Raw genomic sequence first — 57,671 nt, 5'->3', positions numbered from 1 at the left:
CTCAATCAATGAACATTCTTACTTTCGGTCGAATCTGTGAACGAAAAGGCAGTCAGGACATTGTCACAGTTGCATCAAGACTTGAAAAAAAAATACCAAAACTACGATTTCATCTTTTCGGTGATACTGATGAAACGACAGTTAATATTATTGAAAAAATAAAACAACTTGATTGCAAAAATATTGAGCTGCATTCTTGGACAACAAATCAACAAGATCTTTTAGCGGATTGTGCTTTACACTTACTGCCTTCTTATCATGAAGGTGTTCCAATGGCTATTTTGGAAACGATGGCTTTTGGGGTTCCTAATTTGGCAACTGATGTTGGCGGGATTAAGCAGGTCTTAGAGGACAAGAAGAATGGTTTTTTAGTTGTACCAGGTGACGTTGATCAAATGGAAGAAGATATTTTGAACTTTTTTTCTAATGTAGAAAAACGAAAAGACTTTTCTGTTCATGCCAAGCAAAAAATTGAAGACCATTTTTCTATTTCAGCTTATTTTTTAATTTGGGAAAACGTATATGAATCATTATCTGAGACAGGAAAGGAGTAATCATGTATTCATTTAAAGATTTCATATATTTTCTTTGGTTGCACAAGAAAAGTATTGTGATAATGACATTTTTATTCACGGTGATAGGTTGTGCAGGCTGTGCCTTGACAAAGGGTTTTCAATATTCTAATCATGTTTCTTTTTTATTGTCAGCAACAGATGAACAGACTGAAAAAAATTCTTTTGAAGAGGAAGATGAACAAGAAATTGAAAATAGAATCATCAACAGCAATATCAAACTAGTGGAAACATACAAAGAAATGGTTAAAAGTGACACCATGATTCAACAAATTCAAAAAGATAATCCTCAAAAAAATTGGTCAGAAATTTTGAATGCTCTGACAGTCAACAGCAGTATCAATTCACAAATATTCACTGTAGTTGTTACTACTGATAGCTCTGAGCAAAGTCAAAAAATAGCTAGATCAATAGGGAAAAACTTTCCAAAAGTAGTTGAAAAAAATCATTTACCGCGAGAAGTTTTTGTTCTTGCAGCAGAATCAACTGAGACCAGCCGTTCGCCTAGTTTTTCTAAATTATTAATTGAAGCTCTGTTACTGAGTTTTATTTTAAGCACTTCTTGTAGTTTTATTTGGGACAATTTATATAAAAGAAAATACATTCAAAACTCGGAAACCGTCCAGTCCCTGATCGGGGTAGAAGTTATCGGAGTTATTGATTATTACTAAATACAGAAAATATGAAAGTAGAGTTTAACAAATGAAAGCAATATTAGTAAGTTTCATTGACAGTACAAATATAGGAGATCGTTTGATAGCTGAAGTTTTATCTAAAGAGTTATTGACTGGTATTGAGACACGTAAATTTAGTTACAAATTACTTGAGGATTCTCAAATTCAGCTAGATAAAAATTTAGTTCGTCGATCGGAAGTTCATAACATCTATTATAAGTACTTTCGCCAATTACCTTTTGTAAAAAATTTGGTTAGCCATAATAAGTGGCTAAAATCTCGCAAAAAAATGTATGATCCGGAAAGTATCCAACGATTTGAAGAGGCTTTGAAGCAAACCGATCTTTTAGTAATTGGAGGTGGAAATGCGATTTTTGATTTATCACCAGTTACGTTATCTGCGCAACGGTTTGATCAAGTAGTGACTTTGGCAAAACAATATCAAGTGCCGATATTTGTAAGTTCAATTGGTATTGGTCCCTTTTGTACTGAAAAACAAAAGCAAGCGGCTGTTGAGACATTAAAAAAATGTGACTATATTACTTTTCGCGATTACCGATCTTGGCAATACATGAATGGTTCTCATCATCCTGCAGTTTACCCTTCAGTTGACCCAGTGTTTCTTTTACCAGCAGAAAAATCTTTCGAGCAATTAAAAGCTCAACGCGATGGATTCCAGCGTATTGGTATTTGTGTGATTGATTACCGGATTACTGGTTGCTCACAGAAAGAATATTTACGGTACTTAAAAGATTTAACAGCTTTAATTCTACGTCTAGTTGACCAACAAAGAGAGATAATTTTATTCTCTTCTGAAGTTCAAGATTATGAAACAATTGAAACTATTTATAGTGAGTTTCAAAGACAGCCGCAAGTAAAATTGGTTCCTATTAAAGATAAAGAAGAGTTACTCACGTTATATCAAACTTTGAATCTAGTAATTGGTACTAGGATGCATTCGATGATTGTGGCAGTTTCACAATATATACCTATTATCGGATTATCTTGGCAACAAAAAGTTGTTGAAATGTTTAAAAATCTTAGCATTGAGAATGATGTTTTTCCGATAGAAGAATTACATGTAAACACTGAACTATTAATAAAAAAAGTAGATGAAAGATTAGACAATAATCAGCAAATGATCAATCAGGTGAAACAAGCTAAAGAAGATATGAAAAGTGCTTTTACAATTAATTATCAGATCATGAAAACTATTCAGAACAGTTTGACAGATCTATGAATCAATATAAAAAATTATTCAATGATTCGCTGATTTTTGCTATTGGTAGTTTTGGGAGCAAATTAATTACCTTTTTTTTAGTAGGTTTTTATACCTACTATCTAACTAAAGCACAGTATGGAACTGCCGATTTATTGATAAATACAATTAATCTTTTACTTCCAATTGTTAGTTTAAGTGTCTCAGAAGGTGTATTGCGTTTTGTATTAGATAGTAAAAGCAAAAAAGAACAGATGAGCTGGTTATCAGTAGCTTTACGAATTAATTTGATAGGTCTTGCTTTTTCGGGAGTATTGCTATTAATTGTCTATTTATTTGGGCTACATTGGACAATCTCTTCAAGTATTGGGTTGCTAAGTTTTGTTCTATTAACAATTCAATCATTTCAATTAATTCTTATGCAATATATCAAAGCGGTTGGTAAATTAAAAATCTATGCAGCAAACGGCATTATTCTTTCATTGCTGACTTTACTTTTTGGTATTCTATTCTTTCGGCAAATAAATAACAAATTGGTAGCTTATTTCTTGTCATTAGTAGTTGCCAATAGTTTCTCATTAATTTTTTTAGTTCTTAATATTTCTTGGAAGGATATGTTTTTTAAAAAGTCGGCAAGCAGCTTTCAAAGCAAACAAATCATTAAGTATAGTTTGCCACTAATTCCAAACTCTGCAATGTGGTGGATATTGACTACCTCTAGTCGTTTTATTATGACCTTTTTCTTAGGGGTAGCAAGTAATGGAATGTACGCTGCTGCAAGCAAAATACCTAATTTATTATCGGTGCTTGGTGCTATTTTTATGCAAGCTTGGCAGTTATCCGCAGTTGAGCAATATCATAAAAAAGATGCGGGTCTCTTTTTTCAAAAAGTATTTAATCACTACAGTACCTTTTTATTGTTTTCTTCAGGTATGATCTTACTATTTTTGGATCCATTAGCAGCCGTTTTATTGTCTAAAGAATTTTATTTTGCTAAAGCGTACATTCCTCTTTTATTGATTAGTAATTTTTTCTCCTGTATTTCAGGTTTCTTTGGCACTACTTATATAGTAGTGAAAAAAACAAAAGGAATTTTGACTACTTCATTAATCGGAGCAGCAGTGAATTTGGTAGGTAGCCTATCATTAATCCCATTAATTGGCATTAATGGAGCGTCTTTAGCTTCTAGCTTAGGTTTTTTCATCATTTTTTATTTACGTAAACGACAAACTAATCATTTAATGGACAGTCAATTAACTACTGGAACGATGTTTTTACAATTGGGTTTATTAATTGTTCAGATCATGTTGAAACAGTGGGGAGGATTCTCCAAAATATTCCTGTTTACCAGTCAAGGGCTAGTTATTTTTTTGATTGTTCTAATTGGATTATACCGTAGTAATTCAGGTCAGAAAGGGGCGTTAAAATGAAAAAAATAAAATTATTTGACCTCCTAATAGATAATGGAAATTTGCAGGAAACTGTTGATGAAATGGTGGAGAGAATCAAAAATAACGAGGTAATTGAACACATTGGGGTGAATTCTAATAAAGTAGTTCTTTGTCAAAAAGATCCTAAAATAAAAAAAATTATTCAACAAGCCGACATGGTGAGTGCCGATGGTTATTCGATTGTATGGGCTTGTCGGTGGCTTAAAAAAAAGAAAATCGAACGAGTTACCGGCATTGACACCATGACAGAGTTACTTAAAAGTGCTGAAAAAAATGGTTTGAGTTTATATTTTTTGGGTACTAAAGAACGCATCTTAAAACAATTATTAATAGTACTCAAACAACAGTATCCAAATTTGAATATTGTTGGTGCTCAAAATGGGTACTTCAAGGATGAGACAGCTGTAGTAAAAGAAATTGCTGAGTGTCATCCGCAAATTTTATTCATTGGAATGACTTCTCCTTACAAGGAAGAATTTGTTGCTAAGTATAAAAGGAAGTTCAATGCTAATTTACTGATGGGGGTAGGCGGTAGTTTTGATGTGTTGGCAGGAGAAATTTCACGAGCGCCTACATGGATGCAACAAAGTGGCCTGGAGTGGCTACACCGGTTTATGAAAGAACCGAAAAGACTTTATAAACGCTATGTTTTTGAGAATATTTATTTCATTTACTTAGTGATAAAGGAGAAATTTAAATGAAGAAGCTTCGGGTAATGTTACTCACTTATGGGAAACTGCCTATTCCAGCAGTAAAAGGCGGTGCTGTTGAAACTTTATTAGATTCTTTAATTGAGGAAAATGAGAAACATCAATTATTAGAATTAATCATAGTATCTAAAGATGATGTGGCCATTACCGTTTTTAATAAAACTCACAAGTTTAGTAAGGTGATCGCAGTCAAAACAAGAGAACGTCCTTTAAGGTGGTTCATGCAAAAAGTTTTGAATAAAGTGCGGTTCATGTTAACTGGGAAAAAAAAGAATTTGATTCCCCACCCAGAGATAATGACTAAAGCTCAAGATTATTTGCAGAATACTGCAGTCGATTGTCTAGTGGACTTAAATTGTCCTGAAAGAATTCCCATTATTCGGACATTTTATTCAGGTAAATTAGCGGTCTATTTACACAATGATTATTTAAATGACCAAACTATGAATGGAAAGGAAATTTTACAACAGTTAGATGGAGTCATGTCAGTCTGCGATTTTTTAGCTAAACAAATAAAGAAAATTCCCAAAGTCAAAGAAGTGCCACCCTTTTATCGAGTAAATAATGGGATTAAATTAGAAGATTATCAAATGGCAAGCCCGATTGAGAAACAAACACTTCGGTCGGAATTAAGTCTAAAAAAAGACGATTGTGTCATTGTATTTTCTGGGCGAATTACGGAAACCAAAGGAGTACATTTACTGCTAGCAGCCTTAGATAAAGTTAAATTTAAAAAAAATGTGAAAGTTCTGATACTAGGTGGTACAACTTATAGCGCAATTAAAAAGGATAGCTACTTCAAAAAAGTCATGGCTCAAGCAGAACAACTACCGATCGAAGTAAGATTCACCGGCTATATAAAAAAGACAGAGGTTCCTTCTTATTTAAAAGCAGCCGATATTTGCGCCGTTCCATCAATCTTTCATGAAACTTGTTGTCTTTCGGCTGTCGAAGCACAAGCAATGGGGGTACCAGTAATTGTCACTAGAATTGGTGGAGTTCCAGAATATATCAGTGAAGATAGTGCGCTTCTAATTGATTATGATAAAAATTATATAAATAATTTCGCCAAAGGGTTAGATCGATTAATTCACGATGATAAATTTCGTAAGCGATTAAGTGATCAGGCAATAAAAGGAAGAAACCGACATTCACAAAAACGCTACTATGAGGAATTTGTTAGGAGTATAGAACAATTAACTGAAACCGAACAGTTAAAGAAGGAGGAAAGTCATGAAAATATTAATCTTGACTAAAAATGTATTAGCTGAATCAAGTTTCCAAAATAAACTACAACAATTAAACCATGAAGTTTTTTGTAGTACTTGTCTGATAAGCGATTTTCATTTGATGGCGAAAAAAACTACGCAATTAGTTACTTGTTTTGATGCAGTAATCTTAAGTGAAACTATTTCTTACCAAGAATTGGATGAACTAATGTTCAATATTCGTAATCAAGTTCCTGCTATTTTCAGAAAGTATGAAAGTAAATTTGCAAAAAATTATGAAGAAGAACGAACAGAGTACAGTATAGATCAATGGATCAAAAGTGATGCTTCATTGGAAGAGATTCGAGAATTGTGCCAGACAGTTCTCCAAACAGAAATCGCAGAAATAGATAAAGGAAATTATAAAAAGAAATATCATTTTTATAGTTTTGGCTTATCAAAAAAAGAAAGTTTACTTTTGAATTGTTTGTATGAATATAAAGGACTGTACGTTTCGAGACAAGAACTGATTGAAAAAATTTGGGGAAAAGAAGAAGTTACTAATTCAAGACTATCTGCTTTGTCCACCTGTGTCCGTAACATCAAAGAAAAAGTCGAAAAAAGTGGGCTATATTGCAACCCGATTGATACCTCATGGGGGAAAGGTTATAAAATTTCAGATGATTTCTATCAATTAATTGAAAATAAGGCAGGTTAGCTGAAAGTTAGATAATATTAATTTTTATAGAGAATTTTTAATTAAAAATCTAAAAAAAACGAAAAATTAACAAAAAAAGAAAGAAACTTGCATTAAATATCATTCTGATTTAAAAAAATAGTATTTTTTGAATATAAAAATTCAAAAAAGAGACAATTAATTGATGGTTCATTAATTCCCTTCTGTTTTATTATTACTTTGTTAGCTGTAATGACTCTAAAGAACAAGGTCTTATTAATAAAGAAAAATATATCGGTAATTTACCGATCATTTGGAAGTGAAAAGATGAATAACATTTATGAGAATAATCCTGCAATAGGAAAATTTGATTTAAAAAACAAAACAAGTTTGGCTTATTCCGACTTTTTGGGAAGTAAAACCAAAAGACTTATCGATATTATTATCAGTTTTGTAGGGCTCATTGTTCTTTTAATTCCTTTTGCTTTAGTGAGCTTGCTGATTAAAATAGAAGATCCTAAAGCACCTGTTTTTTTTAGTCAAAAGCGAGTTGGTCAAAATGGGAAGTATTTTATCCTATATAAGTTTCGGACGATGTCTGTGAACGCAGAAAAACGTTTGGCAGACTTGACTGAAAAAAATGAAATTCAAGGCCCAATGTTCAAAATAAAACGTGACCCGCGCATTACTCGTGTTGGTCATTTTTTACGAAAGTTTAGCATTGATGAGTTTCCACAATTATTAAATGTATTAAAGGGAGACATGTCGATTGTGGGGCCACGACCAGCTCTACCTAAAGAGGTTGATCAATATTCGGCTTATCATCGTTTAAGATTACTTGTAAAACCTGGATGTACCGGTCTTTGGCAAGTAAGTGGACGGAATAAACTTCATTTTGAAGAAATGATCAGCTTAGATATAAGCTACATAAATAAAGGGAGTTTTCTTTTTGATTTAAAAATCATGCTAAAAACTTTTTTAGTCATTATCACCCATGACGGAGCTTATTAGACCAGTACATAAATTATCGGAGGCAACAAATTATTATGGATGAAAAATTCAATTTCACCTTTTTACTTCAAACAATTAAAGAAAAACTACCCATTATTATTTTTTGTAGTATCACGGGATTATTGATTGGTGGGTATATTTCTTTTTTCTGGATTACACCAAAGTACAGTTCGCAGACTCAAATGATTGCTGCGACCAAAACGACTGAAGAAAATATTTCAAATGAAATTACTGCCAATTTACAATTAGTAAAAACTTATAAAGAACTGGTATTAAGTGACTTAGTTTTAGGCGAAGTGCAACAAGAGCTGCAATCTGAAGAAAATCAGAATATGTCTATTAGTCAATTAAGAGAAGCAATCACGCTGGAACAACAGCAGGAGTCGCTTTTTTTTTCCATTCGAGCAGTTAGCGATCGTCCTAGGTTGGCTTCTTATTTAGCCAACACAACTTCTGAAGTATTTCAGGAAGCACTGGAAGATAGTCAGATACCAGGTGAAATTTCGATTACAAGTAAAGCAACAGCAAGTCGAAATCCTTTTTCACCAAATCATAAATTAAATTTAGTGTTGAGTTTATTTATTGGAGGAATGGTTGGATTTTTATTTGTCCTGTTACGAGCTAGCCTTGATCAAACAATAAAAACTGAACAAACAGTCTTTGAAATTTTTGGTACCAGTGCACTAGGAATTATTCCTCATACGACAAATGTAGATATGAAAATGTCTGCTAAAGATAAAGATCTTTTGAAAAGAGATCTCACAGGCACTTCAAACAGTGTTTCAAGAAGAAGAAGAAAAAGAGTTTAAATTAGGAGTAGCGAACAATGAGAGAAAGAGAAAACCGATTAATTGCGATTGAAAACAGATTTTCACCAATTACCGAGCAATATCGCAACGTACGAACAAGTATTCAATTTGCTGCTTCATCTGGAAGACCAATGAAATTACTTTTGGTTACATCAACTGAACAGGAAGAAGGAAAAACGACCTTGGCTTCAAATTTAGCGGTCGTCATGGCAGAAACCAATACAAAAGTACTATTGATTGATGGTGATTTACGCCGAGCAACTGCTGGAAAAATTTTTAATTTACGTACTGGCACAGTTGCTGGTTTAAGCACATTGTTAAGTAATGTTGGTAGTTCACTTGAAGAGGCTATTCAAAGAACACAAATTAAAAATTTAGACTTTTTACCTGCAGGACCGATTCCTTCTAATCCTTCAGAGCTGTTAAATTCAAATCGTTTAAATGAAATTTTTCAACAGGTGGAGGAAAAATATGATTTTATTATCGTCGATTCACCACCGCTTTTAGTAGTAACAGATGCTCAAATTTTCTCATCGAAAGTTGATGGCGTTGTTTTAGTGGTTCGAGAAAATCGTACGAAACGAAATAATTTAATAAAATGTAAAACCCTACTAGAGCGATCGAAAGCACGCTTAATCGGCGTTGTTTATAACGGTGCCAAATCTCTGAGTGCTGGAAATTATAATTATTATAAGTATTAGGGGGTGATGAATGATTAAGTTGAGATTCAATTCATAAAAGGAAAAAAAGAGAGGGGAAAAAAGAGTGAAGAAAAAGAAATTATTAACTATTGGTGCTAGCAGTTTAATGTTATTGAATGCAGGATTACTTCCTGTCGTATCGTTAGCTGAAGAAAAAACAGCGGGGACTGAGGAAGTATCGCCGGAATTAGCTGAAAGTTTAGCTGACAATAACTTGCCAGAAATTAATGCTGAGCAACCAGCACCAGCGGAAGAACCAACTGAATCTGCTGTAGTTGAAAATACAGAGGAAACGACTGAACAAAATGCTATTCAACCACTAGATGTTGGTTTGGTTGCTTGGGGAGAAATCGGTTTGAAGATGTCAACCGATAAAAATTTAGTTATCAACAACCAAAAAACAGAAGGTATTTTAACAGTTGATTTAAATGTTAGACAATTAGCTAACATGTCATACAACGACAAAACTTTTTATCAAGTGAAATTGCCTAATGAGTTTAAACCGTTGTTACAAGATCCGCGTTTCATCAATTATTTATCAGGTGAAATGAAAGCTTATAACTTTGGTATTCAAATTAAAGCTCAAAATTATACTTCAGCTGATATTAAAGTAGATCCAGATAGTTGCTCTTTAATTATTCAAAATCCAACAATTTCTACAATTATCGGGATTTTACCACGGGTTTATTGTTCAATTAACATCGATTTAGGTGGCTTCGTAACTGATACAGAAATTCGCGTGCCAAATTCCCTAGATGGGAAATATCACTTTAACACAGCTCTATCTCAAGACAACAACATTATTGATTGGACTGTTGGTGGCGGAAAAGAATCTAGTGGCTTCTTAGAATATGCTCAATTAGATCCAGCATACGGAACTGAAAAACCTGTTTTAACTGCTGAAGATCGAAAAATTATTTTAGGTGAAGACTTTACTGGTTCATTTGCTATGAGAGGTGTCTCTGCAATTGATAAAGAAGATGGCGATATCACTAAAAATGTAGTCATAATTGATAATCCAGTACAACCAAATGTACCAGGTGTTTACCCTGTAACATACAAAATCACAGATAGCCACGGGTTAACTGCTACTAAGACAATCAACGTAACAGTAGGTGAAAATGTATTACCGGTAATCAATGCCGAAAATAAAATTATTGAAAAAGGTGAACCTTTTAATCCATTAGAAGGTATTACCGCGCATGATGAAGAAGATGGGGACTTAACTTCAAAAGTCATCATCAAATCAAATAACGTTAATACTAATGTCGCTGGAAAATACTTTATTACTTATTCAGTAGAAGATAGTCATAGAGGAATTACCACTAAAGATATTGAAGTTGAAGTGAAAGAAAGTATTCATGGTATTACAGTGAATGATTATACTGTGGGCCAAGGGCTTATCACTGGTAACTATGAAGGTGATGTTTCTTATCTTGAATTTTATGTTGATGATAATTTGGTCTCTAAAGGTGGGACATTGAAAGATGGTAAATTCACCTATGAAGTGAACAGTGGACTAATCAAGAAAAATTCAAAAGTTGTGTTAGTTGCTTATGATAAAGATCAAAAGAAATTAGATGAAAAAACTGTCAAAGTTCTATCTAATTATACTGGCACAATTTCCGCTTATGATTATACAGTTGGTGATGAATACATTCGTGGAACGTACACAGGTGATGTGAAAAAAGCAAAAGTAATTGTTAATGGAAAAGTACTTTCTTTAGGTGGCTCTTTCAAAGATGGTGAATTTAGCTACTGGGTTGGTAAAAACGCAATTAAACAAGGTAACAGCGTATTAATTAACGGTTACGATGTTGATGGTGATGTGTTAAGCCAAAATAATAAAGTGACTGTAATTGCTGCGCCTGCAGCAGCTGGAACTATTACACCAAATAATTTTTCAGTTGGAGCGGTCGAAATTACTGGTTCTTACACAGGTGATGTGAAAAAAGCTAAATTGTACGTTAATGATAAATTAATTTCACAAGGTGGAACATTTAGAAATGGTACTTTCACTTATTATGTAGGTCAAAATGTAATTTCTAAAAATTCAAATGTACGTTTAGTTGCTTTAGATTCTGAAAACAAAGAATTAGATAGTAAAACAGTTCGAGTTGAATCTAATACTTCAGGGACTATGCTAGCAAGTGATTATACAGTTGGAGATGAATACATCACTGGGGTTTACAGTGGAGATGTGAAAAAAGCGAAAGTAATTGTTAATGGAACTGTTTTATCACTCGGTGGTAATTTTGCTAATGGACGCTTTACTTATTGGGTAGGAACATCAAGAATTAAAGCTGGAGACAGTGTGATGATTAATGGTTATGATCAAAATAATTCGTTGTTGACTCAAAATAACCCAGTTACTGTTAAACAAGCGCCTGCAAAACAAGGTTCAATTTCTCCAAATAGCTATACTATTGGTAATGGTGAAATCACTGGAACATATAGTGGAGATGTACGCAAAGCTCGCTTATCAGTGAACGGAAATGTTATTTCTTGGGGCGGAACTTTTAAAGATGGACGCTTCAATTACTATGTGGGTAATGCTATTAAAGAAGGCGATAATGTTACTATGAACGCTTATGGAACAGACGATGTCTTATTGCAAGAAAACGTAAAAGTATCTTTTGCAAATTCATCTTATAATGGCAACATTTCTCCTAATATATACAACGTTGGGGCAATTGAAATTTCTGGAGTTTATTCAGGTGATGTAAAACAAGCTTATCTTTATATAAATAATAGCTTGGTTTCAATTGGTGGAACATTTAGAAATGGATCCTTCACTTATTACGTTGGAAATGCCATCAAAAAAGGTGATATTGTCAATTTAGTCGCTTATGGTCCTGATGGAAAAGAATTAGATAGAAAAACAGTTCAAGTGAACTAATGAACGGAGATTTTGCATGAAAAAATTTTTATTGAGTATGATCGCAGTTGGTTTTGTTTTAACTGGGTGTAATTCTAACACTAACAATAAAACAGATGACAGTGGTAATAGCTCTGCTTCAATTGCTAAAGTGGAAGTAAAAGATGGTTTAAATGTGCCTTTTACAGCTGACGGTATTGAAATGAAAATCACTGAAGTATCCAGCAGCGAATCTGTAAATGAAGCTGAAAAACCTAAACAATTAATTACTTTTTCAGTCGAATACAAAAACATTGGTACCCAAGATAAAGGTATGGGAGCAATCGATTTTCAATTAGTAACGGATAAGAAAGATAAAACCTACAATGTAACAGAAGAAATGGAAGCTTTTGGTGGTGTGTTAAACCCAGAAGAATCAGCGACTGGTAAATTGTATTATCTAATTGGAACTGGAGAAAAACCAACAAAATTGGAGTATGCACCAACTGATAAAACTCTAAAAACATGGGACCTACAATAATAGATTTTTTCATTGTCCGTTATAACAAAAGAATGGTTTATGAATCAGTAGATTTAAGATTGTTTATTTTATGTAGAAAATGAGGGGTTTTGAAGGAGAGTGGCGGATTTCTCCTTCAAGACCTTTTGTTATAAATTGTGAATTTTTTAATAAAAGGGAGATACATATGTCGATAAAAGTAATGTCGATTTTTGGTACTAGACCGGAAGCAATCAAGATGGCACCAGTAATAAAAACTTTAGAGAGGGATCCACGTTTTCAATCAAGAGTTGTCGTTTCAGGTCAACATCGTGACATGCTGGATCAGGTATTGAATTTTTTTAAAATAACTCCAGACTTTGACTTGAATATTATGAAGAAAAAACAAAGTTTAAGCGAAATGACAACTCATATTATTGATAAATTGACGCCCGTATTAGAAGCGAATATGCCGGATGTTGTTTTGGTTCATGGTGATACGACAACGACTTTAGCAGCAGCTTTAACAGCTTATTATCTGAAAATTCCGATTGGACATGTTGAATCAGGGTTACGTACTTGGAATAAATACTCTCCATTTCCAGAGGAAGTGAATCGTCAATTAGTTGATGCTTTGTCGGATATTTGTTTTGCTCCAACAAAGGAGAGTGCCGTTAATTTGATTAAAGAAAACCATCGACAAGAACAAGTATTTGTTACTGGAAATACAGCGATTGATGCAATGACATATACGATAGATAAAAAATATACTCACCCAAATTTATCAAACGAGGGAAAGAAAAGACTTTTAGTCACGATGCATCGAAGAGAAAATTTAGGACAGCCAATGATAGAAGTATTTAAAGCATTGGCGCAGATAGCAAAAGAAAAAGATGATGTAGAAATTATTTTTCCGATGCACAAAAATCCGCTTGTTCGTGAACTGGCTGAAAAAGAACTTGGAAATTTAAAAAATATACAATTAATCGAACCGCTAGATTTATTTGATTTCCATAATTTTGCACAACATTCAGATTTAATTTTGACTGATTCTGGTGGTGTTCAAGAAGAAGCGCCCTCACTGGGGATTCCAGTTCTTGTATTACGTGATACAACAGAGCGTCCAGAAGGAATAAAAGCGGGTACTTTAAAACTTGTTGGTACAAATCAAGCAACAGTCTATCAGGAAACGATGAGGTTATTAGAAGATCCGATAGCTTATCAGAAGATGTCTGAGGCAACTAATCCCTATGGTGATGGTCATGCGAGTGAACGGATAGCTGATATATTAGCCCAGTCTTTTAATGATTTTTGAAAGAAGACATGCTAGATGGATAATGGAGTGAGTATATGAGAAATAAGGGAAGAAGACCAAGTGGAAAGCTGAAAAAAACCTTAATTTTACTAGTAAGTATTTTATTAGTTTTGGTTGGCTTGATTACTGCTACAGCAGCAAAAGTGCTTTATGATGTAAAAGGAGTCACTGATGAAGTATATGAGCCAGCAAAAAAAACTCAACCTCTTGATGAAGTTAGCTTAAATCAGAAAAAATCATTTAGCGTATTATTATTAGGTGTTGACACAGGTGCTTTAGGTCGAACAGAACGAGGACGTTCTGATACGTTAATGGTAGCAACCGTTAATCCAAATACGAAAAAAACCGTAATAGTAAGCATTCCTCGAGATACTTATACAGAGATTGTTGGACATGATACGATGGATAAAGTTAATCACGCTTATGCTTTTGGTGGTGTTGATATGGCTGCGGATACTGTTGCTCAATTATTAGCTATACCAATCAATTACTATGTTGTTATCAACATGAAGGGGATCGAGACTTTAGTTGATTCAGTTGGGGGAATTGAAGTAGATAATCCATTTGCTTTTACCTATGAAGAAACTGAATTTCCAGCTGGTTCACAGTATCTAAATGGGAATAAGGCATTAAAATACGTTCGGATGCGCTATGATGATCCAGAAGGAGATTATGGCCGTCAAGGAAGACAGCGAGAAGTAATAGCTGGAATTTTGAAACAAATGGTTAGTATTAAATCGTTAAGAAATTATCATAGTATTTTAAATAGTCTAGGAGATAATTTACAAACAGATATTACCTTTAATGATATCGAATTATTATTTAGAAACTATCGTGAAGCATTTAATCAAGTGGATTCAGAACAAGCAATGGGTGAAGGTTTTATGCTAGATGAAATTTCTTACCAAAGTATTCCATTGGACGAACTTATTAGAATTCAAACGTTATTAAAAGAACAATTAGCCAATTAAAATTAGTGTAATAAAATGTAGATTCCATTTTAGTGAGGTATTAGATTACAAAAATACCTTGTTAAAATGGTTTTTTATACGGTTTGATTTACAAAATTTACCATTAGAAAGTTTTAGATATGTCCAGAGAAAATGCACAAGAATATTTAATTTCAACTAGAGAGTTGTGCTGGTAGATTTGATCCATTATGTGGGCCTCAGTCCTCAGATAGGGACTTCTGATGATATAAATGCTGTTGAACGTTTGTAAAACGAAACCTCTTTAATTTATCCGCTAGTAGCTATGAGTTTTTATGTTTCAACGGTACCAAATCATCAAGTTGGTCGAATAACTAGTTTGAAAATTAAAGAAATCATCGCTCAACAAGGAAATTTTTTATGATGAATTAAATTTAGGCGGTCATTTTTTTATGGGCGAGAGTTAAAAAATACTGGCTTGGGTTTACTAAAATCTGCAGGTGATTGCTTCAGTAGTCAGTGGATATTTACAATCGAAAATAAGAAATAGTAAAATTTGTTGAGTTGCTTTGCCTTTTCATTTAACGTCTAAAAAAATTGTTCTTTTTCCTGTCTTCTTCTACAATGAACAGCAGGAGGGACGAAATGAAACGATTAAAAAGATGGCAAAAGATAGCATTAGGTGTAATTATTACTCTGGCTCTACTAGTATCCGGTGGGTTAATTTATCTAAATTCACTGACCTATCCGCCAGCAGAAAATGCAGTGAGTGCAGCAAAAGTTAGCCAAAATGATGCGGGTTATTTATTATTTGAGGCACCAGAAGAAAGTCAGACAAATTTAATCTTTTATCCAGGTGCGTTAGTAGATGCTGAAAGCTATAGTGTGTGGGCAAAAGAGGTCGCAGCAGCTGGTTACAATGTTTATATTGTAAAAATGCCGTTGGATTTAGCCGTTTTAGGCGGCAATAAAGCTGAGGAAATTATCGAACAAAAGCCACAGCAAAAATATATCTTAGCTGGACACTCTTTAGGCGGTGTGATGGCCAGTCGGTTTGCAGCTGAACATGCTAATCAAGTTGCGGGCATGATTTTTCTAGCTAGTTATCCTGATGAAAAAGGCAGTCTTAAACAAACTGAGCTTCCAGTCTTATCGATTACAGCTAGTAATGATAAGGTGTTAAATTGGGACAGTTATGATGCTGCAAAAAAATATTTACCAAAAAAAGCTGATTATACTACGATTGATGGTGGTAACCACGGTGGATTTGGTAGCTATGGTAAGCAAAAAGGTGACGGTAAAGCCGAAATCACCAATGATGCGCAACAACAAGAAGTTAGCCGAAAAATAGTTGATTGGTTGAAAGAAATTAATTAAAATAAATCCAAAATTAAGTTGAAAAAGCATGTTGTAGATATCTGTTGCAGCGAGTTTTTTTCAACTTTTTTATTAACAGATTTGTCTAAAGATTGAAAGATTTTTTTCTTGCTGAATAAGTTGCAAACATATCCAATGCATCACTTTTAATAGTGTGATACCTTGAAATGAATCAACTGGGAATAGTGAGGTAAGAAGATGAAAACAGTTATGTGGTTTCGCAGAGATTTACGAATTCAAGATAATAAAGCGTTATATTATGCTTGCGAAAATTTAGGTTCAGATGAATTGGTCTTATTATTTCAAGCAAATCCGAATCAATTTATTCAAGATAGCCCCAATCATCAAGCATTTTTTTCAAGTGTTCAGCATTTTAAGGAAACAATTGATCAAAAAGCCCATTTACAAATTCAATATGGTGAGCCGCTGGAGTTATTTGAACGGCTGAAAAACGAGTTGAAGGATTGGAATAAGATTTATTTCAATGAAGATACTAGCGGCTATGGCGCGGTTCGTGATCAAGAGGCAATTAAATTCTTTCATGAAAATGAAATCGAAAGTTACGCATATCAAGATGCTTATCTTCATGGGGCCAAAGAAATCAAAAAAGAAGATGGCGACTACTATAAAGTCTTTACGCCTTATTATAAAAAATGGTTGGAAATGATCAAAGAGACACCTTTGAAAGTAGCTTACGACGCGAAAGCCGTCTATAAAAAAGTCTTGTTTTCAAAAGACGAAGAAAAATTCAAAAAAATGATTGAAAAGATTCCTGAACAACAAATTTCCTTTGGTGAAGAAGCTGCTGAAGAACGTCTTACAAAGTTTATTCAAGCTGATTTAGAAGAATATCAGCAAGCTAGAGATATTCCTAGCTTAGACCAGACTAGTCATTTGTCACGTTTTTTACGGACAGGAGAAATTTCGATGCGAACTGTTTGGGAAAAGGTTCAAAAGGTTAATAAATCTCAAAGCAGGACAACCTTTCAAAAAGAACTTTGTTGGCGGGACTTTTACAATATGATTTACACTTCTTTTCCAAAACAAAAAGATGAACCGATTCAAGCGAAGTTTAAATTTGTGGAATGGGAAAATGACCAAGAAAAATTTGAACGTTGGCAAACGGGAAAAACTGGTTATCCAATTGTGGATGCTGCGATGCGGCAACTAAAGGAAACTGGTTGGATGCATAATCGGTTGCGGATGATCGTGGCCTCCTTTTTGACTAAAGATTTGTTAATCGATTGGCGCTGGGGAGAAAAATACTTTCAACAGATGTTGATTGATTACGATCCTGCCAGTAACATCGGAGGTTGGCAGTGGGCAGCATCTACCGGAACAGATGCAGTACCATACTTTAGAATTTTTAACCCCACCACACAAGCTGAAAAATTTGATAAACATGGGGATTTTATTCGAGAATATCTACCAGAATTGGCAGATTTACCGGATAAATATATTCATCAACCAGAAAAAATGACTATTGAACAGCAAGAAGAATACGGGGTCATACTTGATGACACTTATCCTAAACCAATCGTTAACCATAAAGAACGTCGCAAAAAAGCTTTAGCAACTTATGAATCCAGTAAAGAATATGCCCAAGAAACTTTTGGTGAGTCAGATGGAAAATGATTTATTAAAAGATTTTCAACAGTCCTGGGCCAAACATAAATATTGGGTGATGGCACGGAATCAGAATGCTTATAACGAGATTCGTTTATTAGCTAAAAATAATCAATGGGATGCAATGAAACAAGCACAATATCAAAAGCTATTAACTGAATTGGAAACAGTAGAACCGACTGAAAAAACTTTACGAGTGGCTTATCAACATATTTGGGGCTATTTCAAAAAGCAAGCTACTAGTGAAGAAAAAGAAAAGTATGCCTTATTGACAGAAAACATAACCCCAGATAGTCATGACTTAGATCATTTCTTTCAACATTTAATAACGAAATATCAACAACCCTATTTATTACAAATGCGTTGGATAAAAGATTGAGAAATAGGTTGTAACCGACTCAATAACTTTATTTTAAATATAAAGAACTGATATGCGAAATCTTCTCCAGCAAATCAGCTCTTTTATTTTTATGAAATAAATTAAAATTTTTTATATTTTTAAGTTAGTTATGAGTCATTTTCTCACTGTTGCTACATCTAGCTATAAAAAAGGTTTAATTTCTAGATGATATACTAAATCTATTGCGGCTAAAAATGATTTGCGGATTATAAAAAACGTTTGAAGAAATACATACCATTATACGAGGGTATTAACAAAATAAACAACACGGAGGACGAATTATGAAACCAGTAATCGGCGTGATGCCATTATTTGATAATCAGAAAGATAGTATTTGGATGTTGCCAGCTTATTTAGATTTACTAGAAAAGTATGGAGCGATTCCGTTAATTTTACCTTTTACTACAAATCAAGAAAACTTAGATTACTTTTTAGGACAATGTGACGGATTTTTGTTTACTGGTGGTCAAGATGTTTCACCAGAATTATACGGCACATTGCCAAGTGAGCTTTCTGGGGAACCTTGTTTAAAAAGAGATAAGATGGAAATTTATTGTATGCAAAAAGTTATTGCGATGGACAAGCCATTATTAGGTATTTGTCGTGGGATTCAAGTGTTGAATGTTGTCAATGGCGGGACGCTTTATCAAGATATTGCAGCAGAATATTCAACCCAGATTGCCCACGATATGACAGCACCTTATGATCGCGTTCAACACTCAGTTAAACTTTTAAAAGAAGGGCCTCTCTTTCAATTACTAGAAAAAGAAAATCTAGGTGTCAATAGCTATCATCATCAAGCAATTAAAGACTTAGCACCAAATTTAGAAGCGACCGCACTTTCTGCCGATGACTTAATTGAGGCAGTTTATATGCCAGATAAAAAATTTGTTTGGGCAGTTCAATGGCATCCAGAATTTTTTGGAACAGATACAGTGGTAAATGAACGACTATTTAAGGCTTTTATAGCCAAATGCTAAAAAAAACACTTACGATTGGAAGGAAACTTTCGACCGTAAGTGTTTTTTTATTCGCCATATAAGAAGTCTTTATAATTTTCACGATTTTCTTTTGAAAAGTCTGCTAACGAATCCCATTTTGTTGTGGCATAAGAAACTACTTTATATAAGATTGATTTGAAGAATAAACTAATACCTAAAATACTATTATATACACTTTACAAAATAAATATCAATATAACTGAAAGTTAGTACTTTTTAGTTATTAATAATTCGGTATAATATGAATGAATACTGAAGGGAAGGTGTTTACTTTTGGAACTGGGTCAGCAAATCAAGAAATTACGTAAAAATAAAAAAATTACTATTAAGCAAATGGCTGCGTTAACAGGACTTTCAACGGGATTTATCTCTCAATTTGAAAGGGGAATTACTACAATAGATGTGGACCATCTGAATGAAATGGCACAGATACTTGAAACAGATGTAGCTGATTTTTTTAGAAATAATGGCAAAGCAGCCGAAAATTTTGAAGATGAGATTGTTGTACGTGGCTATCAACGACCTTATTTGCAAAATTTGAATCAATCGATTCATTTCAATTTAAGTCAGATTTCTCCTCAAGCAGTGATCCGACCAGAATATATCGAAGTCATGCCGCGCGAAATTAAGGAAAAACCGACTATTTATACTCATGAAGGTGAGGAATTTATTTTTGTTCTGGAAGGAATATTGACTTTTTATTGGGATGATCAAGTTACAAAACTTTATCCCGGTGATTCTGCTCATTATCATGCGGAACATCCCCATAACTGGGCGAATTTGAGTGATTCAGTAGTTCGTTTACTAGTGGTTCACGTTCCAGAATAAATCGCATGAGCAATCATGCTTTTTTTATATCATAAAAATGAAATTGTTGTTGAAAAAATTCATTTGAGTGAATATAATGGAGTTGAAAAAGAAAATATTTTTTTAAATTATTTTGTGAAAAAAGTTCAAAGAAAAAACAGATAATAAAAAACTTGAGGAGTGACGATGCATGGCAAAAACGATTGGATTTTTCGGAACAGGGAATATGGGCAAGGCAATGATTCGTGGTTTGGTGGAAACAAAAAATTATCAACCAGAAAATATTTGGATTTATGATGTTTATCAACCTGCCATGACGGCGCTAAAAGAAGAATTAAATGTTTCAGCAGCGACTGATCCCAAAGAATTAATTCAAAATAGCCAGATGATTATTTTTGCAGTGAAACCTTATGTACTACCTAACCTGTTAACTGAATTAAAACCAACATTATCGAAGGAAAAAATTATTGTCTCAATTGCGGCTGGAGTGACGATTGAAACGATTGAAAATGCACTTTCGACAAGTCATAAAATTATTCGGGCCATGCCGAATACACCTGCATTAGTCGGTGAAGGAATGGCAGCGTTTTGTCGCAATCAACAAATTACCGATGATGAAACTGAATTGGTAGCCGCGGTCTTTAATAGCTTTGGGAAATGCGAAGTAGTGGAAGAAAAATTAATGTCGGCAGTTGTCAGTCTTAGTGGATCAGGTCCAGCTTATGTTTATATCTTTATCGAAGCTTTAGCTGATGCAGCCGTTTTAGAAGGAATGTCTAGAAATCAAGCTTATAAATTTGCTGCTCAAACTGTCTTAGGTAGTGCGCAAATGGTTTTAGAAACTGGGAAACATCCAGGAGAATTGAAAGATATGGTCACTTCACCAGCAGGAACAACAATTGCGGCAGTGAAATCGTTAGAAGATCACCATTTTCGTAGTGCAGTGATGAATGCAGTTCAAGCGGCAGCTATTCGAGATAAAGAAATGTAGTTTGCGGGAGGCAATTTGATGAAAACACCGACAGTTTTTAACATTCAAAAATTTTCTACCCATGATGGTCCTGGTGTACGGACGACGATTTTCTTTAAAGGTTGTCCAATTAGATGTCTCTGGTGTCATAATCCTGAAAGTCAAAATTTTAAGCCAGAAATCATGCTAAATAAAGATGGCAAAGAAGAATTGATTGGTCAAAATTATTCCATTAAAGAATTAGTCAAAAAAATTCAAGCTGATCAAATTTTTTATGATCAATCAGGTGGTGGCGTGACTTTTTCTGGCGGTGAAGTGATGGCCCAACCGCTAGATTATGTGGTGGAGCTGGCCAAAGAATGTCAACGTGTCGGTGTCTCAGTGTTGATTGATACCTGTGGCGTAGCACCAACTGAGCATTATCAAAAGATACTGCCTTATGTAGATGGTTTTTTATATGATTTGAAATTTTTGGATTCTTCATTGCATCAGCAATATACCGGTGTTGACAATCAATTGGTTTTGAAAAACTTATTGTATTTATCCGATCAGGGAGCAGAGATTGATCTGCGTTTAATTTTATTGGATGAAATTAATACTGATAACCAGACAGCTGAAAATATTCTTGCTTGGTTAAAAAAAGAAGCAGTGCGGGTCGCAAAAATTTCTCTGTTGCCTTATCACAATTTTGGACAAGACAAATATCGTCGCTTAAAGCGAGAATGCACGCAACATTTTATTGAGCCAAGTCAAGCAAAATTAGCAGAAATTCAGGCGTTGTATCAAGCTGCTGGGTATCAAGTTTCCATTGGCGGCTAGTCAGTATATAGGAGGAAAAGAAATGCCAGAACTAACTTTAGAACCAACACGCAGAGGAAGCACTGAACGAATCAAACATTTGCGGGAGCGTTCAGAAAAAGAATGCCAGCCGAAAATTTCGATTGAACGAGCTGTATTGTTAACAGAAGCCTATAAAAAATGGGAAGGCAAAGTATCTGCGCCTGTTTTACGGGGCTTAGCTTTTAAGTATATTATGGAAAATCGAACCAATTATATTGAAAAAGGCAGTTTGATTTTAGGTGAAAAAGGTCATGAACCATGGGCTGCACCAACATTTCCTGAATTGTGTTGTCATACGATGGCAGATTTTGAAAATATGAACAATCGTGAAAAAGTCTTCTTCAAAGTGTCTGATGAGGATCGTCGAATTCAAGAAGAAGTGATTATTCCTTATTGGCAAGATAGGGCGATGATGACTCGCATGAATAAATTGTTACCAGAAGAATGGCATTTATTATTTGATGCTGGTTTATATACAGAATTTTTAATGCAACGAGGACCCGGCCATACCGTTGCTGATGGCAAAATGTATCAAAAAGGCTTTGCTGATTTTAAAGCGGAAATTGAAAAAGAAATCGAGCAATTGGATTTCAACAATGATATGGAAGCTTTAAATAAAAGAGAAGAATTAGAAGGCATGAAATTAGTCTGCGAAGCAATGATTATTTTTGGTCATCGTTACGCGGCACAATGTCGCGAATTAGCTGAAAATGAAACGGATTTAAAATGGAAACAAGAATTGTTAGAATTAGCCGAAGTCTGTGATGTAGTCCCAGAACATGCACCGCAAACTTTCCGCCAAGCGCTACAAATGTACTGGTTTGTGCACATTGGTGTGACTGTAGAAATGAATAACTGGGATGCCTATTCTCCTGGGAAGTTAGATCAACATTTAGAACCATTTTATGAAAAAGATCTAGCTGAAGGACGCCTAACGCGGGAAGAAGCCAAAGAATTATTAGAAAACTTCTGGATTCAGTTTAACAATCAACCGGCACCGCCAAAAGTGGGCATTACTTTAAAAGAAAGTGCCACTTATACAGATTTTTGTAACATTAATACTGGTGCTTTACGACCTGACGGGACAAGTGGTGTCAGTGATGTCAGCTATCTGATTTTAGAAGTTATGGATGAAATGAAATTATTGCAGCCGAGTTCTAATATCCAAGTCTCTAAAAAATCACCAGAAAAATTTTTACGGGAAGCCCTAAAAATTTCTCGCCGAGGCTGGGGCCAACCGGCAATTTATAATTCGGAAGCAATTTTAAACGAGTTGGCCTATTTAGGAAAATCAGTGGATGATGCCAGAGAAAGTGGTATTTGCTCTGGTTGCGTGGAAGTTGGCGTCGCCGGTAAAGAAGCCTATGTATTAACCGGCTATTTAAATGTTCCGAAAATTTTTGAGTTAGCAATGCATCGTGGTTATGATCATTACACGAATAAACAAGTGGGTATTGATGTCGGTGATTTTAATGAAATGACTAGTTATGAAGAAGTTTTTAAAGCATTTTATGAAGAATTAAAATATGTGGTGGATATTAAAGTTGCTGGCAATAATTTGATTGAAAGAATGTACATGGAAAATATGCCGGTTCCTTTATTGTCAGTGATGACCGATGATTGTGTTCGAGATGGGAAAGATTATAACTGTGGCGGTGCCCGTTACAATACAAGCTATATTCAATGTGTCGGTATTGCGACTATTACTGATTCTTTGGCAGCTATTAAGCATCATATTTTTGAAGAAAAAACTATGACGATGGAAGAACTAATTACTGCTTGTAACGATGATTTTGTTGGGCATGAAGCTATTTATGAAGCCGTATATAATCAAGCACCGAAATATGGCAACGATGAAGATTATGCTGATGACTTATTAAAAGATGTCGCCGAATCTTTACAAGCGGTGATTGCTGGTCGATCAACACCAAAAGGTTCTAAAACGGTGGTAGAATTTTTACCGACAACTTGCCACGTTTATTTTGGGCAAGTGATGGAAGCTTCACCAAATGGCCGTCACAAAGGAATTCCTTTGCCAGATGGGATTTCTCCAGAAAAAGGTGCCGATTGTAACGGACCAACAGCGGTGATTAAATCTGCGTCTAAAATTGATCAAACCAAAACAGGTGGTGCCTTGTTAAATCAAAAATTCACACCAAGTGTCGTCGCAGGTGAACAAGGAATTAGTCATATGGCAGCACTAGTCAGAAGTTATTTTGCATTAGACGGTCACCATATCCAGTTTAATGTCATTGATCGAGAAGTTTTATTAAAAGCGCAAAAACATCCGAAGGAATATGAAAACTTAATTGTGCGGGTGGCAGGTTATAGTGATTATTTCAACAATTTAGATAAAGCGTTACAAGATGAGATAATCAATCGGACAGAGCAGTCGTTTGGATAACGAAAAAGTCGATGAGTGAAAAATCACCCATCGACTTTTTTAACTTCTTAATCCCCGTCCTCGGTCAATAAAATACCAGCAGACAGAATATAAAACCACAATAAAACCAACTAAAATAATTAAAGAAACTACAATCGAGACATCTTCTACCCCTAGAAACCCATAACGAAAGCCTGAAATCATATAAACAATTGGATTTACTTTAGAAACGGCTTGCCAAAATGGTGGCAACATTGAAATAGCATAAAAGACACCACCAAGATAAGTTAAAGGTTGTAAAACAAAGGTTGGTACAATTGATACATCGTCATAAGATTGTGCAAAAACTCCGTTTAACAATCCTGCTAGTGAAAATAGTGTCGAAGTCATTAATAAAGTAACTATTATAATAATCCAAGAATGTACTTGTAACGGGACAAAAAATAGTGAAACAATCGTCACAAAAGTTCCGACAATCAAGCTTCGACCTAAACCACCAATTACAAAGCCCCACATAATAATATGAGTTGGCACTGGAGCAATCAGCAATTCTTCAATATTTTTTTGGAATTTTTGTGAGAAAAAAGATGAAGAAACGTTGGCATAAGAACTGGTGATGACTGACATCATGATTAAACCAGGAACAATAAATTGCATATAAGAAAATCCCGCCATGTCACCAATTCGTCCACCGATTAAATTGCCAAAAATAATGAAATACAATGAAGTAGTAATCACTGGTGGAACTAAAGTTTGGACCCAAATCCTTAAATAGCGGTTGGTTTCTTTGACAGCCAGACTTTTTAAAGCTGTATAATATAGACTAAACATGTTTATCCTCCGTAATTTTCAAAAACAGTTCTTCCAGACGGTTGGATTTGTTGCGCATGGAAAGAACTTTGATTCCTTGTTCGCTTAACTGATGAAAAATTTCATTGACGCCTTGATCGCGATGGACTTCCACAGCTAATGTTTGTTCATCTTCTAATTCACTTCGATAGCCAGAAATTTCTGGTATTTTGCTAGAAGGTTCTAAATCAAAGATAAAGGTTTCAAATTGTAATTTTGAAAGTAAATTCTTCATACTAGTATTTTCAATTAATTCACCTGATTGAATAATACCAATATGGCGACACAACATTTCGGCTTCTTCTAAATAATGAGTAGTTAAAATAATCGTTGTGCCAGCTTCGTTTAATTCCCGTAAAAAGTGCCACATTTCACGACGTAATTCAATATCGACCCCGGCAGTTGGTTCGTCTAAAATTAATAATTTTGGCTCGTGCATCAAGGCGCGAGCAATCATTAATCGACGCTTCATTCCACCAGAAAGCATCCGTGCTTTTTCATGTCGTTTTTCCCATAAATCCGACTGTTTTAAATATTTCTCGCTGCGTTCCATGGCTTCTTTACGAGGGACACCATAGTAGCCCGCTTGATTAACAACAATTTGTTGGACTGTTTCAAATGGATTGAAATTGAATTCTTGTGGCACTAGTCCGATTTGTTGTTTGGCTCTGACTAAATCACGATCGATATCGTAGTCAAAAACTTTTACAGTACCGCCAGATTTGTTAACTAGTGAAGTAATAATACCTATAGTAGTAGATTTTCCAGCGCCATTTGGTCCTAATAGTGCATAAAAATCGCCTTCTTCAACAGTTAAGTCAATCCCTTTTAAGGCTTCTACACCTGTGGCATAGATTTTTTTAAGATCTTTTATTTCTAGTGCATAAGTCATTTTATCTAAATCTCCTTGTTACAATGTGATTATTCATTCTATCATTAATTTGTTCGTTTACAAACTGCAAAGATTGGTTAAATTCATATATATTTTTTCAATAGAAAGACAAAAAAAGTTGTGACTAAAGTGAGTAATCACTTCAATCACAACTTTTTTAGGCATTAGCTAAAACTTCTAAGATACCACGATTAAAATCAGGTAGATCATCGGGGTTTCGACTAGTGACTAAACCTCGATCAATGACTAAGGATTGATCTTTTAGGTTAGCTCCAGCATAAATTAAATCTGGCTGAACACTAGTATAAGCCGTCATAGTCCGACCTTCTGTTAATCCTGTTTGAATAAATAATTGAGGGCCATGACAAATCGCGAATAAAGGTAAGTCATTTTCTAAATAGTACGTAACAAAATCAACAAAACGTTGATCAGAACGTAATTGATCAGGTGAAAAACCACCAGGAATTAAAAGTCCCGTAAAATCGGTAGGTGCTACATCATCAATTGCTTGATCAATGATAAAAGTTGTTCCTTTTTTTCCTTCAATCTTTTTACCAGCTTCTTTTTCAATTAGAACCAATTCATAACCAGCATCTTCTAAAGCTTTTCTAGGAGAAGTTAATTCTACATCTTCCACTAAATCTGTCACTAATACGGCAATTTTATTGTTGTTCATTATCTCTCATCCTACTTTCTTTAGTCTCTTCTAACAACCTTCAGAGTAAAAGTAATTATCTAAAAACTCAAAGATTTCACTTTTGAATACTTTAGAATTTATTTTAAAAAATGTTATTTTAAACTACAAAAACAGTTCTGTGAAAGCTTTTAAATATGCTCAATCAAAATAAATTATCATAGAAAAAAAAAGATTCTAAAATAAAAAAAAGATGAATAAACTTGATAAATTCAATTTTATTGTATTCAAATTCATACAATATAGACTGATATAATGCGGTTTTACAGCCAACATTTTTCATAAAAATGAAGAATTTTGATAGCATGACCCTGAAGCGATAAGACGTTTAGGAGGAATTATAATGAAACAGGGGAAAAACAAATTTATTTATTTAATGATGCTAATGACAATTATTTTATCAAATATTTTACCACTAACAGTGTTAGCTGAAGGGGAAACGACTGATGGTATCGTTCAACTAAAAGATTTTATGATTCAAAAAGCACCAACTGAGGAGATAGAAGGGGATTTAAGCCTTCAAATTTCAAATACACAGACCACTTTCAGTGAAAAAATTATTTCATTAAATGAAGGAATTAAAATAAACACAGCTGAAATTTCTGAAAAAAATCCAGGAATTGTCGTGGAAAAAAGTGGCGAACCTTCTAGTTTAACTGCTGTGGCGACAACAAACGCTTCATCAGATGAACTAAGAGAATCACCCATTCAACCAACTACGCCAACATCGATTAATCAAAATCAATTGCGTATAGTTATTCAGCCAAATGTAAAAGAGGATATTTCGTTAAAGCTAAGTTTGACGACAGACCAGACTTCGATCACAGCGACATTGGATAAACAACAACTATCAGCCAGTTTACCTGTAGTAGAAAGTTCAACTACTGAAGCGACTGATACTAAGGAAGAAACTAGTGAACCTAAAAGTTCTAGTGAAGAAACTACTCAAAGCCAATCTTCAAGTGAGGAAACAACAGAAAGTAGCACTGCTACATCTGGAAATAAACTAAAAAAGCAACAAAGAGTAACGACTTTACGAGCAGCGGCGAACATTGGTGATTTAATTGACCAATATTCACCTGGTGATCGGTTTGTTACTAATGTTGTTGCCGATATTCCTAATCCGGCTATTATTTCTCAACCTAGTAGTTTGAAAATTAATTTTGCTGTACCAGAAACGGTGCGTACCCAGTTACAGATTGGTGATTATTATGAGTTTCCATTACCAGACGGTTTAACCGTGGAAAATTTCATTGATGAACCATTAGTTGATCCTGATAATCCGAGTCTGACTTTAGGGAAATATACGATTGATCCGGTTACTAAAATGATTCGCATTACCTTGACTGATACTACTGGTGGGACAACTGGAACTTTTGAACCTTTGCAGTCTGGCGAAATTAATGTGGCAACTAAATTTGATCGTCAAGTGATTACCCAACCAGGAATAAATCAACTTATATTTCCGACAGAATACCAGTTACCGCCGATGTCAATTATGATTCAACCAGAAACGGCAACCTCGGTTTCTAAAGCGGGGAATTTTGATAAACAAATTAACCCAGAGAAAATTATTTGGTCGGTAGATGTGAATAAGGATTTGTCGACACTAACTGATCCAGTGGTCAATGAAACTTTTCCGACTGATACAACTTTTGAATCAGCTCAAGTTTTTCCAGTGCAGTTAGATTTTTCTGGCAATGTAACAAGTGTTGGCAATACAGCATTAACTGCTGATCAATATCAAATTGATAATAATGGCAATATCAAATTTAATGGCATGATTAATCAAGCTTATCGAATTGTTTATCAGACAAAAATTAATGATGAAGCGAAACCGGCTAACGGCGGTAATGCGACTTTTACCAATAACGTAACTTTTAATAATTTACCCGCTAGTGCGTCAGTAACGGCAAGCTATGGCAAGTTAATTGAAAAAGTTCAATCAAATTATTCTGCTAGTAATCAGCAATATTCATGGACTATTCGCTACAATTATGGGCAAAAACAAATTGCCAATGGTGCTACTGTGACAGATAATTTTTCTAACAATATGGATGTGACCGCAGATGATGTCAAACTTTATTATATGATTGCTAACCCAAATGGACAGTTTTCTAGAGGTCAACTGGTCCCAGATAATACCTACGAAGTAAATGTTACATCAGGAAGTCCCACCAATAAATTGACTGTAACTTTTAATGATCAAATCATGCAAAATCAAGCGATTGACATCGTTTATACTTCAAAAGTGAATGGGATTGTATCTGATGACAGTCAACCGAAAATTACCAACACGGCTGAAACAAATGGGCTAACGACTACACCAAATATTTCACAACCAGTTCAACAAGCAGTTATAAAAAATGCACCTTCAGTTGAAGTCGGGTCAAAAATTGCTAATTGGTCGGTAGATATTAACCGCAATCGCTATCAAATAAAAAATGCCACCTTTACTGACACGTTGACTCAATCAGAAAAAGGATATGTTTCATTTCCTCAATATCAAGTTGATGGAGAAAGTATTGCTGGTGTGGAAATCGTAGATAATCAGACTGGAGAAACATTAAACAGTCAAGTTTTGTTGAATGGACAGTATATTTTTGGTGATGATGATCCAGATTTTGAAGTAAATATTGTTACTGGACAAGATCAGTATAGTGATACGTATCAATATTTTACTGTGAAATTTTTGAATAAGTATCTTACAACCGATCATTCCTTCAGTATGAAATATCAAACTTATTATAATCAGTTTTCCAGTAGTAATCCGCCTACGCCACAAAGATTGAATTACAATAATGAAATTGAAATGAAGTGGACGGACCAAAACAATAATGATCATGAAGCAAAATCAAACAACGGTTTTGAAACCACTACCGAAGAAGCCAATCAAGGAGAAAAATCTGGTAGCTACAATCCAGTTACCAAAGAAATTACTTGGACCATTGTGGCAAATTATAATAATCAACTAGTTAATCAATTTGATTTCAATGATCCGATTACTGGTAATCAAGTTTATCTGAAAGATTCTTTAACAATCACTAGAGGGATCATCGATAATAATACAGGCCGCTTTGAAGCCACTGACGATTCGCTTTTTGCTGGGGAACAAAAAAATAGTTCTTATATTACTTCATCGGAACCAACAGAAAATAATAATCAATTAGCTATCTCAATCGGGAACAATCAAACAAGTATTCCTGGTGGTAGCAATTACGATACGCCAAAGGTTTTTCAGATTCAATTTAAAACTAGCTTGAAGAATCAGATTATTCAAGATCAAAGCAGTTACAAAAATACTGCGGATATTACAATAAATGGGCTTACCGAAAGTTTGCCAGCTTCAGTTTCAATTGAGTACAGCAATGAAATCGTTAATAAGTCGGTTAATTACAATGCCTCAACCAATACGATTAATTGGGGTTTGTGGTTAAATCGCAATCAATCTTTATTGGTGGAACCAACGATTACTGACATGCCTTCTAATAATCAAACAATTGACCCAGCTTCAATTAATATTTATCAAGGTACAGTGACGGAAAATGGCAATGTCAATCAAACCAGTCAAACTTTGAGACAAGGAACAGATTACACCTTAAATATCACTACCGATAATGTTTCTGGACAGCAAAAAATGGTTATTGCCTTTTCAAAAGATTATTTGGAAGAAGGACAATCTCAAACAGGTTTTATAGAAAAACCTTATTATATTTCATATCGTTCAAGTCCTAACTTTACAACTGCGCGGGAACAGGTTAGTAATATGGTGAATGTGACTACCAAAGAAGGTGTCATTCCTCATCCAGATACCCAACAATCGCAAACCATCCAGATTACCAATACAAGCGGTACAGCAATTGGTGAAAAAGGTTCGGTAACTGTTCAAAAAAATAATGACGAGGGGGCTGTTTTGGCTGGCGCCAAATTAACTTTGACTCGTGTATTTAATAATGAAACGATTCCTGAGCAAAAATTATACGAAGTTACGACTGATCAACAAGGTCAAGCAACTTTCGGTAATTTAGTTTATACCAACACCGACTCAGTAAATGGCTTTCGCTATATATTAAAGGAAACGCAAGCACCAGATGGGTATACGATTAGTGATGAATTAATGCAGGGAGTTGAATTAAGAGTTGATCGAAACTCCTCGCAAGAAAATGAGATTGAAAAGATTATTAATCAGCCTGTTTCACTGACTTTTAATAAAGAAGATGCAAGTGGACAAAAAATTTCAGGGGGATTGTTTGCTTTAGAAAAGGAAAATGAGCAGGGCATTTTTGCAGCCTATGGGAGACCGTTTGCAGCTGAAGAAAATGGGAAAAAGTTAACTGGTTTAACTGATGGCAATTATCGTCTATTTGAGATATCCTCACCAACAGATGCAGCAGGGAACTTACAATATTTATTAAATCAAAAACGATTACCTTTTAGTGTGAATATGAATGATACTGGTCAACGTCAAGTAATTGTTGATGGTGCTCCAGTGACTTCTTTAACACTGACGAATTATCGAGGAAGTGCTCGACTTTATAAAACAAATGAAGCCAAGGAGCCAATTGCAAATGCAACATTTTCAGTAGAATGGGCACCGTTAGATACAAATGATTTTAGTGAATATCAGCCGACAACTAACTTTGTAACGGATGAAGCAGGGGTGCTTAACCTAACTGATTTACCACCTGGAAAATATCAAGTGAGAGAAAGCGCTGCTCCGACAGGTTACTATTTCAACAATCAAATCTTTAGTTTTGCAATTCAAGGCGATGCTAGCGACCAAGCACCTGCACCAGTAGAATTAAATACTGCTGAAGATCCTTTAATAGATTATTTAGGTAACGCACGTTTTACTAAAATTGACGGCAGTTTATTTGCTGAAACTGGTGAACAAAAAATATTAGCTGGCGCCAGTTTCCAACTTTATAGTGAAGATGGTGAAACGCCAATCGGTACGCCGGTTACTTCAGGTGAGGACGGTTATTTCACCTTTGAAAACTTAACTGCTGGGACAACGTATCAGTTCAAAGAAATTAGTGCGACAACTGGCTATCTCTTAAATCAAGAGGTGGTTCGGTTTACAATGCCAGTATCAACAGAGGGTTCACCAGTTTATGTTAGCAACCCGACAGAAAAAATTGTTTATAATGAAGTGACACCATTTAAAAATTATCAAGGTAGCGCCCAAATCCAAAAATACAGTGAGGTGGACGGTCAAGACGTTGGTTTGGCTGGAGCAGTTTTTGCTGTTGTTAATGCAGCGGGTGAAGTGGTAGCGGAAAATATTGTCAGCCAAGCAGACGGTATCGCCACAGCTACTGGTTTAGCACCAGGAACTTACCAATTTAAAGAAACCAAAGCACCAGATGGTTTTATTTTAAATCAAAATTTGTCAGAAAAATTTACGATTGAGGATGCGACAGTAGGTCAACCAGATATCATTCAAGTAGGTAGATTTATCAATTTTAAAGGAACTATTGAGCTAGAAAAAGTGAATGACTCTGATCAGCCTTTAGCTCAGGCGCAATTTAAATTGTGGAAGATAGCTGGTAGTAATAAAACCGAGGTCCAACAAGTAGTCTCTGATTCACAAGGAAAAATAAATATTACTGGTTTGGCACCAGGTGATTATCAATTGCAGGAAATAAAAGCACCTGATGGTTATATCGTTAATGATAAGACTGTGAACTTTACAATCGACTCGTCAGCAGTGGAGCAAAAAGTTCAAAAGTTAGGCAAATTTATTAATTATCAACAATCAGTTAAATTCGTTAAAGAAAATGCGAAAGGTAATCCTTTGGCTGGTGCAGAATTTGTATTACTGGATCAAGCAGGAAATATGCTTGATGGAACAACTAAATGGCGCTCTGATAAAAATGGTGAGGTAACAATCGATCATTTAGCACCAGGCGATTATCAGTTAAAAGAAGTCAAAGCACCAACCGGTTACTTGTTAGATACACAAATAAAAAACTTTACGATTGCTAATAACCAGTCAGGAAAACCAGAAACGAAAAGTTTGCCTGTCTGGAAAAATTATCAAGGGTCAATTCAACTAACGAAGGTTAACCCAAAAGGTGAAAAATTAGCTGGCGCGACTTTCCAATTATTGGATGATAATAAAAAGGTAATCAAAGATAATCTAACTACTAATCGTGAAGGTCAGCTGGATCTGGCAGATATGGCACCAGGCAGTTACTTCTTTAAAGAAGTGACCGCTCCCGAAGGTTATCAAAAATCAAAAGATTTATATCCGGTAGTCATTGAAAAAGAAGCGGCTGGTGAACCTGAAAAAGTACTGTTAACGGTAAGCAATCAACCAATCTCAACGCCACCAAATCATTCAAATCAACCCAATAATCCTAGTCATCCAAAAAATACTAGGTTTGGATCTAATAATATCCGCTATCCCCAAACCAATGATCTGAATTCACCAATTCTTTGGATCAGCGGGATGTTACTGGTAATTTTGGCTGGTGGAGTTTATTGGTATCGTAGAAAAAATAATGAATCTTGAAGAATTTAAGCCATAATTTTTCCTAAAGCAGAAAAAAGCTGCTTTAGGTTTTTTTAAATTTTAAATTAGAAAAGGGTTTATTAAGATTATTTTAAAATAATTAAATAATTAATAATAACTATTCTTAAGCAATTTATTGAAAATGAAAATAAGTTTGAAAATCAGTGTATATTATTTCTTATTTCAGAAAAAAAAGAATAGAATGATCTCAGTCAGAAATGGAGTGAAGAATTATGAAGAAAAATACCCGTGAAGATGTTGCCTCTTTCTTAGTAAAAGATAAATTTTTCGAGAAAGGGCATCTCGGTTTGAAAATTTTTCAAACGGTGATTGGATCGATCGGCTGGCTAGGTGTATTTTTACCATTTGTTTGGATTTTTACACCAATACTTTTCCCCAAGTTAAATATTAGCCAATACTTCCACAGTTACTCAGAAGAAATTCGTTCGTTGATGTTTTTAGTTTTATTTTTAGCAGTCGCCTTTTTAATCATTTTAGTAACCTATGTTGCCTTAACTTTATGGAACAATCACCGTTTTGGTGGATTGTTACGCAAGGAAAATACTTTTGATGAAGAACGCTTAAATAAGCGTCGTAACTTATTAAATAATTGCTACACTGATCGTTTTGGTGATAAAGATTTTCGTCACACGGTAAAATATTATGCAGTTAAAGAAGAACAAAATTTGGATACACATTTTATCTCGGACTTGTTTAAAGAAAATGGGGTGGGCTTATGAACGTGATGTTTCATACAGGAAATATGGTAGTCGATGTAGTTTTGACCTTACTATTTTTAATTTTATTGACTTATCCAATTTTAGGCGGATTCTCTTGGTTTATCGGTGTCTTTTGTTATCGATTTATTTTCAAGTATCGACAAAAGGATTTAGGGGATATTCCGATTGAAATTGAACCGTTTGTCACCATCATGGTACCGGCTCACAATGAAGAAATTGTGATTGAAAATACCATTAATTATTTGATGAATGAGTTGAATTACCGGAATTATGAAGTATTGGTGACGGATGATGGGTCAACAGATGATACTCCTAATATTTTGGCCCGATTAATGGAACAATATGATAATTTACGGGTGATTAGGATTGAAAAAAATAAAGGCAAAGCTCATGCTTTTGATATCGGTGTTGGTTTTGCGAAAGGTGAACTGATTCTAAGTAATGATGCTGATACGGTACCGGAACCAGACGCACTAAATCAATATATCAATTATTTTTTACGAGAAGATAGTACCAATATTGCTGCTGTTACAGCAAATATGGATGTTCAAAATCGTAGTCGATTGATAACCAAATCGCAAACCGTAGAATTTTCTAGTATCGTCGGTATCATTAAACGAACTCAAAAAGGTGTTTTTGGTGGTCTGTATGCTTATAGTGGTGCCAATACAATGTATCGCAAAGATGCGTTAGTTGATGTTGGGTTGTTCCGTCAAGATCGTGCAACCGAAGATATTAGTATCGCTTGGGATCATCAAATGGATGGCTGGTTGTCTTTATTTGCACCTGGAATCATGTTCTTTATGGAAGTTCCAGAAACTTTACGGATGCTATATCGTCAACGTCAACGCTGGGCAAAAGGCGGGACAGAAGTCTGGCTAACAAATTTCAAAAAAGTATTGTTACATCCTTTTAAAAATATTGGTCGTACCATTATGTATGTTGATCAAACTTTAAGTATTCTATGGTCATTTTGTTTCTGGTTGTTTACTTTTTGGTTTGTCGGATTATTTTTCTACTTTTTAAGCCAAGGCAATTATGAAAGAATTTATCATATGTTTACGATGGCTTTTGTGTTTGTCGTTTTTGAGATGATTTCAGGTTTCTTCCAATTATTTGCGGCACTTTTAGCAGATGATCATGGTCGGAAGATGAAATATATATTCTTTGCACCTTTATATATGTTGTTTTATTGGATGATGAATGCCGTGACGATTGTGACAACCTTTATCCCAGCTGTTAAAACAATTCTTGGTTTTGGTTCCGGTACTTGGAAAAGTCCTGATCGTAGACGAGATGAGAAAAAAATTCAAGAAGAACTATCTAAAGATATTATGTAAAAGTTGAAACTACGCCTTTATTAGACGTGGTTTTTTTATATGGTAAAATGAAGGCAAATGAGTTTGAGGAGCACACAATGAAAAATATAAAATTAACGATTGAGTACGATGGACGACGCTACCTTGGTTGGCAGCGATTGGGAAATTCAGAAAAAACAATTCAAGGGAAAATTGAGAAGGTCCTCCAACAAATGACTGGTGAGGAAATTGAAATCATTGGTTCCGGTCGAACTGACGCAGGCACCCATGCTCGCGGGCAAATTGCCAATTTCAAGACCCAGTCAGAATTGACCCCACCAGAGATGATTGATTTTTTAAATCGTTATTTGCCAGGTGATATTGTAGTTAAAGCAGCAATAGAAATGCCCGATAGATTCCACGCCCGCTACAATGCCAAAGGAAAAAAATATACGTATTATATTTGGAATGCCGAGATTCCATCAGCATTTGAACGGTATCGTAGTTTTTATTTTCCTCAAGAATTAGATTTGGAAAAAATTAATCAAGCTTGTCAAAAGTTAATTGGGACCCATGATTTTATTGGTTTTTCCGCACTAAAGAAAACCAAAAAATCAACTATTCGGACAATTGAGGATATTTCAATTGAACAAAACGGACATTTAGTAGCCTTTACTTTTGTTGGGAATGGTTTTTTGCATAAGATGGTGCGCATCTTGATGGGCACGATTTTAGAGATTGGGACTGGAAAATTACCATTAGAAACAATTGATGAAGTATTAGATCACAAAATAAGAGAGGCCGCTGGTGAAACTGCACCAGCACAAGGTTTGTTTTTGGATGATGTATATTATTAAATCGTTCACGGAGTAAGTTTTTTCAATCAATGGAAAAACTTAACTTTTTTTGAAAACGGATACAAGGAATGTAATGGAGAAATTTATGGATGATACAAGAAAAGTATTGAAAAAATTTAAAAGACCGATTGGCGTATTTCTTGGTTTGGGAATCGTTGTTTCATTTTTGTCGGCTTTGATGGTACAAAAAAAGAGAATTTTGAGTTTGATCTCAAAATTCTCTTATTATTATTCTTGTGAAGTCAATTCCATCAATTTAGTTTTCAATTCATTTTCCATATGACCGATTTCTAGTTCGGCTGCTTGGCGACGTTCTTTACCTTCTTTTTGAATACGTAAGGTTTCTTGCAAGGTTTCGATTAAATCATTTTGAGTCTGTTGCAAGGTTTCTAAATCAACAATGCCACGTTCATTTTCTTTGGCAGTTTCAATAGTAGAAATTTTCAACATTTCAGCATTTTTCTTCAACAAGTCATTAGTAGTTTCCGAAACTTGTCGTTGTGCTGTAGAAGCATCTTTTTGACGTAATAAGGTCAAAGCAATCGCTACTTGGTTTTTCCATAAAGGAATTGCTGTGTTGATTGAACTTTGGATTTTTTCGGCTAATGCTTGGTTGGTATTTTGAATTAAACGAATTTGCGGTGCTTGTTGAATCGTAATTTGACGAGCTAGTTTTAAATCATATGTTCGTTTGTCTAGTCGGTCTAAAAATTGAGAATAATCATTTACGATTTGGACATCCATTTGATCGCCAGTTGTCCGTGCCTTTTCAGTTGCTTCAGGAATGGTTACTTTTTGTAATTCTTCAATTTTTAATTCTGCGGCAGCAATATAAATATTTAACGCGTCAAAATAGTCTTTGTTTTTATTGTAGAGTTGTTCCAACATTTGATTGTCTTTTAATAAGCCGTCTTTTTCCATCGTTAGTTTGGCAGCAATTTTATCAATTTGGGCACCAATTTTTTGATATTTAGTGGTGATTTCATAAATCGATTGTTTTACTTTACCGAAAACTCTTTGGAAAAGATTGCCCTCACCAGCTCTTAATTCATCAGGATTGGCTTCTTGTAGACGGTACATTAATTGATTTAATGAATCGCCGATCGGTCCAATGTCTTGAGCAGAGACAGTAGTCAGCATAGATTGCGAGAATTCACTTAATTTTGTTTGGGCAGTAGCACCATAGGCAATTACCGCCTGTGAGTCATTGACATCAATTTTTTTTGAAAGCTCTTGGGCTTGCTTTTGACGTTCCTCCGGTAATTTATCAAATAATCGCGGCGCTTGCTCCTGCGCTTGTAAATGTGAAATTTCATCTTTTTGAATAGGGGTTAAAGCATTGCTATCAAAAGGATTCGCAAGTAAATCATCAAGTGTCGTATCGACAGTTTTATTTTCTGGTTCCAACAAAATTCCTCCTTTAACTTTTAAAAAAAGTCGTCTCCAATGGTGTCCATTTGAAACGACTATCCCACTTATTTAGTTTGAAAATCTGGATCGTTTTCGATATGTTCTTTCGCTAAATTCATATCAGCATCTAAATCTTCTAAATCATTTGAAACGAAATGTTGATAATCCTTCACGATCAAAGCAGCCATTTGATCAATAATCCGACTACTTTCTTCTAGTTTACCATAGACTTCTTTTGATTTGACCTGGTGTTCATTAATTTCAACAAAATGGTTGGTTAAGTCAACTAAGTTTGGCAAGTGTGTGTAAAGAAATTGACTGGCTTCAGGTAGACGAGTAGGTTCTTTGGTCAATTCTTTAAATAAAGCCTTACTAGTTTTCAAACAATCATGTCTTAAATCAATTGCTTTTAGTTTAGCATTATTGGCAATATTTTTTTGCAATTGTAAAATTTGCTTTTTGGAACTGTTCATTGTATCCCTAAACAAATTGATTTCACTTTCTGACATACCTAGATCTTTATAATAGGTTTCTTTTTCTTTCGTCAAGAAAGGTGTTTCTTCCGTTTTTTTCTTCTTCCTACTAAAAATACCACGGTAAATCAAATAGCCGCCTCCGATTAATAAGATATATGGGATTAAGCCATCTATGCCATCTTCCATAAAGGCCAGAAGTCCAACGACAACTGCAATAATCGGGAGAATTTTTTTTATCATAATGGGGCCTCCTAACACTATTTTAAAGTGTGTTCATTTCTATGAGCTAATCATAGCACGAAAGTCTTTAGAAATAGTATCGGGCTAAAGATGGATTTTTAAGATTTAGAAAAAACATAATAATTTTCTGTGATACAATAGGAAAAACATCAGTAGAAGAGGTGCAATATGTTAGATTTTCAAGATTTTGAAGAAAAAACCATCGAACGAAAAGAAATTTTCAAAGGACAGATTATCGATGTTTATGTAGATCAAGTTGCTTTACCGACAGGTGGCACGGCAACAAGAGAATTAGTTTTTCACAATGGCGCAGTAGGAGTCATTCCAATTACCACTGAAAATAAAATTATTTTAGTTAAACAATTTCGTAAACCATTGGAAAAAGTTATTTTAGAAATTCCGGCTGGTAAAATTGAAAAAGGTGAAAATCAAGATCCTTTAGCAGCTGCTAAAAGAGAGTTAGAAGAAGAGACAACTTATCAAGCAGATAATCTGAGTTACATCAACTATATGTATGTCTCACCAGGTTTTTCTAATGAAAAGATTTACCTGTATGAAGCAACTGGTTTAACCAAGGTCGAGCATCCCTTACCGCAAGATGAGGATGAAGTGCTAGAATTATATCAGTTGACTTTAGACGAAGCCAAACAAGCAATCAAGGATGAATTAATTTGTGATGCTAAGACGATCTTTGCTGTGAGTTATTTTGAATTATTGTTGTTGAAAAAAGGAGAGATTTAATTATGAGTCGTTCCCCTTTAGTAACCCGTAGTGAAATCAGGCGACGTAAGGAAGCACAAGAGCGGCTAGCAGAAGAACAGGCGGAAGCCAAAGCTGAACTTGAAAAAAAAGAGCGAGAAATTGCGAATGTCTATCGCAAAGAGCTAAAAAAAAATAAACCTTTAGTAAAAAGTCGCAGTAATGAAAGGCAAAAAGAAAAAAAGCGCAGTACTTTTTTGAACAAAGCAATTTTTATTGTTGCATTACTATTAATCATTGTTATTTTGGCAGTATTATTTATTTAAAAGAGTATCTTATTTAACAGGAGGAATTTTAGTTATGAAAATCGGTATTATCGGTGCAATGGAAGAAGAAATTAAAACGTTACGGGACAACTTAGACCACCCATTATCTTGGGAACAAAATGGTGCTTTATTTATTTCAGGCGCGATGGGCAATCATGAAGTAATTGTTGTTCGTTCAGGGATTGGTAAAGTCTTAGCCTCAATTACAACTTCCGTTTTGATTCAACAATATAAAGTCAACATGGTGATTAATACTGGAACAGCTGGCGGGATTGGCGGCGGTGTTAAAATTGGTGATTTGGTGGTTGCGGATAAAGTAGCTTATTTTGATGTGGATGCAACAACTTTTGGTTATAAAATCGGTCAAGTACCTGGAATGCCGTTATATTTTAACAGCTCTACTTATTTAAAAACCGAAATGTTGGCAGCAGCAGAAAAAATGAATCAACCTGCTCATGTAGGATTAATTGTATCAGGAGATACTTTTGTTTCTAGTGTTGCAAAAATCAATGAAATTAAACATAATTTTCCAGATGCTGTGGCAAATGAAATGGAAGGCGCAGCAGTCGGACATACAGCTTCTCAATACGGTATTCCATTTTTAATTGTCAGAGCAATTAGTGATACGGCTGATGAAGAAGCAACGGAAACCCATGAAGAATTTGTTGCCCGGACAGGCGCTGCTTCAGCAGAATTAGTGATGACTTTTGTAAAAAATTTAAAATAAATATTTTAATCTAGGAGGCAGTAATATGCGGGCTTTACTATCGATTGATTACACTAATGATTTTGTAGCAACTGATGGAAAATTAACAACCGGTGAAGCGGGACAAGCGATTGAAAAAGATTTAGTAGCTATCACTAAAGAATACTTCAATCAAGCTGATTTTGTTGTTTTTGCGATTGATGGTCACGACCCTAGTGATCAATATCATCCAGAAAATAAATTGTTTCCAGCACATAATGTCATTGGTACCGAAGGAAGAGACTTATACGGTTCACTTGCTGATTTTTATCAAGAAAATAAAGCAGAGAAAAATGTATATTGGATTGACAAACGTCACTATTCGGCTTTTTCTGGGACTGATTTAGATATTCGTTTACGAGAACGAGGGATTACTGAATTGTGTTTAACGGGTGTGTGTACGGATATTTGTGTGTTGCATACGGCTGTAGATGCCTATAATTTAGGTTATCAGTTAGTGATTCCTGAAAAAGCGGTAGCCAGTTTTGATGCTACTGGTCATACTTGGGCGCTTAGTCATTTTAAAAATACTTTAGGGGCAAAAATAATTTAAGTCAGCGAGATTCTCGCTGACTTTTTTAGATATATTTTTCAACGAATCCGTCAAAATCTTCAATAATGCCATCAATTCTAAGCTGTTCTTTGGCAAATTGTTCACGATTTTTCCCTAATGGATCAATCGCAATAATTTTGCCGATCTTTGCATTTTCAGCAGATTGGATACCAGAATAAGAATCTTCAATAACAATGGCATCAGCTGGCGAAACCCCAATTTTTTCAGCGGCGATTAAAAAGATATCTGGTGCCGGCTTGCCAGGGAATGTTCCATTATCAACCACAACTTTTTCTGGATCAAACCAACAATTTAAATCAAACAAATCAAAATAAAAATCCATATTGCGTCTTCGTGAGGCAGAAGCGATAGTCATAGGGATTTTTTGTTCTTTTAAAGCATCTAAAGTAGCAACCATTCCTTGAGTCATCTGTTGATGGTCGGGACTATCTCTTACCATTTGGCGATAGATTGCTTCTTTTTCATCAGATAATTTCTCAATTTCTTGATCCGTCAGTTGATCACTTAAAAAATGACGTAAGACAACGGGATTTATTTTTCCGTGAAGGTTTTTTAAAATATCTTCTTCAGTTAGTTGTCGGTCACTATATTTTTTTAGCATTGTAATCCAAGCTGCTTCGTGAAGATCAGAATCTTGAAACATGGTACCGTTAAAATCAAAAATAATTCCGGTCATTAAACCACCTACTTTTTTTCTTTAGTATACCATGTTTGAATATTTTACAAATTGTTTGTCAAAAATTCGTGTTAGGCATATATTGATAAGGAAGTTTTTTTCAGGAGGATTTGTAATGTTAGATTATTTAGTGATTGCCTTTTTTGCCTTTTTCGGAGGAATAGCCCGCTATTTATTGGGTGCTTATTTACCTTCAATGGGAGATTTTCCAATCGGTACTTTAGCGGCAAATTTGATTGGCTGTTTTATTTTTAGTTGGTTAGTTAAACAAGTCTTGGATGATTTAGATGTTTCGGGACGCTTAGTGCTTGGTTTAGGTGTCGGCTTTTGCGGTGCTTTGACGACTTTTTCATCCTTTGCATTAGATGTCATGAAGTTATTTTCAGCAGGAGAGTTTTTCTTAGCGTTGATTTATTTGATCGTGTCTATTGTTGGTGGCTTTTTAATGGTAATAATTGGTGAAAAAATCTATCATAAAAAGGCGGTGACGCCAGATGATTAGTTCAATTTTAGTGGGTAGTGGTGCAGCGCTAGGGGCTATGATTCGTTTTACTTTAAATAATTATTTTGAATCCCGAACCAAACGATTACCCAAATCGACTTTTTTTATTAATTTAACTGGTAGTTTTATTTTAGGCTGTTTATTTGGCGCAAAGCTTTCTCCTGAATGGTTTTTATTTTTAGGGACAGGAATAATGGGAGGCTATACGACTTTTTCAACTTTTAATTTTGAATTGTTGATTTTAATGAAAGATGATCGTCCAATGTTCTATCGCTATTTCTTTCTGACGTATGTAGTAGGTTTAATTTCAAGTTTTTGCGGCATTCTAATAGGTAGTTTCATCTAAAAAAGGTATCCCTTGCTAGTTTAGGGATACCTCTTTTTTATGCTTCATCCAAGATGATTCTTATGACTTCATTTAAAAATTGTGCTTCTGTTTGTTCAGGTTCTTCAACAACTTTAGTTTCTTGGTTTCCATCAGTCAAGCTGTATACACCATTTTGATCCTCGAATAGGTAATAAACGTATTCTCCTTCAATTTGGAAAGCAGCTTGTTTTGCTGGAAATTCAATACTGACATCAATCACAGTAATTCCACTAATTCTGTTAGTTAAATAATCTTCAACTTGTTTCAATGTAAATTTTTTCATAGTAAGACCTTCTTTTAAATTTTCAACTAGTCCTTTTCAGTTGGTAGTTGATTGTTCAAATCAGTTCTGACAATTAAAACATCGCAACTAGCATTGCGAATCACGTATTCTGAGACAGAACCGATAAATAACCGTTCCACAGCATTTAACCCAGTCGCACCAAGCATAATTAAATCCACATCGTATTTTTCTGGAATTTGAGTTGCGATGGTAAGTTTAGGGGCACCATACTCAATCACTTGGCTAACTTCAGTGACACCAGCTGCCCGAGCATCTTTTTCATAATCACTTAACGTTTGTTTTGCCATATCTGTTGCTTGTTCAGCTAAGACATTATCAAAAGAAGAAACTGTTTGGAAAGCGCGAGTATCAATTACATGTGCTAAAACTAATTCAGCTTGGTTCCTTTTTGCTACGTTGACAGCTTTTTTAAAGGCTAATTCAGCTTCTTGTGAGCCATCGACAGCCACCATAATTTTACTATATTGTTGTTCCATCTTCTTCATCTCCTTTTAACTACATCTTTATTTTAAATCAAAATAAGCAAAATTGGTATCATTATCCTTTGTCTATAGTTATTTTTTTTGCCAGTCGAATACCAAAGAAAGAGGCAACTATAAAAACTAAAAAAAGATAGATAAATGTTGGAATGCGGTGGTTAATGATGGCTAGTAATATACCACTGACACCTAATGCAGCATAAATCAAACCAAAGTGACGCAAGAATTTTAAATTTTCAGGATTGTTTTTAATTAGTGCTAAAAAGCCTTCATTCTTCATTAATAAATAATAACTGACCGCAAAAAGTAATACTGCAAAAATGATTAATCCGATTCGAATCATTTGAATCCTCCTAATAAATAAAAGAAAAAGCAATTTGCCTGAGCAAATTGCTTTTGTTCCAAAAAAATGGAAAACTCCGTCGATGCCGTTATTCGCCCGGTAGTATTGATCCCGCAAAATACAGCAGGTGGGTTCCATGGTCTAAGCATCGAACTACCAAAAGAAAAGGCATGTTACCAACTTTGACACAAGACGGATCCCAAAGTATCAATAAAAATGTTCGGTCAACACTTAAGTGGGCAACGCGCACATCACAGAATTTCCACTCTTATAATAGCATAGTAATTATTTAGAAGCAATAAATCGAGTTTTCAATAAATTGGCTTCTTTGTACGTATATTGTATAAAAAGGAGGCACTTATGTCAAAGAAAATTTCTTATTTTATGGCAATTATTTTATTTTTCTTCTTACTTTTTGAAAACGTTACAACTGTTGATGCATCACAGTTGATTTTATCTCCAAATATTGACAACAAAACTTATGAATCATCACCATCAGGTATAAAGGAAATTTTACAAGATATTCTTTCGACTCCAACAAAAGATGCTTTTACGATTCAAATGTCAGGAAATTTAGATTTATCTAAGGCCGCAAATTTGACCAACGATGAAAAAACCGAGAATCCTGATCAAATCAACTTTGTCAGTGTTAGCAATCCAATTTCCTTTATTGGTGCAGAAGATACTGAAATTATTTTACCGAAAGAGACATATTTTGGTAGTTCACTAACATTGTCTAATATGAAATTAACAGGGGAAGCTATTTTTGCCAATGGACATCCTTTGAAATTTGAAAACGTTCGTCAGATGGGAAAAGTTCAAATATTTGGTGGAGGAAAACAATTTTGCCAAGGCAATAGTTCTTTATCCTTCAAAAATGTTCAAGGAGAAAATTTTGAAATCATTGGTGGCAATCAAACAGGAACGTTTATTGGAAATAGTCAGACAAATATTGAAAAGTTAACGGGAAATCTAAAATTAGTTGGTGGTAATCAAACAGGGTCTTTTGAAGGAGATATTGTCAATCAGATTCACTTCGTCGATGGCAGACAAGATCTATTTGGTGGTGGTGAAGGGACAGAAGCTACACCTGTTGAGGTAACAGGCACTATTAATAATCGAATAAATAGTCAAAGTAGCGAAATGATATTAAATCAATATGTCGGCGGCGTTTGTTATGGGAAAACTGGGGGAATTACAAATAGTATCACTGGTTTGGGTCAATTTGATTCAGTTGAACCATTAATCGGTGGTTCTTTAACCGGGGGAATTATCAGTCAAAGTGATGCTATAAAAAATACTATCGATACCCGTAATTTTTCAAAGGGAGAAAAAATTTTTGTTGGTGGAAATCGATATAAGGGAAAAATTATTGGACATATTACCAATCAAATTCAAGCAGGTAAAGTAAACAGAGGAAGTTTTTCCTGTATTAGCGGTGCTGGTGGTTTAAATATTATAAAAGCGCCCTTAACCAATAGTCCGAAGCTAATACCCTCAGTCGATCGTTCTAATTTCCAAAATCTAACTGAAGAAGAACGGCAGTACGATCAGATGTCAACTAACCAGCGTTTTCAACTAGCCAAAGAAAAAACCAATTTTTTGGTTGAAGGTAATGTCAGAACTGAATTATTAAATGGCTGTGTTTCCTCCACCAATAACCCGATTCGAGCTGGTACAAATGCGGGAGTAATCAAAGGAAATACAGAAATCATTGTTGGTGAATATACTGGTGAGCTTGGCGGCGAAGGATTTGTTTATTCTAAAGAACGAGCATTAGAAGCTGAAAATGAAGGGAAAACATCTTCTAATTTTTTGGTTTCTGCTAAAGATTTAAGTATTACCGGTGGAAATGGAAATTCAGGGGATGATCTTACTTTTTCAACCAGCTGTTATCAACTAGGTAATCAATCAGTGAAATTAAACAATAGTCTTGTTAAAAAATTATTAGGGGCAAGCTATTCTGGAGTAATCGAAGGAGATAGTTTGGTGCAAATTTACCAAGGCCAAACTGAACAAGTATCTGCTGGAGGAATGGCTTGCTACCGTCATTATGGAAGTAGTCTTGTGGAAATGAAAGGTGGGAGCAATACAAGAGATCTGTATGGTGGAAGTGAAGGCAATAGATTGCAAAAAGGAGACGCGCAAATAAAAATTTATGATGGAGAGTTTTTTGGTGATATTGGCGCTGGTAGTGGGAGATTTAGGGGAAACCAGTTGCAAGCAGACAGTGATGTTCAAATTTTTGGTGGCGTGTTTAACCCAGAAGCAAGAATCTTTGGAGGTTTTGAAAATAAAGGCTTTATCAATGGGAACACCAACGTGACAATAGATGTTCCGAAAGAGAATAACTTTTTTTTAGCTCCTGGATTAAAAATTATTGCTGGAAGACCACAAACTATGTCTAATGATCAAGAGATTGGAAATAGAACCTCCAGCAGCCAATTGATATTAAAGACTTATAGAAAATTTGAGGATCTTTCACTTTTTATAGATGAACATGAAGATTATTCACTTTTTAGAACAAGAAAAAATAAAATAATAGTAGATGCGCCAAATGGTAATTTTGAATCTATTAATGGTGTTGGACAAGCAGTTTCTATCTATCGAATTGAGTTAGACTTAAAAATAAATAGTTGTGAACAGTTAATTCCCGCTAAAGAATCATTGAATAATAATGTTCATAGTGAGGATGCCAGCAAAATTACCTTGCGACAAAGCTGCAGCATTGAAAATATAAGTAACTTTACCCAACTAAATCTCTGTGAAGGTGTGACACTTTCAACTGAAACTATTTTGAATTCTTCTGCAGCTACCGATGAAAATTTTAAAAAAAGCTATGCTAATTTTGGGGTGCTAAATTTATCTGCTGGTAGTCATTTGAGCTGTAATAATTTAAAAACACAGTTAATTCGGATTATTGAGAGTGCTAAAATAACGAGTCCTTCTGGTGTAAATAAATTGATGCTAAAGGAATTAGCCATTGAGCAGCAACTTTTTTGGCAGGAAAAAGCTAAAGAAGCATTGAATGAAGATGAAAAGGGTGGGCGGATTTTTGGTGAACAAGCTGGTGTGGATATTTTTACCTTCGTGGAGCAGCCAATTGAGAATAGTCTGAATCCAACAAATTTTATTGGTTTTAGTTTCGATGGGACTAGCTTAACTGGTGATACCAGTAATCAATTTGGTAGAGGAATTAGAGCACTGATTGTCGATGGAAAAGTGCAGTCTGGATTAGGGGATATTCAATTGAAAAGTTTTGATTGGCAGGAAGAGTTGTGGGATGGTTCTCGGCGGTTTGTACAGTTGGAAAAAAATGTTGAGGATCCTGAGATAGTATTTAGCGAGAATTTTTTAAAAGCTCGAATTCAGATGAATCAATTAGAGTACGAAACCATTACTGATCAATCATGGAAGATTCCTAAAATAGCTTACTATCAAGTTTTTGCTGATTTTAGTCAAAATACAGGAGAGCTTTTATTAGTGGAAGTTCCAACGCAAATTGATTTTGGTAAGCATGTACTCTATCAAAAAGAAAAATTTACCCCAACAGTCACTGGTCAAATAAAAATTAAAGACAAGCGTCTTTTGCAGACAGATTATCAACTGCAACTAAAAGTAAAAGAAAACCAAATAGGTAGTTTTTTTTATCAGACAGAGGAACAACTTTATAATTTAAGTGAAGACACAACCATTTTAGCTGGACAAGGAGATTTTGTGACTGGATTTCCTGAAACAAAAGCTGCTGTGTTTTGTGAAATACCAAAGAATAAACAAAAAGTTGGACAACATTCAACCATTTTTCAATGGACATTAGTAGAAAATCCCGAAAATTAATTTTCGGGATTTTTTTTCCATTCTTTAATGCGATAATATTGCTGACCTAACGCTTGTTCATATTTCCCTGTGGCTTTAGGTTGGTAGTATTCGGCATTTTTTATTTTATCTGGTAAATATTGTTGGTCAACCCAAGCATTTTCAAAATTGTGGGGATATTGATAACCGATCCCACGATTTAAGGCAGCAGCTCCTTTATAATGACTGTCACGCAAATGATCGGGAACTTCACCAACATTTCCTGCTTGAATATCTGCCAAGGCCGCATCAACAGCTACGTAGGCTGAATTTGATTTGGGCGACAAGCATAAATCGACAACAGCATCTGCTAAAGGAATTCTAGCTTCTGGTAATCCCAATTTTTCAGCTGCTTGAACCGCTTGGACCGTTCTTGCTGCAGCTTGCGGATTAGCTAAGCCGATATCTTCATAACCCATCACCATCAAACGCCGACAAATTATTGGTAAATCGCCCGCTTCAATTAAACGTGCTAAATAATGTAAGGCGGCATTCACATCGCTACCGCGGACTGATTTTTGTAACGCAGATATCACATCGTAATGGGCATCGCCATCTTTATCATGGGTGAGGGCTTTTTTTTGTAGACATTCTTCAATAATCGACAAAGTTAAATGAATCTTACCATTTTCTTCAGGCGTAGATTTTGTGGCTAATTCTAACGCATTTAAAGAACTGCGCAAATCACCATTGGTAGCTCGGGATAAATGCAATAATGCATTTTCATCCAATTTCACCGGATAATTTCCTAGTCCTCTATCTTTGTCAGTCAAAGCATTTTTTACAGCCACTTGAATATCTTCTTCCGTTAAAGGTTTGACTTCAAAAATCTGTGTTCGTGAACGAATTGCGGGATTAATCGTTATGTAGGGATTTTCTGTGGTGGCACCAATCATAATAATTCGGCCACTTTCTAAATGAGGCAACAGAAAATCTTGTTTGGTTTTATCCAAGCGATGGACTTCGTCTAATAGTAAAATGACGGTGCCACTCATTTTGGCTTCTTCGGCTACGACTTGTAAATCTTTTTTGGTATCGGTCGCAGCATTTAACATTCGAAAAGCATAATTTGTGGAGCCGGCAATAGCACTTGCAATACTAGTTTTTCCAGTTCCCGGCGGACCATATAAAATCATGGAAGAAAGCATTTTAGCTTCTACCATTCGACGAATAATTTTTCCAGGTCCAACTAAATGCTGTTGACCAACGACTTCATCTAAATTTCGTGGGCGCATTTTATAAGCTAAAGGTTGTTGCATAGGAACCTCCTTCTTAAACAGAATATATGTTCTATTATACCATGTTTTGACTTTCCTTGATATTTGAGGGATTGTCATAGTCAGAGCCAAGAAATTTGTGTATCATAAAGATGGTGAAAAAGATGGAAGAAATAAAAAAAATATTTGCTCAAGAAAAAACAACCGAAATTGCAGCATCACTTTTAGGTATGTATTTGGAACACGATACGCCTAATGGAAAAATAGCTGGCTATATTGTTGATTGTGAAGCCTATCTAGGACCAGAAGATGAGGCAGCCCACAGTTTTTCTATGCGTAATACGCCACGACTGGCAGCTATGTATCAAAAAGCGGGTACTATTTATTTGTATACAATGCATACCCATTTAATTTTAAATTTGGTAACGCAAAAAGAGGGTTTCCCTCAAGGGGTAATGATACGCGGAATTGAACCCATAAAAGGGATTGAACAAATGCAGATCAATCGCGGTGGCAAAACGGGTTCGGCTTTAACTGATGGTCCTGGTAAATTAGTTGCTGCTTTAGGTATTACCAAGGATTTGTACGGTCAGTCGATTTTTTCCAGTTCATTACATTTAGTTGCAGAAAAAAGTCGCATTCCTAAAAAAATTGAACGTTTGCCACGAATTGGGATTCCCAATAAAGGCATTTGGACCGAGGCCCCACTCCGCTATGTAGTTGCCGGCAATCCTTACATTAGTAAACAAAAGAAAAATCAAATTAGACCGGATCACGGTTGGAGGTAAATATTATGGCAAAAATGACAATGACAACTTATTTGGACAATTATTTAAATAAGACAATCCCTGATTACGAAATTGCTTTAGATTGGGATACGAAAAATCATACGATTGAAATTATTTTTAGACTATACGCTGAAAATAAAGAACAAATTGAAATTAGTGATGTTGACGGGGTCGCCAGTGATGAAATCATTGAATTTGAAGATGGAATCTTATTATACGATCCTAAAAAATCACAATTTGATGCCGAAGATTATTTAGCTACTATTCCTTATGAAGGGAAAAAAGGGCTACCGGAAAATCAATTAAGAGGGATTGTGGATTATTTAAAAGAGGTTTTAGATGATGGTCAAAGTGACCTATTAGACTTTTTAACAAGTGATGCGGAAGTATTTGAATTAACATGGAATACTGAAAAATATCAATCTTATATTAAAGGGGATGCAAATTCATATATCCCTTACCCAAGTTATTAAAACAGTAGTGAGTGAACGTTAGAAGGAGTAAAATCGAATGAAATGGAATGAAGTAAAAGTTACAACTGCCAGCGAGGCTGTAGAAGCAGTTTCTAACATTTTAATGGAAGCTGGTGCAGCAGGGGTGGCAATTGAAGATGTATTAGATATTGAAAATTATCAAAAAGATCCTTTTGGTGAAATTTTGGATAAGGAAACTTTTACTACTTTGGCTGAAGGCGCGATTGTGGCAGCGTATTTCCCTGAAACAATTTTTTTACCAGAAATCTTGCCTACGATTAAGGACCGCATTACAAAATTACCGGAATACGGTTTAGCAATCGGTGAAAATATTGTGGTGGTTAGTGAAGTAGAAGAAAGCCAGTGGGCAACCGCTTGGAAAAAGTATTATCATCCGGTTAGAGTGACCCGTTATTTGACGATTGTTCCAAGTTGGGAAAAATATACACCGGCTTTTGCTGATGAAAAAATTATCACGCTAGATCCCGGGATGGCTTTTGGTACTGGAACGCATCCTACGACTAATTTAACTTTACAGGCACTAGAAACCGTCATCCGTGGCGGAGAAACAGTTTTAGATGTTGGAACGGGTTCAGGTGTATTAAGTATTGCCAGTTCTCTTTACGGGGCGAAGGAAATTTTTGCTTATGATTTAGATGAGGTGGCTGTTCGTAGTGCGCAAGAAAATATTGATCTGAATGCCCAGATGGAAAATGTTCACGTTGCTGCTAACGATTTGCTTAAAGGAATTGATAAAAGAGCTGATATTATTGTAGCTAATATTTTAGCGGATATTATCAAATTAATGTTACAGGATGCGTGGCGTTTACTAAAAGATGATGGGACGTTTATTATTTCTGGTATCATTGAAGACAAAAAATTGATGATTCTAGCGGAATTAGCAGAAGTTGGCTTTGTCGTTGATCGTATTTTCCAACAAAAAGATTGGTTTGCGATCATTCTAAAGAAACCTGAGGCAGAATAATGCAACGCTATTTTATTGACGAAAATTATCAACCAACTGTTCATTTAACTGATGAAAATTACCATCACATTGTACGAGTCATGCGAATGAAAAATGGACAAGAAATTTTTGTGGTATTTGCTGACGAAATGGCGATCAAGGCCGAAATTACAGATATCACTGAAGAATCGGTAATTGTGACGGAAATTGAAAAAGAAACGTTCCAGCGGGAATTACCGATCCACATTACAATCGCTTCTGGCTTTCCTAAAGGAGAAAAATTAGAATTGATTGCCCAAAAAGCGACTGAATTAGGAGCTTTCAATTTTTTCGTATTTCCAGCTGAAACCTCAGTAGTGAAATGGGACCAAAAAAAGCAAGGGAAAAAGGTTGCTCGCTTAAACAAGATTATTCAAGAAGCAGCTGAACAATCTCATCGCCAGCATTTACCAAGATTGGAAAGTATTTCGCCTAAGGAACTAGTCAATCACTTTTCAGATTTTGATGCCGTTTTGATTGCTTATGAAGAGTCAGCTAAACAAGGAGAACAAGCACAATTAGTTCAAACTTTTCAGCAACTAACAGCCGGGCAAAAATTATTAGTCATTTTTGGACCAGAAGGCGGATTGACACCTAAAGAAATTGAAAATTATCAACTAGCAGGTGCTAAGTTAGCTGGTTTAGGACCAAGAATTTTAAGAACTGAGACGGCTCCTTTGTATTTGTTGAGTGTGGCAAGTTTTTATTATGAATTAAGCTCAAGTACTGCCCATTGAAAAAGCTGGAAGTACTTTGTATAATGGGAACAATTATTTTCAGTAAAGGAAGAAATGTGTGCATAAATTAGAGGAGGACGTCTCATGGCAAAAGATATAGAATTAACTGGACCAGATGTCATCAATTTGGTTGCTGAATACATGGGTAAAGAACATGTGGCGTTTGTTGAAAAAGCCTATAACTTTGCCTTTGAAGCCCATAAAGAACAAGTCAGACAATCAGGAGAACCCTACATTATTCATCCGATTCAAGTGGCGGGAATTTTAGCGGATTTACATATGGATCCCCATACAGTTGCGACCGGATTTTTACATGATGTAGTCGAAGATACCGAAGTCACCTTAGAAGATTTGAAAAATGAATTTGGTGCAGACGTAGCCTTATTAGTTGATGGCGTGACAAAACTAGGGAAAATTAAATATAAATCTCATGAAGAGCAATTAGCTGAAAATCACCGCAAAATGTTATTAGCGATGGCACAAGACTTGCGTGTAATCATGGTAAAACTGGCTGACCGTTTACATAATATGCGGACTTTGAAATTTTTACGAGATGATAAGCAACGCCGAATTGCCCGGGAAACATTGGAAATTTATGCTCCATTGGCAGATCGTTTAGGGATGAGCCGGATTAAATGGGAACTGGAAGATACTTCTTTACGCTATTTAAATCCGAAACAATATTATCGGATTGTTCATTTGATGCAATCAAAGCGGGAAGAACGAGTTTCGTATGTCGATGAAGCTGTTGAAGAAATAAAAAAAGCTACCAAAGAATTAGGTATTGAAGGCGATATTTATGGTCGCCCCAAACATATTTATTCAATCTATCGGAAAATGCGAGATCAAAAGAAACAGTTTGAAGAAATTTATGACTTGTTAGCGATTCGAGTAATAGTTGATTCCATCAAAGATTGTTACGCTGTACTTGGTGCGATTCATACCCAATGGAAACCAATGCCAGGTCGTTTTAAAGACTATATTGCGATGCCAAAAGCTAATATGTATCAATCTTTGCATACAACGATTATCGGACCGAGTGGCAATCCAGTCGAAGTGCAAATTAGAACCCATGAAATGCATCAAATTGCTGAGTTCGGGGTAGCGGCGCACTGGGCTTATAAAGAAGGAAAAACTGATAAGCAAGAAGAAAATAACGACAATCGTCAATTGGATTGGTTCAGAGAAATTATTGAACTACAGGACGAAAGTTATGATGCTTCTGAATTTATGGAAGGCGTTAAAGGCGATATTTTTGCTGATAAAGTTTATGTCTTCACACCAAAAGGTGATGTAACTGAATTACCAAAAGGTTCAGGACCACTGGACTTTGCGTTTAGTATTCATACCGATGTTGGGAATAAAACAACTGGTGCTAAAGTAAATGGCAAGATGGTGCAATTGGATTACAAATTGAAAAACGGCGATATTATTGAAATCATGACTTCACCAAATTCCTTTGGTCCAAGTCGTGACTGGTTAAGCATGGTGAAAACTAGTAAAGCCAGAAATAAAATCAAACGATTCTTTAAAACCCAAGACCGCGAAGAAAATATTATTAAAGGTCATGATGCCGTTTTAAAATGTATCGCAGAGTTAGGTTTCAATAGTAAAGAAATGTTAACGAAAGAAAAAATGGCTGTAGCTTTGGATAAGTTCAATTTCCATAGTGAAGATGATTTGTATGCAGCAGTCGGTTTTGGTGAAATTAGTCCACTAACCTTTACCAATCGTCTGACGGAAAAGGAACGCCGTGAACAACAGAAACAAAAACAACGAGAAACTGTAGATGAAATTGTAAATAATCCACCGAAAAAAGAACCAGAACGAATCAAGGTGCGCCATGAAGGCGGCATCGTCATTCAAGGGATTGAAAATCTATTGATTCGGATTAGCCACTGTTGTAATCCAGTTCCTGGTGATCAAATTGTTGGCTACATTACCAAAGGTCGAGGAATATCGATTCATCGTACCGACTGCCCGAACATCACGAACCAAAAAGATGTTCAGGAACGGTTAATTGAAGTGGAATGGGAAGATACTTCTAATACGGTACAAGAATATAATGCTGATCTAGAGATTTACGGCTTTAATCGAGAAGGCTTGCTAAATGATGTCTTAAATATTGTTTCCGGCTTAACGAAAAAATTAGTCAGCGTAGAAGCCAAACCAACCAAAGATAAATTAGCCATGATCAAATTAACTTTCAAAATTCAAAACGTGACTCACTTATATAATATCGTGGATAAAATTAAAACTATTCCCGATGTATATAGTGTGAAGCGAACAAATGGCTAAATCTTGTCATGAAAAATGAATGAGGAGGAAAGAGATGCGGGCAGTTATTCAACGAGTCAGTCAAGCTGAAGTAGCGATTGACGGTGAAACAGTTGGAAAAATTGGTAAAGGCTTTATGATTTTACTAGGTGTTCATCAAGAAGATACGAAAGAGGATGCCGATTATTTAGTCCGAAAAATTTCAACTTTAAGAGTATTTGAAGATGACGAAGGTAAAATGAACTTGGGATTGAAAGATGTTGGTGGTAGTATCTTAAGTATTTCACAATTCACCTTACATGCGGATACAAAAAAAGGAAAAAGACCAAGCTTTGTCAAAGCAGCTCGTCCTGAGACGGCGATTCCTTTATACGAATACTTTAATGAAGGACTTCGTAATGCAGACTTAACTGTTGAAACGGGAAAATTCGGGGCGGATATGGCAGTTTCTTTAATCAACGATGGACCAGTCACGATTCTTTTTGATACCCGAGATAAATAAAAATTTAATTGCGTTATAGCTGAAAAAGATAGCTATAATGCAATTTTTTTTATTTGAGAATAATTCTCTAATAACTATAAAAATTTTTCAATAACTAAATAAAAAATTAGTAAGTAACATTTTGTCATTGCGAAATAAGATTTCTAAAAATAAAAAAATGGTTATTGAAAGCGTTTTTAAAGCGGTCGTTTTAAAATATGATCCGTAATTTAATTAGTCGGTTTAACAAATGAATTAGAAAAAATAACATCAGAATCCCTGTTAATTCAGTTTTTTTAATTGATTTATTTTTAATAATTAATAATTGTTGAAAATAAATCGTTATCTATCACCATTCTAAAATCAATTGTTTTTAAAGAAAAGCCATGATAAAATTTATTTGTAGAAAAAATATTATTTTTATCAGGTACAGTTGCAAATGTACCTATTATTTTTAACTTCGTCCCTAAAAATTTTTTTTTTGAAATTCAAAATATTGTGATTGAGAATGGAGGAAACGATAATGGAGAAAAAAGGTGCGATTGGGCAATCTGAGACACGTTGGGATGCGATTTCCAAAGTCAAAGGAACAGCAATGTTTACAGCTGATTTTCCAGTTCAAAATATGTTGCATGGAAAAATTGTTCGTTCAACAATTGCCCACGGCCGAGTGCTGGAATTTGATATTTCTGAAGCAGAAAAAATGCCTGGTGTGGTGAAAATTCTTTTACCTGAGGATATGCCGCAAAATCAATTCGCTACTGCTGGACATCCTTACAATATGATTCCAGAAAAGCGTGATGTTGCTGACCGTTTAATTTTAACTAGAGATGTTCGTGTGTATGGTGAAGAAATAGCAGCGGTGGTTGCGAAAACAGAATTACAGGCGGTTCAAGCAGCTGAAAAAATTAAAGTCACTTATGAAGAGTATCCAGTTTATCTATCACCAAAAGAGTCAATGGCAGAAGGCGCAATGCGGATCCATAAAGAACGCGATAATGTAATCGCTAACACAAAAGTTGGTTTTGGCGATGTAGAAGAAGAGTTAGCTAAAGCTGATTATGTCTTAAAGGAACATTTTAGTACAGGTGTTCAGCAACACGTTCATATGGAGAACCAAGTGGCGATTGCTTATCAGAGTGAAGATCAACGTTGGACTTGTATTAGTTCCACGCAAATCCCTCATATTTGTCGCCGAATTATTGGTGAAGCAATGGGCATGCCCTGGTCACAATTCCGAGTGAAAAAACCATTCATCGGAGGCGGTTTTGGGAATAAACAAGACGTTACGATTGAACCATTAGCAGTAGCGATGACGATGGCTTGTGGCGGACGTCCCGTTCAATTAGCGATTACTCGAGAAGAATCTTTGGCCTTTACTAGAACACGCCATGCGATTGATTATGATGTGCAAATCGGGGTAAATAAAGATGGTCATATTACTGCGATAGATTTTGATGTTTATTCAAATCAAGGGGGGTATGCCTCTCACGGACATTCAATTGGTGGTAAAGGTGGGACCTTTATCCATGCTTTATATAAATCAGATGCTTTAAGATATGCAGCAAAAACAGTTTATACAAATATTGCCACTGCTGGTGCAATGCGTGGATATGGAATTCCACAAGTTATGTACGCATTAGAATCAATAATTGATGATGCGGCAGAAAAAATCGGAATGGATCCGATTGAATTTAGAATGATGAATGCTCAGCCAGATAATTTCAAAAATACCATCAGTAAAATCAAACAGAAAAATTTCTTGATTGAAGAATGTTTGAAAAAAGGCCGGGAAGCATTTGAATGGGATCGAAAATTAAAAGATAGTTTGAATTATAAATCTGGTTCAAAACGTCGTGGTGTTGGTGTTGGTAGCTTCTCTTACGGCTCAGGAACTTATCCTTTTGGGTTAGAAGTTTCAGGTGCCCGCCTAATCTTAATTCAAGATGGACGTTTTAAACTAATGCTAGGTGCAACAGAAATTGGTCAAGGTGCCGATACAGCCTTTTCTCAAATGGCAGCCGAAATTTTGGGCGTACCAACAAATCATGTAATTCGTGACTTCATGACCGATACGGATGTAGATCCTTTTGATACAGGCGCTTATGCTTCTCGTCAAAGTTATATTACGGGATTTGCTGTTCGTGAAGCGGCAGAAGAAATGAAACAAAAAATTGTTGAAAGAGCTTCAGACATTTATGATGTTCGTCCAGAATATTTAGATATTGTTGATTCACAAATTATTTATGCTTATGACGGTGAAGTAGTTACTAGCTTAGCTGACTTAGCATTAGCATCGTTTTATGACATGCAGCATGGTCAATCAATCGTTGCAGAGTCTGCTGTAAATATTCATCATAATGCATATGCTTCTGGTTGTACCTTCGCGGAAGTAGAAGTCGACGTAGAAACTGGTAAAGTTGATTTATTAAGTGTTATGAATGTCCATGATTCCGGAAAAATTATTAATCCAAAATTAGCTGGTGGGCAAGTTGAAGGCGGTATGGCGATGGGAATTGCTTATGGTTTAAGTGAAGGACTGCGCTACAACGAAAAAGGCAAACCACTGAACAATAATTTATTGGATTATAAAATTCCGACTACGATGGATTTACCAGAATTAGACTTTGAATTTGTAGAAGAAATGGATCCATTGGCACCGTTTGGCAATAAAGCTTTGGGGGAAAACCCAATGAACTCACCAGCACAAGCGATTCGAAATGCCGTTAAGAATGCGACAAATGTTGCAATCAATGACATTCCATTGTCGACACAAAGAGTATTTGAACATATGAAAGAAAACAATGTCATTACAGTCAAAAATCAAGCAGACGCTAAATAGAAAAGAGGGGAAAGCGAAATGTATGACATCACTGGATACCATGAAGCAACTAATTTGCAAGATGTTTTTGAAATAACTAAACAAGATCCTAACGCGCGAATTATCGCTGGCGGCACAGACGTTTTAGTAAAATCTCGTGAGCGTAAAGAAGATTTTGTTAATACACAGTTGATTGGCGTTACTCGAATTGAAGAAATGCAAGGTGTTTATTTAGATGAAGAGGAAACTTTAGTAATCGGTGCCTTAAATTCTTTTACTCAAATTGAAAAAAATCCAATCGTACAAAAATGCGCACCGCTCTTAAGCTATGCTTGTTCAACTGTCGGAGGTCCGCAAACTAGAAATGCGGGAACGATTGGTGGGAATGTCTGTAATGGTGCGACCTCGGCTGATAGTGCACCGACGCTATTTTGCCATAATGCCATTTTGGAAATCCATTCCCTTGATGGCGTGAAAAATGTGTCAATTCATGATTTTTATAAAGGTGCTGGCTGGGTGGATTTAAATCCTGGTGAAATCTTAGTAAAAATCAAAATTAAAAAAGAAGATTATGCTGGCTATTTAGGTGGCTATACAAAATTTGCTCAACGAAAAGCTTTAGATATTGCGAATTTAAGCTGTGCAACCATCATTAAGCATGATGCTGGTGTAATCGAAGATGTTCGCATTTGCTTTGGTGTTGCTGGACCAACACCAATTAGAATGCGCCAAGCTGAAGAATATGCTAAAGGAAAAGAAATTACCGATGAGGTATTAAAGGAAATTGGAGAAAAATGTCTGTTAGATGCCAAAACGAGAAATTCTTGGCGGGCTTCTAAAGAGTACCGTGATTTCTTAATCACTATTTTACCTGCTCGCAATATTGTTGAAGCGTTGAAAGGGGAATAATTATGAATAAAGAAATTTCATTTACTTTAAATGGTGAAGAAGTCACGTTGTTTGTTGATGTAAGAAAAAGTTTATTGGAAATGCTAC

At 35.2% G+C, this 57,671-nt stretch carries 53 protein-coding genes and 1 other RNA gene (2 of these 54 cut by a window edge); 43 read left to right on the top strand and 11 right to left on the bottom strand.

The features are described 5' to 3' along the window. The 23 genes from KUA55_RS10920 to hypD all read left to right on the top strand — a co-directional run. A protein-coding gene (locus tag KUA55_RS10920; RefSeq protein WP_218326308.1) for a glycosyltransferase family 4 protein crosses the window boundary here: on the top strand, positions 1–554 show its 3' portion. It extends 496 nt beyond the left edge of the window; 554 of the gene's 1,050 nt are visible here — the last part of the coding sequence; the start codon falls outside the window, past its left edge; its stop codon occupies positions 552–554. A gap of 104 nt (positions 555–658) precedes the next feature. After that, entirely contained in the window at positions 659–1,243 is a 585-nt protein-coding gene (locus KUA55_RS10915) for a YveK family protein (protein WP_246601488.1), read from the top strand. A gap of 31 nt (positions 1,244–1,274) precedes the next feature. After that, positions 1,275–2,486: a polysaccharide pyruvyl transferase family protein gene (locus tag KUA55_RS10910; RefSeq protein WP_218326304.1), complete on the top strand. Its 1,212-nt coding sequence runs from the start codon at positions 1,275–1,277 to the stop codon at positions 2,484–2,486. Continuing rightward, positions 2,483–3,895 carry an oligosaccharide flippase family protein gene (locus tag KUA55_RS10905; RefSeq protein WP_218326303.1) on the top strand — a complete coding sequence of 471 codons (1,413 nt, stop codon included), beginning with the start codon at positions 2,483–2,485 and terminating at the stop codon, positions 3,893–3,895. Before KUA55_RS10910 ends, KUA55_RS10905 begins: the two co-directional genes overlap by 4 nt. Beyond that, complete coding sequence (locus tag KUA55_RS10900; protein WP_218326302.1) at positions 3,892–4,617, top strand: WecB/TagA/CpsF family glycosyltransferase; 726 nt, start codon at positions 3,892–3,894, stop codon at positions 4,615–4,617. The genes KUA55_RS10905 and KUA55_RS10900 overlap by 4 nt, the downstream gene beginning before the upstream one ends. Next, complete coding sequence (locus KUA55_RS10895; protein WP_218326300.1) at positions 4,614–5,882, top strand: glycosyltransferase family 4 protein; 1,269 nt, start codon at positions 4,614–4,616, stop codon at positions 5,880–5,882. The genes KUA55_RS10900 and KUA55_RS10895 overlap by 4 nt, the downstream gene beginning before the upstream one ends. Beyond that, a complete protein-coding gene (locus KUA55_RS10890) occupies positions 5,860–6,552 on the top strand; it encodes a winged helix-turn-helix domain-containing protein (RefSeq protein ID WP_218326299.1) in 693 nt (230 codons plus the stop codon). Before KUA55_RS10895 ends, KUA55_RS10890 begins: the two co-directional genes overlap by 23 nt. Positions 6,553–6,837: 285 nt before the next feature. After that, the gene (locus KUA55_RS10885) at positions 6,838–7,521 is read left to right on the top strand and encodes a sugar transferase (protein WP_218326297.1); all 684 of its coding nucleotides are present in this window, start codon (positions 6,838–6,840) and stop codon (positions 7,519–7,521) included. Positions 7,522–7,556: 35 nt separating this feature from the next. Beyond that, positions 7,557–8,330: a YveK family protein gene (locus KUA55_RS10880; RefSeq protein ID WP_218326296.1), complete on the top strand. Its 774-nt coding sequence runs from the start codon at positions 7,557–7,559 to the stop codon at positions 8,328–8,330. 17 nt (positions 8,331–8,347) lie between these two features. Continuing rightward, positions 8,348–9,031, top strand: a complete 684-nt coding sequence (locus tag KUA55_RS10875; protein WP_218326295.1) for a CpsD/CapB family tyrosine-protein kinase — start codon at positions 8,348–8,350, stop codon at positions 9,029–9,031. A 64-nt stretch (positions 9,032–9,095) separates the two neighbouring features. Beyond that, on the top strand, positions 9,096–11,930 hold the full coding sequence (locus KUA55_RS10870) for an immunoglobulin-like domain-containing protein (protein ID WP_218326294.1): 2,835 nt from the start codon (positions 9,096–9,098) through the stop codon (positions 11,928–11,930). A 16-nt stretch (positions 11,931–11,946) separates the two neighbouring features. Continuing rightward, a complete protein-coding gene (locus KUA55_RS10865; protein WP_218326293.1) occupies positions 11,947–12,429 on the top strand; it encodes a DUF4352 domain-containing protein in 483 nt (160 codons plus the stop codon). A 166-nt stretch (positions 12,430–12,595) separates the two neighbouring features. Next, a complete protein-coding gene (gene wecB / locus KUA55_RS10860) occupies positions 12,596–13,702 on the top strand; it encodes a non-hydrolyzing UDP-N-acetylglucosamine 2-epimerase (protein WP_218326292.1) in 1,107 nt (368 codons plus the stop codon). A 35-nt stretch (positions 13,703–13,737) separates the two neighbouring features. Beyond that, positions 13,738–14,673, top strand: coding sequence for an LCP family glycopolymer transferase (locus KUA55_RS10855; RefSeq protein WP_218326291.1), 936 nt, complete (start codon positions 13,738–13,740; stop codon positions 14,671–14,673). Between the two features lie 265 nt (positions 14,674–14,938). Continuing rightward, on the top strand, positions 14,939–15,055 hold the full coding sequence (locus KUA55_RS18740; RefSeq protein WP_425514620.1) for an alpha-galactosidase: 117 nt from the start codon (positions 14,939–14,941) through the stop codon (positions 15,053–15,055). Between the two features lie 221 nt (positions 15,056–15,276). Next, positions 15,277–16,008 carry an alpha/beta hydrolase gene (locus tag KUA55_RS10845; RefSeq protein WP_218326290.1) on the top strand — a complete coding sequence of 244 codons (732 nt, stop codon included), beginning with the start codon at positions 15,277–15,279 and terminating at the stop codon, positions 16,006–16,008. 198 nt (positions 16,009–16,206) lie between these two features. Further along, positions 16,207–17,643 (top strand): cryptochrome/photolyase family protein, encoded by a 1,437-nt coding sequence (locus KUA55_RS10840; protein ID WP_218326289.1) that lies wholly within the window; start codon positions 16,207–16,209, stop codon positions 17,641–17,643. Further along, a complete protein-coding gene (locus tag KUA55_RS10835) occupies positions 17,633–18,013 on the top strand; it encodes a DUF1722 domain-containing protein (RefSeq protein WP_218326288.1) in 381 nt (126 codons plus the stop codon). Before KUA55_RS10840 ends, KUA55_RS10835 begins: the two co-directional genes overlap by 11 nt. A 302-nt stretch (positions 18,014–18,315) precedes the next feature. After that, positions 18,316–19,014, top strand: coding sequence for a gamma-glutamyl-gamma-aminobutyrate hydrolase family protein (locus KUA55_RS10830; protein WP_218326287.1), 699 nt, complete (start codon positions 18,316–18,318; stop codon positions 19,012–19,014). A 294-nt stretch (positions 19,015–19,308) separates the two neighbouring features. Continuing rightward, positions 19,309–19,863: a helix-turn-helix domain-containing protein gene (locus KUA55_RS10825; protein WP_218326285.1), complete on the top strand. Its 555-nt coding sequence runs from the start codon at positions 19,309–19,311 to the stop codon at positions 19,861–19,863. A 169-nt stretch (positions 19,864–20,032) separates the two neighbouring features. After that, on the top strand, positions 20,033–20,833 hold the full coding sequence (gene proC / locus KUA55_RS10820; protein ID WP_218326284.1) for a pyrroline-5-carboxylate reductase: 801 nt from the start codon (positions 20,033–20,035) through the stop codon (positions 20,831–20,833). A gap of 18 nt (positions 20,834–20,851) precedes the next feature. Next, positions 20,852–21,631, top strand: a complete 780-nt coding sequence (locus tag KUA55_RS10815; RefSeq protein ID WP_218326282.1) for a 4Fe-4S cluster-binding domain-containing protein — start codon at positions 20,852–20,854, stop codon at positions 21,629–21,631. Between the two features lie 22 nt (positions 21,632–21,653). Then, positions 21,654–24,056, top strand: a complete 2,403-nt coding sequence (gene hypD / locus KUA55_RS10810; RefSeq protein WP_218326280.1) for a trans-4-hydroxy-L-proline dehydratase — start codon at positions 21,654–21,656, stop codon at positions 24,054–24,056. Positions 24,057–24,095: 39 nt separating this feature from the next. Here hypD and KUA55_RS10805 read toward each other — a convergent pair whose 3' ends face one another. The 3 genes from KUA55_RS10805 to KUA55_RS10795 all read right to left on the bottom strand — a co-directional run bounded on the left by KUA55_RS10805 (position 24,096) and on the right by KUA55_RS10795 (position 26,452). Continuing rightward, positions 24,096–24,866, bottom strand: a complete 771-nt coding sequence (locus KUA55_RS10805) for an ABC transporter permease (protein ID WP_218326279.1) — start codon at positions 24,864–24,866, stop codon at positions 24,096–24,098. After that, positions 24,859–25,776, bottom strand: coding sequence for an ABC transporter ATP-binding protein (locus tag KUA55_RS10800; RefSeq protein WP_218326277.1), 918 nt, complete (start codon positions 25,774–25,776; stop codon positions 24,859–24,861). The genes KUA55_RS10805 and KUA55_RS10800 overlap by 8 nt, the downstream gene beginning before the upstream one ends. A 157-nt stretch (positions 25,777–25,933) precedes the next feature. Next, a complete protein-coding gene (locus KUA55_RS10795; RefSeq protein WP_218326276.1) occupies positions 25,934–26,452 on the bottom strand; it encodes a type 1 glutamine amidotransferase domain-containing protein in 519 nt (172 codons plus the stop codon). A gap of 361 nt (positions 26,453–26,813) precedes the next feature. Here KUA55_RS10795 and KUA55_RS10790 point away from each other — a divergent pair, with 361 nt between their 5' ends. The 4 genes from KUA55_RS10790 to truA all read left to right on the top strand — a co-directional run bounded on the left by KUA55_RS10790 (position 26,814) and on the right by truA (position 35,882). Then, positions 26,814–32,987 (top strand): SpaA isopeptide-forming pilin-related protein, encoded by a 6,174-nt coding sequence (locus tag KUA55_RS10790; RefSeq protein WP_218326274.1) that lies wholly within the window; start codon positions 26,814–26,816, stop codon positions 32,985–32,987. A 233-nt stretch (positions 32,988–33,220) separates the two neighbouring features. Continuing rightward, positions 33,221–33,727 (top strand): cell division protein, encoded by a 507-nt coding sequence (locus KUA55_RS10785; RefSeq protein ID WP_246601486.1) that lies wholly within the window; start codon positions 33,221–33,223, stop codon positions 33,725–33,727. Beyond that, positions 33,724–35,067: a glycosyltransferase family 2 protein gene (locus tag KUA55_RS10780; RefSeq protein WP_218326272.1), complete on the top strand. Its 1,344-nt coding sequence runs from the start codon at positions 33,724–33,726 to the stop codon at positions 35,065–35,067. Before KUA55_RS10785 ends, KUA55_RS10780 begins: the two co-directional genes overlap by 4 nt. Positions 35,068–35,144: 77 nt before the next feature. Continuing rightward, on the top strand, positions 35,145–35,882 hold the full coding sequence (gene truA / locus KUA55_RS10775; RefSeq protein WP_218326271.1) for a tRNA pseudouridine(38-40) synthase TruA: 738 nt from the start codon (positions 35,145–35,147) through the stop codon (positions 35,880–35,882). Between the two features lie 228 nt (positions 35,883–36,110). Here the strand turns inward: truA and KUA55_RS10770 are convergent, their stop codons facing one another. Further along, positions 36,111–37,289: a toxic anion resistance protein gene (locus KUA55_RS10770; protein ID WP_218326269.1), complete on the bottom strand. Its 1,179-nt coding sequence runs from the start codon at positions 37,287–37,289 to the stop codon at positions 36,111–36,113. A 68-nt stretch (positions 37,290–37,357) separates the two neighbouring features. Continuing rightward, positions 37,358–38,008: a 5-bromo-4-chloroindolyl phosphate hydrolysis family protein gene (locus KUA55_RS10765; RefSeq protein ID WP_218326267.1), complete on the bottom strand. Its 651-nt coding sequence runs from the start codon at positions 38,006–38,008 to the stop codon at positions 37,358–37,360. 168 nt (positions 38,009–38,176) lie between these two features. On the opposite strand from KUA55_RS10765, the gene KUA55_RS10760 reads away from it, so the two are divergent. From KUA55_RS10760 to KUA55_RS10745, 4 genes are read left to right on the top strand one after another with little or no spacing between them, the layout of a single operon-like run. Next, positions 38,177–38,749: an NUDIX hydrolase gene (locus KUA55_RS10760; RefSeq protein WP_218326266.1), complete on the top strand. Its 573-nt coding sequence runs from the start codon at positions 38,177–38,179 to the stop codon at positions 38,747–38,749. A 2-nt stretch (positions 38,750–38,751) separates the two neighbouring features. Continuing rightward, positions 38,752–39,033, top strand: a complete 282-nt coding sequence (macP, locus tag KUA55_RS10755; RefSeq protein WP_218326265.1) for a cell wall synthase accessory phosphoprotein MacP — start codon at positions 38,752–38,754, stop codon at positions 39,031–39,033. Positions 39,034–39,067: 34 nt separating this feature from the next. Further along, positions 39,068–39,760 (top strand): 5'-methylthioadenosine/adenosylhomocysteine nucleosidase, encoded by a 693-nt coding sequence (locus tag KUA55_RS10750; RefSeq protein WP_218326264.1) that lies wholly within the window; start codon positions 39,068–39,070, stop codon positions 39,758–39,760. A gap of 25 nt (positions 39,761–39,785) precedes the next feature. Further along, positions 39,786–40,331 carry a cysteine hydrolase family protein gene (locus tag KUA55_RS10745; protein WP_218326263.1) on the top strand — a complete coding sequence of 182 codons (546 nt, stop codon included), beginning with the start codon at positions 39,786–39,788 and terminating at the stop codon, positions 40,329–40,331. Between the two features lie 25 nt (positions 40,332–40,356). On the opposite strand, the gene KUA55_RS10740 is transcribed toward KUA55_RS10745, so the two are convergent. After that, positions 40,357–41,028 carry an HAD family hydrolase gene (locus KUA55_RS10740; protein WP_218326262.1) on the bottom strand — a complete coding sequence of 224 codons (672 nt, stop codon included), beginning with the start codon at positions 41,026–41,028 and terminating at the stop codon, positions 40,357–40,359. 115 nt (positions 41,029–41,143) lie between these two features. On the opposite strand from KUA55_RS10740, the gene crcB reads away from it, so the two are divergent. After that, entirely contained in the window at positions 41,144–41,530 is a 387-nt protein-coding gene (gene crcB, locus KUA55_RS10735) for a fluoride efflux transporter CrcB (protein WP_218326260.1), read from the top strand. Then, positions 41,523–41,876: a fluoride efflux transporter FluC gene (locus KUA55_RS10730; RefSeq protein ID WP_218326259.1), complete on the top strand. Its 354-nt coding sequence runs from the start codon at positions 41,523–41,525 to the stop codon at positions 41,874–41,876. The genes crcB and KUA55_RS10730 overlap by 8 nt, the downstream gene beginning before the upstream one ends. Positions 41,877–41,913: 37 nt before the next feature. On the opposite strand, the gene KUA55_RS10725 is transcribed toward KUA55_RS10730, so the two are convergent. The 4 genes from KUA55_RS10725 to ssrS form a co-directional block, all read right to left on the bottom strand. Next, complete coding sequence (locus KUA55_RS10725; RefSeq protein ID WP_218326257.1) at positions 41,914–42,180, bottom strand: hypothetical protein; 267 nt, start codon at positions 42,178–42,180, stop codon at positions 41,914–41,916. 26 nt (positions 42,181–42,206) lie between these two features. Then, positions 42,207–42,677 carry a universal stress protein gene (locus KUA55_RS10720; RefSeq protein WP_218326256.1) on the bottom strand — a complete coding sequence of 157 codons (471 nt, stop codon included), beginning with the start codon at positions 42,675–42,677 and terminating at the stop codon, positions 42,207–42,209. A gap of 61 nt (positions 42,678–42,738) precedes the next feature. Beyond that, positions 42,739–43,023 (bottom strand): hypothetical protein, encoded by a 285-nt coding sequence (locus KUA55_RS10715; protein WP_218326255.1) that lies wholly within the window; start codon positions 43,021–43,023, stop codon positions 42,739–42,741. Positions 43,024–43,092: 69 nt separating this feature from the next. Further along, a non-coding RNA gene (gene ssrS / locus KUA55_RS10710) (6S RNA) lies at positions 43,093–43,286 on the bottom strand. Between the two features lie 97 nt (positions 43,287–43,383). Between ssrS and KUA55_RS10705 the strand changes: the two genes are divergently transcribed. Continuing rightward, positions 43,384–46,860, top strand: coding sequence for a hypothetical protein (locus tag KUA55_RS10705; protein WP_218326253.1), 3,477 nt, complete (start codon positions 43,384–43,386; stop codon positions 46,858–46,860). Here KUA55_RS10705 and KUA55_RS10700 read toward each other — a convergent pair. After that, the gene (locus tag KUA55_RS10700; protein ID WP_218326251.1) at positions 46,857–48,137 is read right to left on the bottom strand and encodes a replication-associated recombination protein A; all 1,281 of its coding nucleotides are present in this window, start codon (positions 48,135–48,137) and stop codon (positions 46,857–46,859) included. The two genes, KUA55_RS10705 and KUA55_RS10700, sit on opposite strands and share 4 nt — an antisense overlap. A 110-nt stretch (positions 48,138–48,247) precedes the next feature. Here KUA55_RS10700 and KUA55_RS10695 point away from each other — a divergent pair, with 110 nt between their 5' ends. From KUA55_RS10695 to xdhC, 9 genes are all read left to right on the top strand, one after another. Next, positions 48,248–48,883: a DNA-3-methyladenine glycosylase gene (locus KUA55_RS10695; RefSeq protein WP_218326250.1), complete on the top strand. Its 636-nt coding sequence runs from the start codon at positions 48,248–48,250 to the stop codon at positions 48,881–48,883. A gap of 5 nt (positions 48,884–48,888) precedes the next feature. Beyond that, the gene (locus tag KUA55_RS10690) at positions 48,889–49,356 is read left to right on the top strand and encodes a DUF3013 family protein (protein ID WP_218326249.1); all 468 of its coding nucleotides are present in this window, start codon (positions 48,889–48,891) and stop codon (positions 49,354–49,356) included. Between the two features lie 37 nt (positions 49,357–49,393). Continuing rightward, positions 49,394–50,341 (top strand): 50S ribosomal protein L11 methyltransferase, encoded by a 948-nt coding sequence (gene prmA / locus KUA55_RS10685; RefSeq protein WP_218326247.1) that lies wholly within the window; start codon positions 49,394–49,396, stop codon positions 50,339–50,341. Continuing rightward, complete coding sequence (locus tag KUA55_RS10680; protein WP_218326246.1) at positions 50,341–51,096, top strand: 16S rRNA (uracil(1498)-N(3))-methyltransferase; 756 nt, start codon at positions 50,341–50,343, stop codon at positions 51,094–51,096. Before prmA ends, KUA55_RS10680 begins: the two co-directional genes overlap by 1 nt. Before the next feature lie 84 nt (positions 51,097–51,180). Further along, entirely contained in the window at positions 51,181–53,394 is a 2,214-nt protein-coding gene (locus KUA55_RS10675) for a RelA/SpoT family protein (RefSeq protein WP_218326244.1), read from the top strand. A 34-nt stretch (positions 53,395–53,428) separates the two neighbouring features. Beyond that, the gene (gene dtd, locus KUA55_RS10670; RefSeq protein ID WP_218326242.1) at positions 53,429–53,875 is read left to right on the top strand and encodes a D-aminoacyl-tRNA deacylase; all 447 of its coding nucleotides are present in this window, start codon (positions 53,429–53,431) and stop codon (positions 53,873–53,875) included. A 502-nt stretch (positions 53,876–54,377) separates the two neighbouring features. Beyond that, entirely contained in the window at positions 54,378–56,696 is a 2,319-nt protein-coding gene (xdhA, locus tag KUA55_RS10665) for a xanthine dehydrogenase subunit XdhA (protein WP_218326240.1), read from the top strand. A gap of 18 nt (positions 56,697–56,714) precedes the next feature. Next, positions 56,715–57,584 carry a xanthine dehydrogenase subunit XdhB gene (xdhB, locus tag KUA55_RS10660; protein ID WP_218326238.1) on the top strand — a complete coding sequence of 290 codons (870 nt, stop codon included), beginning with the start codon at positions 56,715–56,717 and terminating at the stop codon, positions 57,582–57,584. Positions 57,585–57,586: 2 nt separating this feature from the next. Then, positions 57,587–57,671 carry the beginning of a xanthine dehydrogenase subunit XdhC gene (gene xdhC, locus KUA55_RS10655; protein ID WP_218326236.1) on the top strand. Its footprint extends 404 nt past the window's final position, so only the first 85 of its 489 coding nucleotides appear in the window; the start codon lies at positions 57,587–57,589; its stop codon lies off the right edge, out of view.

The sequence above is a fragment of the Enterococcus alishanensis genome (genome assembly GCF_019218635.1).
Classification (GTDB): Bacteria; Bacillota; Bacilli; order Lactobacillales; family Enterococcaceae; genus Enterococcus_A; species Enterococcus_A alishanensis.
The sequence above is the reverse complement of the archived record's forward strand: the minus strand, read 5'-3'. Positions and strand labels throughout refer to the sequence as shown.

Excerpts from the sequence above, each read along its gene's own strand:
- KUA55_RS10910 (WP_218326304.1), top strand. The coding sequence starts at position 1,275 with ATGAAAGCAATATTAGTAAGTTTCATTGACAGTACAAATATAGGAGAT.
- KUA55_RS10905 (WP_218326303.1), top strand. The coding sequence starts at position 2,483 with ATGAATCAATATAAAAAATTATTCAATGATTCGCTGATTTTTGCTATT.
- KUA55_RS10900 (WP_218326302.1), top strand. The coding sequence starts at position 3,892 with ATGAAAAAAATAAAATTATTTGACCTCCTAATAGATAATGGAAATTTG.
- KUA55_RS10895 (WP_218326300.1), top strand. The coding sequence starts at position 4,614 with ATGAAGAAGCTTCGGGTAATGTTACTCACTTATGGGAAACTGCCTATT.
- KUA55_RS10890 (WP_218326299.1), top strand. The coding sequence starts at position 5,860 with ATGAAAATATTAATCTTGACTAAAAATGTATTAGCTGAATCAAGTTTC.
- KUA55_RS10885 (WP_218326297.1), top strand. The coding sequence starts at position 6,838 with ATGAATAACATTTATGAGAATAATCCTGCAATAGGAAAATTTGATTTA.
- KUA55_RS10880 (WP_218326296.1), top strand. The coding sequence starts at position 7,557 with ATGGATGAAAAATTCAATTTCACCTTTTTACTTCAAACAATTAAAGAA.
- KUA55_RS10875 (WP_218326295.1), top strand. The coding sequence starts at position 8,348 with ATGAGAGAAAGAGAAAACCGATTAATTGCGATTGAAAACAGATTTTCA.
- KUA55_RS10865 (WP_218326293.1), top strand. The coding sequence starts at position 11,947 with ATGAAAAAATTTTTATTGAGTATGATCGCAGTTGGTTTTGTTTTAACT.
- wecB (WP_218326292.1), top strand. The coding sequence starts at position 12,596 with ATGTCGATAAAAGTAATGTCGATTTTTGGTACTAGACCGGAAGCAATC.
- KUA55_RS10855 (WP_218326291.1), top strand. The coding sequence starts at position 13,738 with ATGAGAAATAAGGGAAGAAGACCAAGTGGAAAGCTGAAAAAAACCTTA.
- KUA55_RS10845 (WP_218326290.1), top strand. The coding sequence starts at position 15,277 with ATGAAACGATTAAAAAGATGGCAAAAGATAGCATTAGGTGTAATTATT.
- KUA55_RS10840 (WP_218326289.1), top strand. The coding sequence starts at position 16,207 with ATGAAAACAGTTATGTGGTTTCGCAGAGATTTACGAATTCAAGATAAT.
- KUA55_RS10835 (WP_218326288.1), top strand. The coding sequence starts at position 17,633 with ATGGAAAATGATTTATTAAAAGATTTTCAACAGTCCTGGGCCAAACAT.
- KUA55_RS10830 (WP_218326287.1), top strand. The coding sequence starts at position 18,316 with ATGAAACCAGTAATCGGCGTGATGCCATTATTTGATAATCAGAAAGAT.
- proC (WP_218326284.1), top strand. The coding sequence starts at position 20,033 with ATGGCAAAAACGATTGGATTTTTCGGAACAGGGAATATGGGCAAGGCA.
- KUA55_RS10815 (WP_218326282.1), top strand. The coding sequence starts at position 20,852 with ATGAAAACACCGACAGTTTTTAACATTCAAAAATTTTCTACCCATGAT.
- hypD (WP_218326280.1), top strand. The coding sequence starts at position 21,654 with ATGCCAGAACTAACTTTAGAACCAACACGCAGAGGAAGCACTGAACGA.
- KUA55_RS10805 (WP_218326279.1), bottom strand. The coding sequence starts at position 24,866 with ATGTTTAGTCTATATTATACAGCTTTAAAAAGTCTGGCTGTCAAAGAA.
- KUA55_RS10800 (WP_218326277.1), bottom strand. The coding sequence starts at position 25,776 with ATGACTTATGCACTAGAAATAAAAGATCTTAAAAAAATCTATGCCACA.
- KUA55_RS10795 (WP_218326276.1), bottom strand. The coding sequence starts at position 26,452 with ATGAACAACAATAAAATTGCCGTATTAGTGACAGATTTAGTGGAAGAT.
- KUA55_RS10790 (WP_218326274.1), top strand. The coding sequence starts at position 26,814 with ATGAAACAGGGGAAAAACAAATTTATTTATTTAATGATGCTAATGACA.
- KUA55_RS10785 (WP_246601486.1), top strand. The coding sequence starts at position 33,221 with ATGAAGAAAAATACCCGTGAAGATGTTGCCTCTTTCTTAGTAAAAGAT.
- KUA55_RS10780 (WP_218326272.1), top strand. The coding sequence starts at position 33,724 with ATGAACGTGATGTTTCATACAGGAAATATGGTAGTCGATGTAGTTTTG.
- truA (WP_218326271.1), top strand. The coding sequence starts at position 35,145 with ATGAAAAATATAAAATTAACGATTGAGTACGATGGACGACGCTACCTT.
- KUA55_RS10765 (WP_218326267.1), bottom strand. The coding sequence starts at position 38,008 with ATGATAAAAAAAATTCTCCCGATTATTGCAGTTGTCGTTGGACTTCTG.
- KUA55_RS10760 (WP_218326266.1), top strand. The coding sequence starts at position 38,177 with ATGTTAGATTTTCAAGATTTTGAAGAAAAAACCATCGAACGAAAAGAA.
- macP (WP_218326265.1), top strand. The coding sequence starts at position 38,752 with ATGAGTCGTTCCCCTTTAGTAACCCGTAGTGAAATCAGGCGACGTAAG.
- KUA55_RS10750 (WP_218326264.1), top strand. The coding sequence starts at position 39,068 with ATGAAAATCGGTATTATCGGTGCAATGGAAGAAGAAATTAAAACGTTA.
- KUA55_RS10745 (WP_218326263.1), top strand. The coding sequence starts at position 39,786 with ATGCGGGCTTTACTATCGATTGATTACACTAATGATTTTGTAGCAACT.
- KUA55_RS10740 (WP_218326262.1), bottom strand. The coding sequence starts at position 41,028 with ATGACCGGAATTATTTTTGATTTTAACGGTACCATGTTTCAAGATTCT.
- crcB (WP_218326260.1), top strand. The coding sequence starts at position 41,144 with ATGTTAGATTATTTAGTGATTGCCTTTTTTGCCTTTTTCGGAGGAATA.
- KUA55_RS10730 (WP_218326259.1), top strand. The coding sequence starts at position 41,523 with ATGATTAGTTCAATTTTAGTGGGTAGTGGTGCAGCGCTAGGGGCTATG.
- KUA55_RS10725 (WP_218326257.1), bottom strand. The coding sequence starts at position 42,180 with ATGAAAAAATTTACATTGAAACAAGTTGAAGATTATTTAACTAACAGA.
- KUA55_RS10720 (WP_218326256.1), bottom strand. The coding sequence starts at position 42,677 with ATGGAACAACAATATAGTAAAATTATGGTGGCTGTCGATGGCTCACAA.
- KUA55_RS10715 (WP_218326255.1), bottom strand. The coding sequence starts at position 43,023 with ATGATTCGAATCGGATTAATCATTTTTGCAGTATTACTTTTTGCGGTC.
- KUA55_RS10705 (WP_218326253.1), top strand. The coding sequence starts at position 43,384 with ATGTCAAAGAAAATTTCTTATTTTATGGCAATTATTTTATTTTTCTTC.
- KUA55_RS10700 (WP_218326251.1), bottom strand. The coding sequence starts at position 48,137 with ATGCAACAACCTTTAGCTTATAAAATGCGCCCACGAAATTTAGATGAA.
- KUA55_RS10695 (WP_218326250.1), top strand. The coding sequence starts at position 48,248 with ATGGTGAAAAAGATGGAAGAAATAAAAAAAATATTTGCTCAAGAAAAA.
- KUA55_RS10690 (WP_218326249.1), top strand. The coding sequence starts at position 48,889 with ATGGCAAAAATGACAATGACAACTTATTTGGACAATTATTTAAATAAG.
- prmA (WP_218326247.1), top strand. The coding sequence starts at position 49,394 with ATGAAATGGAATGAAGTAAAAGTTACAACTGCCAGCGAGGCTGTAGAA.
- KUA55_RS10680 (WP_218326246.1), top strand. The coding sequence starts at position 50,341 with ATGCAACGCTATTTTATTGACGAAAATTATCAACCAACTGTTCATTTA.
- KUA55_RS10675 (WP_218326244.1), top strand. The coding sequence starts at position 51,181 with ATGGCAAAAGATATAGAATTAACTGGACCAGATGTCATCAATTTGGTT.
- dtd (WP_218326242.1), top strand. The coding sequence starts at position 53,429 with ATGCGGGCAGTTATTCAACGAGTCAGTCAAGCTGAAGTAGCGATTGAC.
- xdhA (WP_218326240.1), top strand. The coding sequence starts at position 54,378 with ATGGAGAAAAAAGGTGCGATTGGGCAATCTGAGACACGTTGGGATGCG.
- xdhB (WP_218326238.1), top strand. The coding sequence starts at position 56,715 with ATGTATGACATCACTGGATACCATGAAGCAACTAATTTGCAAGATGTT.